This window comes from Streptomyces sp. 8K308, from assembly GCF_004348315.1.
Lineage (GTDB): Bacteria > Actinomycetota > Actinomycetes > Streptomycetales > Streptomycetaceae > Streptomyces.
In genome coordinates, this window is the sequence record NZ_SMKC01000003.1 from 1 (window position 1) to 56,350 (window position 56,350).

At 72.2% G+C, this 56,350-nt stretch carries 52 protein-coding genes and 4 pseudogenes (1 of these 56 cut by a window edge); 29 read left to right on the plus strand and 27 right to left on the minus strand.

Translation table 11 applies throughout. The features are described 5' to 3' along the window. The first annotated feature begins 33 nt into the window (after positions 1–33). The 3 genes from E1265_RS00820 to E1265_RS00825 all read left to right on the plus strand — a co-directional run bounded on the left by E1265_RS00820 (position 34) and on the right by E1265_RS00825 (position 1,321). Positions 34–534: a hypothetical protein gene (locus E1265_RS00820; protein ID WP_132928241.1), complete on the plus strand. Its 501-nt coding sequence runs from the start codon at positions 34–36 to the stop codon at positions 532–534. Beyond that, positions 527–697, plus strand: a complete 171-nt coding sequence (locus E1265_RS36715) for a DUF6011 domain-containing protein (protein ID WP_165953605.1) — start codon at positions 527–529, stop codon at positions 695–697. The genes E1265_RS00820 and E1265_RS36715 overlap by 8 nt, the downstream gene beginning before the upstream one ends. A 405-nt stretch (positions 698–1,102) precedes the next feature. Continuing rightward, positions 1,103–1,321, plus strand: coding sequence for a hypothetical protein (locus E1265_RS00825; RefSeq protein WP_132928242.1), 219 nt, complete (start codon positions 1,103–1,105; stop codon positions 1,319–1,321). Here E1265_RS00825 and E1265_RS38465 read toward each other — a convergent pair. The 3 genes and pseudogenes from E1265_RS38465 to E1265_RS40165 all read right to left on the minus strand — a co-directional run. Beyond that, a pseudogene (locus tag E1265_RS38465) lies at positions 1,266–1,445 on the minus strand (hypothetical protein); the annotation flags it as partial. The gene E1265_RS00825 and the pseudogene E1265_RS38465 overlap by 56 nt on opposite strands. An 80-nt stretch (positions 1,446–1,525) precedes the next feature. Further along, on the minus strand, positions 1,526–2,827 hold the full coding sequence (locus E1265_RS00835) for an SLC13 family permease (protein ID WP_132928243.1): 1,302 nt from the start codon (positions 2,825–2,827) through the stop codon (positions 1,526–1,528). A gap of 132 nt (positions 2,828–2,959) precedes the next feature. Then, the gene (locus E1265_RS40165) at positions 2,960–3,712 is read right to left on the minus strand and encodes a GntR family transcriptional regulator (protein WP_132928244.1); all 753 of its coding nucleotides are present in this window, start codon (positions 3,710–3,712) and stop codon (positions 2,960–2,962) included. Positions 3,713–3,783: 71 nt separating this feature from the next. Here E1265_RS40165 and E1265_RS00845 point away from each other — a divergent pair, with 71 nt between their 5' ends. Then, positions 3,784–4,575: an amidohydrolase family protein gene (locus E1265_RS00845; protein WP_165953606.1), complete on the plus strand. Its 792-nt coding sequence runs from the start codon at positions 3,784–3,786 to the stop codon at positions 4,573–4,575. A gap of 38 nt (positions 4,576–4,613) precedes the next feature. On the opposite strand, the gene E1265_RS38480 is transcribed toward E1265_RS00845, so the two are convergent. Next, positions 4,614–5,096, minus strand: coding sequence for a transposase (locus E1265_RS38480; protein WP_243740442.1), 483 nt, complete (start codon positions 5,094–5,096; stop codon positions 4,614–4,616). A 567-nt stretch (positions 5,097–5,663) separates the two neighbouring features. After that, complete coding sequence (locus tag E1265_RS00855) at positions 5,664–6,326, minus strand: alpha/beta hydrolase (protein ID WP_243740443.1); 663 nt, start codon at positions 6,324–6,326, stop codon at positions 5,664–5,666. A 6-nt stretch (positions 6,327–6,332) separates the two neighbouring features. On the opposite strand from E1265_RS00855, the gene E1265_RS00860 reads away from it, so the two are divergent. Then, positions 6,333–6,518, plus strand: coding sequence for a hypothetical protein (locus E1265_RS00860; protein WP_132928246.1), 186 nt, complete (start codon positions 6,333–6,335; stop codon positions 6,516–6,518). On the opposite strand, the gene E1265_RS00865 is transcribed toward E1265_RS00860, so the two are convergent. After that, entirely contained in the window at positions 6,515–7,312 is a 798-nt protein-coding gene (locus E1265_RS00865; RefSeq protein WP_243740444.1) for a hypothetical protein, read from the minus strand. The genes E1265_RS00860 and E1265_RS00865 overlap by 4 nt on opposite strands. Before the next feature lie 141 nt (positions 7,313–7,453). Then, positions 7,454–7,927: a GNAT family N-acetyltransferase gene (locus E1265_RS00870; protein ID WP_132928247.1), complete on the minus strand. Its 474-nt coding sequence runs from the start codon at positions 7,925–7,927 to the stop codon at positions 7,454–7,456. A gap of 267 nt (positions 7,928–8,194) precedes the next feature. Between E1265_RS00870 and E1265_RS40545 the strand changes: the two are divergent. Together E1265_RS40545 and E1265_RS40550 are read left to right on the plus strand one after the other, a co-directional pair. Then, a pseudogene (locus E1265_RS40545) lies at positions 8,195–8,248 on the plus strand (hypothetical protein); the annotation flags it as partial. Between the two features lie 220 nt (positions 8,249–8,468). Continuing rightward, positions 8,469–8,744, plus strand: a complete 276-nt coding sequence (locus tag E1265_RS40550) for a transposase family protein (RefSeq protein WP_347877138.1) — start codon at positions 8,469–8,471, stop codon at positions 8,742–8,744. Positions 8,745–9,016: 272 nt separating this feature from the next. Here E1265_RS40550 and E1265_RS00880 read toward each other — a convergent pair whose 3' ends face one another. Beyond that, a complete protein-coding gene (locus E1265_RS00880; RefSeq protein ID WP_132928248.1) occupies positions 9,017–9,709 on the minus strand; it encodes a haloacid dehalogenase-like hydrolase in 693 nt (230 codons plus the stop codon). A gap of 96 nt (positions 9,710–9,805) precedes the next feature. Here E1265_RS00880 and E1265_RS00885 point away from each other — a divergent pair, with 96 nt between their 5' ends. The 10 genes from E1265_RS00885 (at position 9,806) to E1265_RS00920 (ending at position 17,433) form a co-directional block, all read left to right on the plus strand. After that, entirely contained in the window at positions 9,806–11,002 is a 1,197-nt protein-coding gene (locus E1265_RS00885; protein WP_132928249.1) for a helix-turn-helix transcriptional regulator, read from the plus strand. A 507-nt stretch (positions 11,003–11,509) separates the two neighbouring features. Next, on the plus strand, positions 11,510–11,692 hold the full coding sequence (locus tag E1265_RS00890; protein ID WP_132928250.1) for a hypothetical protein: 183 nt from the start codon (positions 11,510–11,512) through the stop codon (positions 11,690–11,692). Beyond that, positions 11,689–11,946, plus strand: coding sequence for a hypothetical protein (locus E1265_RS00895; RefSeq protein WP_132928251.1), 258 nt, complete (start codon positions 11,689–11,691; stop codon positions 11,944–11,946). The genes E1265_RS00890 and E1265_RS00895 overlap by 4 nt, the downstream gene beginning before the upstream one ends. After that, positions 11,936–12,166: a hypothetical protein gene (locus tag E1265_RS00900; RefSeq protein WP_132928252.1), complete on the plus strand. Its 231-nt coding sequence runs from the start codon at positions 11,936–11,938 to the stop codon at positions 12,164–12,166. The genes E1265_RS00895 and E1265_RS00900 overlap by 11 nt, the downstream gene beginning before the upstream one ends. Next, on the plus strand, positions 12,163–12,756 hold the full coding sequence (locus tag E1265_RS36720; RefSeq protein WP_165953607.1) for a hypothetical protein: 594 nt from the start codon (positions 12,163–12,165) through the stop codon (positions 12,754–12,756). The genes E1265_RS00900 and E1265_RS36720 overlap by 4 nt, the downstream gene beginning before the upstream one ends. 37 nt (positions 12,757–12,793) lie before the next feature. Beyond that, positions 12,794–13,000, plus strand: coding sequence for a hypothetical protein (locus tag E1265_RS36725; RefSeq protein WP_165953608.1), 207 nt, complete (start codon positions 12,794–12,796; stop codon positions 12,998–13,000). Positions 13,001–13,038: 38 nt separating this feature from the next. Then, positions 13,039–13,176: a hypothetical protein gene (locus E1265_RS36730; RefSeq protein ID WP_165953609.1), complete on the plus strand. Its 138-nt coding sequence runs from the start codon at positions 13,039–13,041 to the stop codon at positions 13,174–13,176. A gap of 360 nt (positions 13,177–13,536) precedes the next feature. Then, positions 13,537–13,941 (plus strand): hypothetical protein, encoded by a 405-nt coding sequence (locus tag E1265_RS00910; protein WP_132928254.1) that lies wholly within the window; start codon positions 13,537–13,539, stop codon positions 13,939–13,941. A 441-nt stretch (positions 13,942–14,382) separates the two neighbouring features. Next, positions 14,383–14,607 (plus strand): hypothetical protein, encoded by a 225-nt coding sequence (locus E1265_RS00915; protein ID WP_243740446.1) that lies wholly within the window; start codon positions 14,383–14,385, stop codon positions 14,605–14,607. 63 nt (positions 14,608–14,670) lie between these two features. Continuing rightward, the gene (locus tag E1265_RS00920) at positions 14,671–17,433 is read left to right on the plus strand and encodes an alpha-L-rhamnosidase (protein WP_132928255.1); all 2,763 of its coding nucleotides are present in this window, start codon (positions 14,671–14,673) and stop codon (positions 17,431–17,433) included. A 92-nt stretch (positions 17,434–17,525) separates the two neighbouring features. On the opposite strand, the gene E1265_RS00925 is transcribed toward E1265_RS00920, so the two are convergent. From E1265_RS00925 to E1265_RS00950, 6 genes are all read right to left on the minus strand, one after another. After that, positions 17,526–18,221, minus strand: coding sequence for a permease prefix domain 1-containing protein (locus tag E1265_RS00925; protein ID WP_132928256.1), 696 nt, complete (start codon positions 18,219–18,221; stop codon positions 17,526–17,528). Further along, positions 18,218–18,547, minus strand: a complete 330-nt coding sequence (locus E1265_RS00930) for a helix-turn-helix transcriptional regulator (protein ID WP_132928257.1) — start codon at positions 18,545–18,547, stop codon at positions 18,218–18,220. The genes E1265_RS00925 and E1265_RS00930 overlap by 4 nt, the downstream gene beginning before the upstream one ends. Before the next feature lie 55 nt (positions 18,548–18,602). Then, positions 18,603–19,268 (minus strand): TetR/AcrR family transcriptional regulator, encoded by a 666-nt coding sequence (locus E1265_RS00935; RefSeq protein WP_165953610.1) that lies wholly within the window; start codon positions 19,266–19,268, stop codon positions 18,603–18,605. A 68-nt stretch (positions 19,269–19,336) separates the two neighbouring features. After that, positions 19,337–20,926, minus strand: coding sequence for an FGGY-family carbohydrate kinase (locus tag E1265_RS00940; RefSeq protein ID WP_207930902.1), 1,590 nt, complete (start codon positions 20,924–20,926; stop codon positions 19,337–19,339). Positions 20,927–20,931: 5 nt separating this feature from the next. Then, positions 20,932–22,365, minus strand: coding sequence for an aminotransferase class III-fold pyridoxal phosphate-dependent enzyme (locus E1265_RS00945; RefSeq protein WP_207930903.1), 1,434 nt, complete (start codon positions 22,363–22,365; stop codon positions 20,932–20,934). 26 nt (positions 22,366–22,391) lie between these two features. Then, positions 22,392–23,039, minus strand: a complete 648-nt coding sequence (locus E1265_RS00950) for a class II aldolase/adducin family protein (protein ID WP_132928260.1) — start codon at positions 23,037–23,039, stop codon at positions 22,392–22,394. A 166-nt stretch (positions 23,040–23,205) separates the two neighbouring features. On the opposite strand from E1265_RS00950, the gene E1265_RS00955 reads away from it, so the two are divergent. Then, positions 23,206–25,254: a neutral/alkaline ceramidase gene (locus E1265_RS00955; RefSeq protein ID WP_132928261.1), complete on the plus strand. Its 2,049-nt coding sequence runs from the start codon at positions 23,206–23,208 to the stop codon at positions 25,252–25,254. A 16-nt stretch (positions 25,255–25,270) separates the two neighbouring features. On the opposite strand, the gene E1265_RS00960 is transcribed toward E1265_RS00955, so the two are convergent. After that, complete coding sequence (locus tag E1265_RS00960; protein ID WP_132928262.1) at positions 25,271–26,008, minus strand: FadR/GntR family transcriptional regulator; 738 nt, start codon at positions 26,006–26,008, stop codon at positions 25,271–25,273. Between the two features lie 76 nt (positions 26,009–26,084). Here E1265_RS00960 and E1265_RS00965 point away from each other — a divergent pair, with 76 nt between their 5' ends. From E1265_RS00965 to E1265_RS00975, 3 genes are all read left to right on the plus strand, one after another. Next, positions 26,085–27,548, plus strand: coding sequence for an Nramp family divalent metal transporter (locus tag E1265_RS00965; protein WP_165953611.1), 1,464 nt, complete (start codon positions 26,085–26,087; stop codon positions 27,546–27,548). Positions 27,549–27,629: 81 nt separating this feature from the next. Further along, on the plus strand, positions 27,630–29,366 hold the full coding sequence (locus E1265_RS00970) for an IlvD/Edd family dehydratase (RefSeq protein ID WP_132928263.1): 1,737 nt from the start codon (positions 27,630–27,632) through the stop codon (positions 29,364–29,366). A 34-nt stretch (positions 29,367–29,400) separates the two neighbouring features. Continuing rightward, the gene (locus E1265_RS00975) at positions 29,401–30,570 is read left to right on the plus strand and encodes a fumarylacetoacetate hydrolase family protein (protein WP_243740447.1); all 1,170 of its coding nucleotides are present in this window, start codon (positions 29,401–29,403) and stop codon (positions 30,568–30,570) included. Positions 30,571–30,591: 21 nt separating this feature from the next. Here the strand turns inward: E1265_RS00975 and E1265_RS00980 are convergent, their stop codons facing one another. From E1265_RS00980 to E1265_RS00990, 3 genes are all read right to left on the minus strand, one after another. Beyond that, on the minus strand, positions 30,592–31,350 hold the full coding sequence (locus E1265_RS00980; RefSeq protein ID WP_132928265.1) for a hypothetical protein: 759 nt from the start codon (positions 31,348–31,350) through the stop codon (positions 30,592–30,594). Between the two features lie 96 nt (positions 31,351–31,446). Beyond that, positions 31,447–37,164, minus strand: a complete 5,718-nt coding sequence (locus tag E1265_RS00985; protein WP_132928266.1) for a type I polyketide synthase — start codon at positions 37,162–37,164, stop codon at positions 31,447–31,449. A gap of 271 nt (positions 37,165–37,435) precedes the next feature. Further along, on the minus strand, positions 37,436–38,212 hold the full coding sequence (locus E1265_RS00990) for an Ig-like domain-containing protein (protein ID WP_243740448.1): 777 nt from the start codon (positions 38,210–38,212) through the stop codon (positions 37,436–37,438). Between E1265_RS00990 and E1265_RS00995 the strand changes: the two are divergent. Together E1265_RS00995 and E1265_RS01000 are read left to right on the plus strand one after the other, a co-directional pair. Further along, positions 38,185–39,193, plus strand: a pseudogene (locus E1265_RS00995) (LacI family DNA-binding transcriptional regulator). The gene E1265_RS00990 and the pseudogene E1265_RS00995 overlap by 28 nt on opposite strands. Positions 39,194–39,949: 756 nt before the next feature. Then, a complete protein-coding gene (locus E1265_RS01000) occupies positions 39,950–40,279 on the plus strand; it encodes a hypothetical protein (protein WP_132928268.1) in 330 nt (109 codons plus the stop codon). A 19-nt stretch (positions 40,280–40,298) separates the two neighbouring features. On the opposite strand, the gene E1265_RS01005 is transcribed toward E1265_RS01000, so the two are convergent. The 4 genes from E1265_RS01005 to E1265_RS01020 all read right to left on the minus strand — a co-directional run bounded on the left by E1265_RS01005 (position 40,299) and on the right by E1265_RS01020 (position 44,660). After that, complete coding sequence (locus tag E1265_RS01005) at positions 40,299–41,465, minus strand: ROK family transcriptional regulator (RefSeq protein ID WP_132928269.1); 1,167 nt, start codon at positions 41,463–41,465, stop codon at positions 40,299–40,301. Beyond that, positions 41,462–42,337 carry a carbohydrate ABC transporter permease gene (locus E1265_RS01010; protein ID WP_243740449.1) on the minus strand — a complete coding sequence of 292 codons (876 nt, stop codon included), beginning with the start codon at positions 42,335–42,337 and terminating at the stop codon, positions 41,462–41,464. Before E1265_RS01010 ends, E1265_RS01005 begins: the two co-directional genes overlap by 4 nt. Further along, entirely contained in the window at positions 42,334–43,275 is a 942-nt protein-coding gene (locus E1265_RS01015) for a sugar ABC transporter permease (protein ID WP_132928270.1), read from the minus strand. Before E1265_RS01015 ends, E1265_RS01010 begins: the two co-directional genes overlap by 4 nt. 101 nt (positions 43,276–43,376) lie before the next feature. Beyond that, positions 43,377–44,660, minus strand: coding sequence for an extracellular solute-binding protein (locus tag E1265_RS01020; RefSeq protein ID WP_132928271.1), 1,284 nt, complete (start codon positions 44,658–44,660; stop codon positions 43,377–43,379). Between the two features lie 412 nt (positions 44,661–45,072). On the opposite strand from E1265_RS01020, the gene E1265_RS01025 reads away from it, so the two are divergent. Further along, entirely contained in the window at positions 45,073–46,671 is a 1,599-nt protein-coding gene (locus E1265_RS01025) for a cellulase family glycosylhydrolase (RefSeq protein ID WP_243740451.1), read from the plus strand. A gap of 33 nt (positions 46,672–46,704) precedes the next feature. On the opposite strand, the gene E1265_RS01030 is transcribed toward E1265_RS01025, so the two are convergent. From E1265_RS01030 to E1265_RS01050, 4 genes and pseudogenes are all read right to left on the minus strand, one after another. Further along, positions 46,705–47,067 carry a DUF488 family protein gene (locus E1265_RS01030; protein ID WP_132928272.1) on the minus strand — a complete coding sequence of 121 codons (363 nt, stop codon included), beginning with the start codon at positions 47,065–47,067 and terminating at the stop codon, positions 46,705–46,707. 74 nt (positions 47,068–47,141) lie between these two features. Beyond that, positions 47,142–47,949, minus strand: a pseudogene (locus E1265_RS01035) (MBL fold metallo-hydrolase). Between the two features lie 711 nt (positions 47,950–48,660). Further along, a complete protein-coding gene (locus tag E1265_RS40170) occupies positions 48,661–49,164 on the minus strand; it encodes an ABC transporter substrate-binding protein (RefSeq protein ID WP_279571381.1) in 504 nt (167 codons plus the stop codon). A 459-nt stretch (positions 49,165–49,623) separates the two neighbouring features. Further along, positions 49,624–50,445 (minus strand): calcium-binding protein, encoded by an 822-nt coding sequence (locus tag E1265_RS01050; RefSeq protein WP_132928273.1) that lies wholly within the window; start codon positions 50,443–50,445, stop codon positions 49,624–49,626. Between the two features lie 276 nt (positions 50,446–50,721). On the opposite strand from E1265_RS01050, the gene E1265_RS01055 reads away from it, so the two are divergent. The 3 genes from E1265_RS01055 (at position 50,722) to eda (ending at position 53,366) form a co-directional block, all read left to right on the plus strand. Next, entirely contained in the window at positions 50,722–51,024 is a 303-nt protein-coding gene (locus E1265_RS01055; protein ID WP_132928274.1) for a hypothetical protein, read from the plus strand. Next, complete coding sequence (locus tag E1265_RS01060) at positions 51,021–52,637, plus strand: amidase (RefSeq protein WP_207930904.1); 1,617 nt, start codon at positions 51,021–51,023, stop codon at positions 52,635–52,637. Before E1265_RS01055 ends, E1265_RS01060 begins: the two co-directional genes overlap by 4 nt. 102 nt (positions 52,638–52,739) lie before the next feature. Then, positions 52,740–53,366: a bifunctional 4-hydroxy-2-oxoglutarate aldolase/2-dehydro-3-deoxy-phosphogluconate aldolase gene (eda, locus tag E1265_RS01065; RefSeq protein ID WP_132928276.1), complete on the plus strand. Its 627-nt coding sequence runs from the start codon at positions 52,740–52,742 to the stop codon at positions 53,364–53,366. 64 nt (positions 53,367–53,430) lie between these two features. Here eda and E1265_RS01070 read toward each other — a convergent pair whose 3' ends face one another. Next, positions 53,431–54,543 carry a non-reducing end alpha-L-arabinofuranosidase family hydrolase gene (locus E1265_RS01070; protein ID WP_132928277.1) on the minus strand — a complete coding sequence of 371 codons (1,113 nt, stop codon included), beginning with the start codon at positions 54,541–54,543 and terminating at the stop codon, positions 53,431–53,433. Between the two features lie 808 nt (positions 54,544–55,351). Here E1265_RS01070 and E1265_RS01075 point away from each other — a divergent pair. Together E1265_RS01075 and E1265_RS01080 are read left to right on the plus strand one after the other, a co-directional pair. Next, entirely contained in the window at positions 55,352–56,035 is a 684-nt protein-coding gene (locus tag E1265_RS01075) for a FadR/GntR family transcriptional regulator (RefSeq protein ID WP_132928278.1), read from the plus strand. Between the two features lie 157 nt (positions 56,036–56,192). Beyond that, a protein-coding gene (locus E1265_RS01080) for an L-fuconate dehydratase (RefSeq protein ID WP_207930909.1) crosses the window boundary here: on the plus strand, positions 56,193–56,350 show its beginning. 1,105 nt of this gene lie beyond the right edge of the window; only the first 158 of its 1,263 coding nucleotides appear in the window; its start codon is at positions 56,193–56,195; the stop codon falls past the right edge of the window.

A 56,350-nucleotide genomic window follows, 5' to 3' on the forward strand; every position in this document is an offset into this window, starting at 1 on the left:
CCCCAACCCCACCACCCCGACAGGAACCCAACCATGACGAGCCAGCTGAACACCTACCGCCTCACCTGGAAGCCCGCCGACGCCAACCTGGAGACCCTCACGGTCCGGATGCTCCGCTCCGACGCCCAGGAACTCCACGACCTTCTGACACGAAACGGGCTGGGGGAGACGACGCGCTGGATCGCCACATGTATCGGCGACGGCCGATACGTGCCCCGCCTGTACCAGCTCGCCCGCATCACCAGCCTCACCTCGACGGACGGCCACCCCATCGAGGGCGCCCCCGACCGCGACCGCGACGTCGTCGAGCGCGTCACCGAGGAGTGGTTCGTCCAGACCCGCCAGCCAGACGGCACCTGGGAAAGATCCAGCAGCACCCAGCCCACGAGCGGCCGCGGCCGCGAACGCCTCGCCGCCTTACAAAGGCGCTTCCCGGGCTGGCAGCACCGCCTCCGCCACCGCACCATCACCGTCGTCGACCAGACCGTCCCGGACGACGACACACCGCCCGACACCGCGCAGGCCGATGCCTGACCTCCTGCCCGCCGGCGACGACCAGGAGCACCGCGACGACGAAGCCCCACCGCCGCGCTGCCGCGCCTGCCACCGCCCGATCTCCGACCCCGACTCCATCGCCACCGGCCTCGGCCGTGACTGCCGCGCCCGCCACACCCACCCCATACCGCGCTCTGGCTGACCGCGCTCTGGAGCCGCGGGAAGACCTGGCTGGAGGCTTCGCCGAAAGACCTCAACGATTTCGAGCACTGGCGGCGAGTTGCGGCGGAGAACCCGGGGCGGATTAGTGGCGCCAAGTGGAACCGTGAGCTGGCCGCTTTCGAGTGCCTGTACGCGTGGGCGAAGAAGGAAGGCCATCTGGCCCGGAACCCCATCGCCATGAAGAGCGTGATGGGCCGCAACGGTGAGGTCGTGTGGGTCCCGGAACAGCGAGCCGGTGTGGCGTCGCTGGATCGATATCGGCCTGCGAGGACACACAGGCGAGGGGCTGCCCGAGCCCAGCTGGGTGGGCCGGCTGGAGGACCGCAATGTCGCCTTCGTGCGGATGCTCGTCTCATCGGGCCTGCGCCTGCAGGAGGGGGCGTCAATGCTGACTTTCGAGGTTCCCCGGCGGCGGCTGGGCGGGGGCCGCTACTACCGGGGGACGGTCGCGGCGGCGGTGACGCGGTCGAAGAAGCAGCGCACGTTCTACGTCGCCGCGGACGCGGTGGGGGACGTGGAAACGTACGTCGCCTCCTCGCGGGCTTGGGTCATACGCAGGGCCCAGCGGGTCGGCCGCTACGACCTGCTGCCCGGGATGCGGTGAGCTTGCTGTGGAGATCGGCACTCGGGTCGTTCAGGCCGGTGATCTCGACGGTCTTGCCGCGCTGGGCGTACTTCGTCTCGATCGCGTCCAGGGCGGCCACCGAGGAGGCGTCCCAGATGTGGGCGTGCAGTTTGGCGGGGCGTCGGCACGCTGTCCGTTCCGTTGCCAGCGGCGGGACAGTGCGGCCGGTGAGTCGGGTTCGCTCTACAAGGACGGCAGTAGGAAGACCAGGGCTGCCGTGAGCGGGGCGACAGCGATCATTGACATGCCCCAGGTCATCAGTGACCGGAACGTCGCGTCACGCTTGCTTTCCTCGGCATTGGCGACGACGAGTGCGCCGCCGGTCGAGAACGGGCTGGCGTCCACCGCGGAAGCGGCCACGCACAGGGCGGCGGTGATCCCGAAGGCGCTCATGTCGCCCGCTACGACGAAGGGGATGGCGAGGGGGACCAGCACGCCGAACATGGCGTTGGTCGAGGCGAACGCGGAGACGACCGCGCCGACCAGCAGCATGAGGAACCCGGCCAGCAGGGGCTGGTCGATGCCAGCGACGGCCTTCCCCAGGCTGTCCACCACGCCGACGGTTTGCAGCATCGTCACATAGGTCACGATCCCGCCGATCAGCAGCACTACGTTCCAGGCAATGCCCGAGGCCGCGTCCTTGGCCTGCCCGGGGAAGAAGATGACGAGCAGTACTGCCGCCGTCAGGGCGAGGAAGCCGACGTCGAGGTCGAACCACACGGCACCGACCACAAGGGCCACCAGCAGGGTGAGGGTCACGAGGGTCGTGACATCGGCCCGCGTACGGCCACGGGTGGCAGTGAGCACGGATACGGAGCCTCCCGAACCGCCCGGCGCATCACCCTCCAGCTGGGTGTCCTCGGGCGCCAACTCCCGGCGTCCGCGCAGCTTCCAGCCGCCGAAGAGGGTGAACGCGGCGAGGTTGAGCACGAGGTTGAAGAGGAAGGTGGCGACGAAGATGCCTCCCGCCCCCACGTGGACGCCGCTCTTGTCGAGCGCACCGTCGACGATGGTGTAGTAGACGGCGATGGGTGAGAATCCGCCCGCGTTGGTGCCGTTGAGTATCGAGAGGCCGATCAGCATCGGGTTGATGCGGTACTGCTGGGCGAGGGCCATGCCGATCGGCACAAGGATGGCGTTGGTGGCAGCGCTGATCGCGCCGATCCCGGTGATGAGGGCGGCGAGTGTGAACAGCACCCACGGAATCAGGATCACCCGTCCCCGGACGAAGCCCACTGCGGCCTTCACCAGCCAGTCGACTGTTCCGTTCGCCCGAGCGAGGGCGAACAGGAACGTCACGCCGACGAGGGTGACGAACAGCGAGCCGGGGAACCCCGCGATGATCTCACCGCTTTCCATACCGAAGTACGTGGTCCCGAGTAGGAATGCGGCGACGAGGGCCACCGCTCCCATGTTCACGGGTCTCCACATGCCGATCGCGAAGATCGCGACGAGTACCAGTGTCGACAAGACATCAGCGGACATGAGTCGCTCATTTCCGGGTCGCCGAGCGGTCGGCGCACACCGCGGGTCGAATATGGGGACAGGGCAGGGCTGAGGAACCGGCTTGCCGGTACGGGCTGGTGTGGGGGGCCAGGGTCAGTGCGGTGGGTCGGATCAGGTCAGTTCGACGCGGTAGCGGAACGTGTTGGCTCGGCCGCGGGTCACGCGGCGTTCCAGCGGTGTGTCGTCGTGGGCGCGGGCGATTCGCTCGATGACGACGACCGGTTCGTCTTCCGCGCAGCCGAGCAGCTCCGCGGTCGCGGAACCGCAACGCTCGACGGTGAGCTCTTCGCGCGCGCCGCCCACGATCTGGCCGGCCAGTTCCTCGTACGCCGGGTACAGCAGGTTGCCCAGCTCATCGAGTCCGGCGCGGGCGATGGCCTCGAACCGGGGCAGCGGCAGCCAGATGTCTTCCACCAGCAGCGGGTCGCCCTCGCGCGAGCGCACGCGCTTGAGGTAGAGGACTTGTGATTCCGGAGCGATGCGCAGGACATGGGCCACGGCCGCTTCGACGTTGCGCACCTCGCGCAGCATGATGCGGCTGTCGGGCAGGGTGTCACCCGCTGTGCCGTGACGGAAGAACCGGTGCAGCGCACGGTCCAGTCGTACCCGCCGCACGTAGGTGCCGTCGCCTTGGCGCCGCTCCAGCAGGCCTTGGTCGACCAGTTCGCCCATGACGCGACGGACGGTGCCCACCGAGACGCCGTAGAAGCCGGCGAGGGCCGATTCCGGTGGGATCGGCTCCGCGGGCGTCCATTCCGCGGACCGGATGCGTCCGATGAACTCCTCGCGAAGCTTGGCATGCAAGGGCAATCGGGGGTCGGCGAGTTCGAGTGCCTGCCTGCCGGGAGACGACGACTGTGTCATGGGGAACAGCGTGAAGGACAAACCTATAAACGTCTAGAGGTCTGTAGGGATTGATCTGTACGGTGGATGCCGTGACCGAAGTCGACACCCATGTCCACGTCTTCCACCGCGGCCTCCCCCTGGCTCCGGAGCGGCGGTACTCCCCCAGCGAGGACGCAACCTGGCAGACCTACCTGCGCATACTCGACGAGCACCGCATCGGCCGTGCACTGCTCGTCCAGCCGAGCTTCCTCGGCACCGACAACACCTATGTGCTGGCCGCCAGTCGTGCCCGGCCTGACCGGTTCCGCGCCGTCGTCGTGGTCGACACACAGGACCTGCCGACGGCGACCGCATCGCTTCCGGCGATGCACGCCGCCGGGGCGCGAGGGATCCGGCTCAACATCATCGGTGGGCCGGTTCCTGCACTGGAGCGGCCCGAGTGGCAGGCCCTCGGAGAGACGATGGCGGCGATGAGGTGGCACCTGGAGGTCCAAGCCCGCGGCGAGCAGTGGTCAGCGCTGGCTCCGGATCTGAGCCGCTGGCCGGGCGCAGTTGTCATCGACCATGTCGGTCTGCCCCAGGGCCTGCGCGATCCGCAGTGGAAGCCAGTGCTCGACCTCGCCGCCCGGCCCCACGTCTGGGTCAAGGCCTCCGGCTACTACCGCAGCCCCGACAGAACCGCCGCGCACGCTGCCCTGACACTCCGCGACACCGTCGGCATCGACCGCCTGCTATGGGGAAGCGACTGGCCCTGGACACAGTTCGAGGACGGGCGCCGCTACGGCGGCCTGCTCGCGGAACTCCACGACCTACTTCCGGTACAGGACGACGTGGAGCAAGTACTCGTACGCAATCCCGCGCGCCTGCTCGACTGGCCTTGACCGACGAGTGAACCGACGAGCCGGCCCGGCTGCGGATCCTAGAACCGCGGCGTCACGTTCCGGCCGGTACCGCCTCGCCTTGCGGGCTGCGCGGGGCTGGGCACCGTCGTGGCTGTGGCGGTCATGTCCAGCTCCAGGCGGCTGTTCATGTCCAGCTCGAACCAGCCGTAGGGGTTCACGTGCGTCCAGAACAGCGGGGACAAGGCCCGCCGGTCGGCGTCGGTGAGCGTGTCGGCCCACTTCGGATCGGCGAGGACCTGCTGCATCAGCAGCGTGTTGACGTGCACGAGGGCCGACTGGAGCAGGTGCAGGGCAAGCATGGACACCTCCTGGGACTCCTTGTCCGACCCGGCCAGGTCGCCGTCCTTGCCGTAGAAGAGGTCCTTGTTCGCGGAGTTCCAGTTCTCCACGACCTGGAGCCCGACCGGGTCCACCTTGTCAACCAGCGGCAGGACCCGGCAGCGGGGTACTACGCGTGGGAAGTGGTGGAAGAGTTCCCGTTCGCGTAGACAGGCAGCCAAGCCCTCAACGAGTCCGATCCTTGTATGAGTTCGCCTCACGACACGGCCGTGTTCTCGTATAGCTGCCGCCACCCGTCATGTAGCAGAACGTGATGGCCCTGGGGTGCGGTTCAGTGCTTCCCGTCCCGTTGAGACCGGTGATCGCCACGCTGTGGAGATCCAAGTTGGTTGAGGCGCGGAGGCATGGGTGCGGCAGGCAGGAGCTGGGGCGCGCGGTGCGCACGGCGTTCGTGTGCGTTCTGTGGAATCAGATTTGTCAAGTAGTTCAGTCTTTGCCCCGGTTGACGGCGACGATCGGCACGTCGCGGTCGCCGGGACTCCGATCTCGCGAGGTGTCCTCCCGGCTGGCGTGGGACATCGACCAGCCGTTCAAGCAGATGGTCGAGCGCAGCCTGCGAAGCTCTGCAGACGTCGAGCAGTTCATGGCTTCGGGCGGCGCGGGCCCCTGCCGAGAGTCTGGCAGGGGCTCGTGGTGTAGAGAGCCGAGGAGGGCCGGGACCTGTCCCTAGATGGGCAGCATCCTGGCCGACACGGCTTACCGTCTGCTGGTGGCTTGACGGCCCGGCGTCACTTCAGGTGCCGGGCGAGGAATCGGCCCGCTTCGTCGCCTGCGGACTGCGGGACGCCGGTGTGCCCGCCCATGTTGGCGTGCAGGGTCTTCTCCTTGGAGCCGAAGGCGTCGAACAGGTCCAGCGCGGCCTGCCGGTCGTTCCCCTCGTCGTCCCACTGCAGCAGGACGTGCAGCGGAATGGTGACCTGGCGGGCCTCCTCGAACATGGCCCGGGGGACGAAACTCCCGGCGAACAGAACGGCGGCCGAGATGCGCGGCTCGACCACCGCCAGCCGGGTCCCGATGGAGATCACTCCCCCCGAGTACCCGACCGGGCCGCCGATCTCGGGCAGCGACAGGAGGGCGTCCAGGGCGGCCTGCCATTCCGGGACCGACTTGTCGACGAGCGGGAGGATGAGGGCGTCGATGATCTCGTCGCTGACCGGCTCGCCGGCCTCCATGGCCCGGCGCAGGTTGGCGCGGGCCTGCTCAGCGGCGGGCCAACGGGGCCGGTCGCCGCTTCCGGGGAGCTCGATGGTAGCCGTGGCGAAGCCGTCCGCCGCAGCGTGTCGGGCCCGGGCCACCAGCCGGGGGTAGGTCTTGCGCAGCCCGAGGGGAGGGGGGCTGAGCAGGATCAGCGGCGTCGGTGCGGACGCGGATGCGGGTGTCCACAGGATCACGGCGTCGTGGACTTCTCCGGGCGGCTGGACACCCTCATTGCTACCCTCGCCGAGAACCCGTGGAGCTACCAAGTCGACGGCCACGTGGACGCCGACAACGAGCACGGCATACCCCACCGCACGACCTACACGTGCACCCTGTCGACCGCCGACGGCGAGGCGTGGACACTGGACGACCTCGTGATGAGCTAGCCGCTGCCCGCTCGAGTACGACCGCCGGCGCGCCAGGGAGGGACAGGGCGCCGCGCAACAGGGGGCCGCGCAGCATGCCCTTCAGCTTCGCAGCAGCGCCACCATCGTCGCGTCATCCCGGTAGCCCCGTCATCCTCCTTCACCGTGGCGACGAGCGCGTCCGCCAGGTCCTGAGGGCGGTCACCGAGCTCGCGACACAACTGCTCCATGCCCTCGTGCCCAACGTGATCCGGGATGCCGTCTGACATCAGCAGCACGAGCGGGATCTCCGCCGGGATCTCCGTCTCCCCGCACGTCGCCGCGCTGGCCTGGGCCAAGCCCAGCCGCGCCCAGTTGTCGTGGTGATCGGCGATCTCCGCGGCCACGCCACCGTTCCGGCGCAGCCACTCGCCCATGGTGTGGACGGTGTTGTACTGCCGCAGCTCGCACCCGGAGAAGCCGTAGGCACGGCAGTCCCCGATCCAGTGCACGGCGGTCGACTCCCCGGCATCCACGCGCGCGTAGACGGCGGACACGTGGGGAGGTCGCGGGTAAGCGTGGGCCATCTGGCCGGCGGTCATCAGGCCGGCCAGGCCGCCTTGGGTGGTGCCGATGTGGGTGATCACCGCGGGGGCGTGCTTCACGTAGCGGATGGCCTCGGGGCGGTGGCCTGCCGCGTCGACGACAGCCGCGCGCACCGCGCTCCTGTTCAGCCGGTGGACGTCCCAACCATCCGCGCACGGGGACTCCGTGCCGGGCCGCTGCGCTGTCCCAAGGAGCACTGTCTGCCCGAGCTGCTTGATCGTGTCCGTCATGGCGCCACGATGACACGCCATCCGATGCGGTCGAGGCATGTTCGGGAAAGTGCCCAGTTTCAGGCCGAGTAGGGGCATGCGTTGAGCTAGACGGCTCGGGACTTACGACCTGGGGAGCGATTGCCGGTGACGGCTGGTTGGTCAGGGCCTAGAGACATTGAGCGGCAGATCTCGGTGGAAGACGGCCATAGCCCGGCCGGGGCCGTTGTAGTCGTCGACGATCTTCGTGTCGAAGCCGAGGCTGCGATGGAAGGCGATCGAGCCGGTGTTTTCGATTGACGTGATCGCCTTCAACTGTCGTGCACCCTGACGTTCCGCTGCTTCAGCGAACGCCATGTACAGACGACGCCCGAGACCGATGCCACGGGCGTCATCCCGCGTGGCGATCAGATGCACGTACCCGGTGCCGTCTGGGGTGACGAACCCGAAGATGTATCCGCGGATTCCGTCCTCGGCCCGGGCAGCCAAACAGGTGGAACCGAACTCCTGCACCATTGCCAGAAGGTGCAGCGGCCGAAGGTCGCGTTCGCCCCAGTAACGGGGGTGATCAGCCAGGACCTGGTGGAAGTCGGCCACCCCGGCCGACGCGATGTGTATCCCCATGATGACGATCATGGCAGGTGCCTTGGCCGTTACACGCGAAGGTCCGCACGGGTTGGGCAAGTTGTGACGCAAGCCTGGGCCCGTGCGGCCTGTTCCCACCCTGCCCTATCCGGGGTCTCCCGCGCACATTTCGGTGTTTTGCTCGAAGAACTCGCCCCCAAGTGGCAGGCCGCCCGTGAGTCGGCCTTGCGTGAGCGGCGGGGCGGGGACCGCAGGCGGGCTGCTGGTGCCGGGCCCAAGCAACGCCTGGTCTTCGTCGACCGGCTCCTGGTCACTCTGGTGCACCTGCGGCTGGGGCTGCCGCACGCCGCTCTGGCACAGCTGTACGGCGTGGACCGCTCCACCGTCTCCGCAGCGGTCCGCGAGGTCCGCCCGCTGCTGGCGGCCCGCGGCTTCGCCGTCCCTGACCGGCCCAGGCTGCGGCTGCACACACTGGAGGACGTATTCGCCTACGCGGAGGCAGAAGGCGTGGACCTGCGGATCGACGGGAGCGAGGTGCAGGTCCGCCGCCCGCGCTCGGGTCGCCCCGGCCGCAAGGCGTTCGTCTCCGGTAATGAAGAAGCAGAACACGGTCAAGACCACCACCTTCAGCGACGTGCAGGGCCGCACCCTGTTCAGCGGGGTGGTCCGGCCCGGCCGGATGCACGACCAGACGGCCGTACGCACCGAGGGCATCGCTGAACAGTTCCGCTGGCACCCGAAGGTCAAGGCGGAGGTCGACGAGGGCTACCGGGGCCTGGCCAACGAGTTCCCCGCTCAGGTCAGCGCCCCGCCGAAGGAACCCAAGGACGACGCGCCGCTGGGCGAGCACCACGCCTGGCGTGAGTAACGGCGCCGTCAGTCCTCCCGGCGGATCTGCGTTGAGCACACCAACGCCGAATACAAGCAGTGGCGGCCCCTCCAGCGGTTCACCGGCCGCCGCGAGACCTAGGCCGAGACCCACCAGGCCATCGCCGGATTGGTCTCCGACCGATCCGCCCAGCGGGCCACCCGCCGCAAACCGGGCACCGAACTGGTACTCGCCCGCCAGGCCACCTGCTGATCACCCACCAGCCGACCCGCCAGGCCAACACGTCCCCAACTCAATTGCTCCCAAAGTCGTTAACCCGTCGCGCCACCGGATGCCTTGACGACTTCCTCGGTGGCGGTGAGGTCAGGGAACGTAGCTGCGGCACCGGCCTTGCGCAGGTCGTTCTCCGTGCTCCTGCCTGTGGCGATACCGATGGCGCGGACACCGTTCTCGACTGCGCCGATCATGTCGGCTGGTGTGTCGCCGAACAGCGTGACCCGCGCAGGATCGATCGTCCCCCATTGGCTGGCTGCTCGCCTCAAGGCCGCGCGCACCAGCCCGGCCCGCTCGTTGGCGTCCTGGCCGTAGGCGCCGGCATCCCAGTCGATGGGGCCGTCGAGCCCGTAGACCTTCAGCTTGATCGGGGCCGTGGCGCGAAGGTTCCCCGTGACGACGGTCTGGCGCACGTCGGGCTCGGCCGCCAAGGCGGCGAGCGCCGAGGCCGCGCCGGGAAGAGCGTGCCCCTGCTCTCGGATCTCGGGCATGCGTGTGAGGTGGAGCTCGGCGAGCCGTTGCGCGAAGCGCTCGAAGTCGTCGTCCGTGATGGTGATGCCGTGGGCGATGGCTGTCTTACGGAAGATGACGGGGTCCGTGAGGCCGTCGATGCGGATTCGATGCTGCTGAGGGGTGCCTAGGGCGTGCTCGAACGCTTCGGCGAAGAGGCGGCCTCCGACGCCTCGCATGTCGATGAGGGTGTGGTCGATGTCCCACAGTACGAGCCGCATGACTTCCTCTGGATGGTCAGTTGGTGCAAAGATGCCCCCTCGTCACCGTTTGTGGTTTTACGCTGACGGTGTGGATTGCCGACGGAGGGGAACGGCATGGGTACGCCGAGGTCGCCTATCGGTCAGAGAGTACGTGCCGCGCGGGAGCGCCAGAGGCGCACTCAATCAGCCGTGGCCGGATTGTGCGGCATCACAGTCGACTACCTCTCGCAGATCGAGCGTGGACTGAAGGTGCCCTCGATCGAAGTGCTGCACGCCCTCAGTCGCGAGCTCGGAGCGCCGGTCTCCCAACTGCTGGGAGACAAGGAGGACACCTCTCCAACCGAGCTGACTATCGCCCCAGCGGTCGCCCAGGCTCTTTTTGGATACGGCCGGCCACCAGCTGCTGAGCCGGTTCGACCTCACGTACTGCGCGAACGCGTCGAAGATGCCTGGCACATCTGGCAGACCGCGTCGGACCGCTTCACGAAGGCTGCGGGGATACTGCCGGATCTCATCCGGGACGTGGAGCGGGCCAGGACGGCCTACCGCTCACCAGGCGACGCCGGAGCCCACACAGAAGTGTTGCGCTGCGCGGCCGATCTCTACGCGCTCCTGCGTTCCTACTGCCGGCGCACCGGACGCACCGACCTGTCCCTCATGGTGGCCGACCGCGCACTGCGCGCCGCCCAGGAAGCCGACGATCCGGTCAGAATCGCCACCGCGCATTGGAACCTCGGGCACATCCTCCTGGGAGACAAGCAGCCTGAGGCCGCCGAGCAGGTGGCCCGCGGAGGCATCGAGCAACTGGCCAAGGCGCCCCCTTCCCGAGAAGTACTGGCGATGAAAGGCGCCCTGGAACTGGTGGCCGTTGTAGGACTCGCACGCCGCCGCCGGTGGTGGGAAGCCCGCGACCGCCTCAATGCTGCCGCTCCGCTTGCGGATAAGGTCGGTGAGACCAACGTCGGCCGCACCGTGTTTGGTCCCACCAACGTACAGCTCCATGCGCTCAGCATTGAGATGGAGGCTGGCGAAACCGTCGAGGCACTGCGCGTCGCGGACGATGTCGACACCAGCGAGCTGCCCTCCATGGAACGGCAGTACACCTTTGCGCTCCACGTCGCCCGCTGCTACGACCAGCGACGAGAAGACGCCGCCGTACTGGTGCACCTGATCGACCTCCAGCACGCCGCCCCTGAGGACCTGGCGCGGACCCCAGAAGCGGTCAGCATGGTGCGTCGCCTCGTGGAACGGGTGAGGCCCACCTACCGCAAGCAGGCCCTTGCGCTCGCCACCCGCATGGGCATCAGGTAGAACCCGAGCCCTCGGTCTACCCGAGCTGAGAGTTCGGGTTCCCCGAGCTGAACAGCTCTACGGTCACCGCACCATCCCCGGTCGGCGGAGGTGCCATGACCCACAGAGCCCTGCCCAAGACGGCCGCCGCGGCCATCCGCACAGCATGGGACGCAATCCGCGTCCCAAGGTTCCTGGCCACCTTGGCGATACAGCGGTACCACGGGGAGCCGGGCCCGATTCTCGTCATCCCGGCTGAACGGGTCCTCTACTTCCTCGTCCCTGAGGGAACCGCTGCCGCTTGGCGGATGGACGGCACACGAGGCATCACCGCGACCTGCTTGGAGCTGCCGCTCAGGCACAGGCAACGCCCTCCGGGCCCTTACTGGTTGGTGCCTCCTGCGGGACGGTGCTCCCTGACCGACCCCGCGGAGCTTCGACGGGTTCTCGACGACGTTGGTGGAACTCAGTCGGCGACCGCGCACCGCGTCACGGGCACCGCGAACAGACGCCACCAGGAGGCGCCCGGTGGCTAGTCCCCCCGGAACGGCGGATCCGAACGACGGGATCACCGTCATCACCGGCCTGGAGAAAGGCCCGCTCGAGCGTCTTCCGGAAGCGGCGACCTGCACCTACTGCAACCGCACCGTCTACATCGCCGCCGACCACGCACCCATCTGCCCCAAGTACTCGGCGAAGGCCACCAGGTGACCGCGCCGCCCGCCGGCCAGCAGCCCACCACCTGGGAGCCGCCCGGCCTCAACGCCCTGACGAGGTGGCAGCGCGACGGCCTCGCCTGCGTCGACTGCGGGCGCCTGTTGCTCTTCGTCACCTGCGTCCATGCCGACAGCCTCCGCGATGCCGACGACTGGACCTACGAGGTCTTCCTCTGCGAGCTGTGCGCCCTGCGCATCGCCAGCACAACGCCACCCCCCACGGCAACGGAGCCGCCCCATGAACCCTGAACCGAGCGTTCTGAAGGCCATACCCGTCACCAACACCACCATCCGCATCGGCGACATCCTCACCATCGGTGGCCGCCAGCAACCCGTCATCGGACTGACGGCCGCGGCCGGCGGCGCCAAGGCCGTCCGCTTCCCCGACGGGCTGGTGCTGCTCATGCCCCCCAACCTCGAACTGACCATCGCCCGCCGCGTCCCCGTCTTCCACTCAGGAACCCGATGACCTCCAACGACCTCGTCAGCCACGCCGACCACGTGCGGAGCGTGCTCACCGCCCCCGAACCCCCGCACCACACCCCGGGCGTCCGCCTCGTGACCACCGCCCAGGTGTGGCTCGTGACCAACGCGTTCCGCTACTCCGACACCGAACAGGACCGCCCCGACGTCTGGACCACCCGGGACGAAGCCCTCGACCAGGCCCGCCGCGCCATCACCGACGCGCGGGCGCGGCCGAGCCCCCCGTGGCGCCTTGCAGGAGCAACGACCCGTCCCAGCCGAGTGACCCACGCCTCGCCCCGTCGGCCCCGCCCGGCGGGGCGACGGCCTACTCGCCGCCCCCGGCCGGCTGGTGGCTCCTCCACTGCGGGAGCCGCCCAACGAGAGGCGCCGGCGCCGGCGCCGCTGCCCGAGCTCGGCGACCGCCCCTCCCCCCAGGAACTGGACCTGCTCCGTTCTTCGCGGGTGAGCCTTTCAGGTCTCTGGCCAGCGGGGATGGGGATGCGTGGGTTCCATGCCGAGGAGGTCGAGGAGATGGAGCTGCACACCCCGGCTGATGGCTATGGTGGGCGGGCCGGTGGCGCTGCCGACCCGTAGCCGCGGGCCGGAGAGGTGGTAGAGGATCATCCGGCCGGTGGGCGCGAAGAACGGATCCAGGATCCGGTCGAGGGGCTCGTCGCCAGGGTCCTGTACGGCGAGGTGGACACGGATCCGGCTGCGTGCGCTGGCCAGTGACACCGTCGAGTGGTGGGCCCAGTACGCCGTGATCCGGCCGGCCCGGCTGGTCGAGGTGGAGGGCGCCCTCCAGGCCCGCGCGGCCGTGGCGGCGGGAGGGGCCTGAGATGGCGGAGCAGACCACCCCGGCCCAGTCGTGAGCCAGTGGCAGAGCGAGTGGCGAACGCCCGTGCTGGTCGGCCTGGGGTCACCGTCGTCGCGATCGCGTTCTCCGTGCTGCTGGCCGCCCTCGCCGTGGGCGACGCGGACGCTCCACCCCGCACCTACGACTGCGCGAAGTGACAAAGTTGTCGTCGCTGTTCCGCCGCGTTCTCGCCGCATTACGAAGACCGGCGCCGTCGCAACGGAATATGGTCGGCCAACGCTGCTCGGGGGGATCCGCAGCAGGGCACCGAGAAGGGGAGAAGAATGGCCGACCGCAGTAGACGGGCCAGGAGCGGCCCGCGTCGCCTGGCGCGGTGGAGATCTCGGGTCGCGGTCGGGGCGGCGCTGGCCGCCCTGGCGACGACGCTGACCGTGGGCACCTCGTCCCCGGCCCAGGCGGACGGGGGGTCTTGTCCCAGTGGATTGGAATGGTATCGGTCCTACGACCCACCCCACCACGACCTCGTGTACGTGGCCGCAGAGACCATCATCAATTCGGTGAGGCCCGACTTCCTGGTGAGTGAGGAGCGCGTGGTCGTTAACGGCACGGACAGGGAGATCACGGGAAGCTTCACATCGTCGGTGTCGAGGACGTTCAGTCTGACCTCCACGTTCGGCGCCGGTGTCTCGCTGTTCGGCTTCCTGAGCGCCAACGTCAGCACGAGCATCACACAGAGCACGACGACCACGACCGGTGTTACGGCCACCGCGCCCGTTCCCCCGTACGGCCGGGTGATCGGCCAGTACGGCGTCGAGGCGTACGTCGTGGATCTCACCGTCAACGAGTACCGCTCCATCGGCGGCCTTCCCGAAGAGTTCGGCTTCTGCTATCTGGACGCCTCGTACGCGGGCACGAGCGTCGCGCCGACGGTCTACGCCGGCTGGCGGGTCATACCCGGCTGACGCACCCGCTGCACGCGCCCTTCCTGGCCTCCGCCGCCCCCGGGCGGCGGAGGCCACCCGTTTGCCTGCGCCCGCGTTGCCGGGCTCGAACTCAACCTCCCGACACCCACATCGGACAAACCCGCTGGCCACAGACCTGAAACAGTGACCCGCGAAGTACGGGCCTAGCGGCCGTCCTGAACAACGCCGTCAGCGCCGAGATCAAGCAGGTTTACAGCTACTCGGACCGCGACCCGACTCCGACGCACCCCGGCATCGGCGTCGAGTTCCACTCCGGAGCCAAGGCGTTCTGCATGTTCGACGGGCCGCCGGCGTAGGGCGATCGCGTTGCTGGGCTGAACGGGCCCGGAGGGGGCGGTGTTTTCAGCGGGGTTGGTGGGGGAGAGGAGTCATGTTGCCCCCACCGTTCGGGCGACTCTGCTCACGGAGCGGCGTGTAGGTGTGAAACGAAGGTTCAACGACTTCGTCAACCCGCTCTACTTCTTGCCCGGCGAGCAGAACGCCACCGTCCAGCTGACCCTGTTCAACTTCCAGAGCCAGTTCGAGACCCAGTACAACCTGCTGTTCATGGACATCCTGCTCATCACCATCCCGCCGCTGGTGATGTTCCTCTTCTTCAACCGGCAGATCGTGGCCGGCATGACCTCCGGGGCGGTCAAGGGCTGAGCCCGCGCGCCGCAGGGACGCAGACGACGACCGAAAGAACCGAACCGGAAGTGGGAGAACCGCATGCCCCTCGTCACTGTCAGCCCCGCCCGATTCGAGCACCGGGACACCGCGCTCGGCATCGGCACCGCGACGCCTCGCCTCTCGTGGCAGGTGACCACGGACGACCCCGGGTGGGCGCAGACGGCCTGCGAGATCGAACTCGACGGCGCGGAGGTACGACGCCTGGAGACGGTCGAACAGGTGCTCGTGCCCTGGCCGTTCGAGCCGCTGACCGCCCGCGCCAGGGCCACCGTCCGGGTGCGCGTCGCCGCCGGTGAGCGGTGGTCGGAGTGGAGTGAGCCGGCCACCGCCGAGGTCGGCCCGCTGGCCCCCGAGGACTGGACGGCACGCTTCGTCAGCCCCGCCACCACCGGCCGGATCGGCGACCCGGCGCCCGTCCTCACCCGCACCCTCACCGTGCGCCCCGACGTCGTCTCCGCCCGCCTCCGGCTCACCGCGCACGGCGTCTACACCGCCCACCTCAACGGTGTCCGGGTCGGCGACGAGATCCTGGCCCCCGGCTGGACCGCCTACGCGGACCGACTGCGCTACCAGACCCACGACGTCACCGAGCTGCTGAGGGAGGGCGAGAACACCATCGAGGTGCTGCTCGGCAACGGCTGGTACCGCGGCCGCCTCGGCTGGGGCGGGCGCCGCGCCCTCTACGGGGACCGGCTCGCCCTCCTCGCCCAGTTGGAGATCGTCCACGCCGACGGCTCGGTCGATACCGTGGGCACCGACGAGGACTGGACGGCGCGCCCCAGCGGGGTGCTCGCCGACGACCTCTACGACGGCCAGCGCACCGACCTGCGGCCCCGCGAGCCGGGGCCCGCGGACGCGGTGGAGGTGGTCGAGGCCGACCTCGGCCGGCTCGTCGCCCCCGACGGGCCGCCGGTGCGGATCACCGACACCCTGCCGGCCACCCGGGTGTGGCGCTCGCCCTCCGGGAAGACCCTGGTCGACTTCGGACAGAACGTCGTCGGCTGGGTGCGGCTGACCGCGCGCGGCACCGGGGACGGCACCGAGGTCACCATCCGGCACGCCGAGGTCCTCGAGCACGGCGAACTCGGCACCCGACCGCTGCGCAGCGCCCAGGCCACCGACACCTATCTGCTGCCCGCGGCCGACGAGCTGGTGCTGGAACCCGAACTCACCTTCCACGGCTTCCGCTACGCCGAGGTCACCGGCCTCGACGCCGACGCCGACGACTTCGACGCCGAGGCGGTGGTGGTCGGCACCGACCTGCGCCGCACCGGCTGGTTCGAGTGCTCGGATCCGGACGTCAACAGATTGCACGAGAACGTGGTCTGGGGCATGCGCGGCAACTTCCTCGACGTGCCGACCGACTGCCCGCAGCGCGACGAACGGCTTGGCTGGACCGGCGACATCCAGGTCTTCTCGCCGACCGCCAGCTTCCTGTTCGACAGCGCCGGCTTCCTGACCTCCTGGCTCGCCGACCTCGCCGCCGACCAACTCCCGGACGGCTCGGTGCCGTTCGTCATCCCCGACGTGCTGCGCGACGCGGAGCCCACCGCCGCCGCCTGGGGCGACGCCGCCTGCGTGGTGCCCTGGGTGCTCTACCAGCGGTACGGCGACGCCGACCTGCTGCGCCGGCAGTTCCCCTCCATGCGGGCCTGGGTCGACCGGATCGCCTCGCTGACCACGGACGGCGTGTGGGCCGGCGGCTTCCAGTTCGGCGACTGGCTCGACCCGGCCGCGCCGCCCGACAACCCCTTCGCGGCCCGTGCCGACCACGACGTCGTCGCCACCGCCCACCTCGCCAGGTCCGCCGAGCTCGTCGCCGAGGCCGCCGCCGTCATCGGCGCGGACGGCGCGCCCTACGCGGCCCTCGCGGAGCGCACCAGGGAGGCGTTCGCCCGGCACTACGTCACCGGCGCCGGCCGGGTGCTCTCGGACGCCCCGACCGTCTACGCCCTGGCCATCGAGTGGGCGCTGCTGCCCACTCCGGAGCAGCGCGCGGCCGCCGGCCTACGCCTCGCCGACCTGGTGCGCGCCGGCGGCTTCCGGGTGGCCACCGGCTTCGTCGGCACCCCGCTCATCACCGACGCGCTGACCTCGGCGGGCCGCCCCGATCTGGCCTACCGGCTGCTCCTGGAGCGCGGCTGCCCCTCCTGGCTCTACCCGGTCACCATGGGCGCCACCACGGTCTGGGAGCGCTGGGACTCGATGCTGCCCGACGGCACCATCAACCCGGGGCAGATGACCTCGTTCAACCACTACGCGCTCGGCGCGGTCGCCGACTGGATGCACCGCACCCTCGCCGGGCTCGCCCCCGCGGCGCCCGGTTACCGGCGGATCACCGTCCGGCCGCTGCCGTACCCCGCGTTCAGCCACGCCTCGGCCCGCCACCTGACGCCGTACGGCGAGGCACGCGTCTCCTGGCGGCGGGAGGCGGGCGAGCTCACCGTCGAGGCCGTCGTCCCGGTCGGCGCCACCGCGACCGTCCACCTGCCGGGCGTCGCCGAGCCGGTCGAGGTCGGCCACGGCCACCACGGCTGGACCGTCCCCGAGCCGGCCGCCGACGCCCCGCGGATCAGGACGGTCCGCGACCTCGTCGACGACCCCCGGCTGTGGGGCGAGGCGGTGGCGGTGCTGACCAAGCACGGCCTGGCCAGGGACGCCGAGGACCTGGCCGTGAGCGCCGCCCCCTACCTGGACGCGCCGGTGCTCGAACTCCCGCACCGGCTGGCCCGCAAGAAGTCCCCGGACGAGGTGGCCGCGGCGGCGCGCGCCCTGGAGGAACTGCTGCCGGCCACGGACTGACGGCCGGGGCCCGGCCGGGGGCGCCCAGACCGCCGCGGATCTTCAGGTCCGAGGTGTACTCGGCGGCCACGGCCGGGCTCGGTGCCGGGTGTTCAGAGTCCGCCGACGCTCGCCGGGAGGCGGGCGCAGCGGCGGCAGAGGCGGGCCGAGGCCGCCATCCTGGTGTGCGAGCCGACGGCCAGCGCCGCCGTGAGCACGAGCAGCGGCCAGGTGGCGGTCAGCGGCGCGCCGACGGCCAGCGTCAGCCCGGCGGCGCCGGCGGCCAGCGCCGAGACGGTGCCGGTCCAGGCCGCCAGCGCGGGCAGGCGGTCCGGCACGGGCAGCCGGTGGGCGAGCGGCCCGGTGGCCGCGAGCACGGCGGCCGCCGGCAGGGCGGCCACCACCGCCACCGCGATCAGGCCGCCCGCGAGCAGCTGCGCGGCCCTGGCGAGTCCACCCGCCGCGCCGCCGGCCTGCCAGCTCAGGAACCAGCCGGCTAGCAGCACGGGCGCGGCCAGTGCCACGGTGCGCGCCGTGTGCCTGACCTGGGCGAACGTCAGCTCGCGCTGGCAGTCGGGCGCCAACTCCGCGGGCGTGCCGAACTCGCGCAGCGCGAGGTCCAGGGCGCGCCCCCGTGGCGTCCCGTTCCGTGCGTAAGCGGCGACGGTGTCGGCGAGGCCGTCGCGGATCTCGGTGAGCAGCCTGGCCTTGGCCGGCGCCGGGCCGTGCAGCTCGGCCGCCAACTCCGCGACGTACGCGTCCAGCGGATCGGTGGCCCCGGCGGCGTCGGCGGCGTCGGCGGCCGTCATGTGGCGGGGGAGGGGTTGAGTACGGAGCCGATCGCGGCGGTGAACTCGGCCCAGGCCCGCCGCTCCCCGGCCAGCGCGCCGCGCCCGGCCTCGGTGAGCTGGTAGCAGCGCCGGCGCCGCTCGCCCACCGAGTCCCAGCTGCTGCTCAGCAGCCCGAGCCGCTCGAGGCGGTTGAGCGCCGGATAGATCGTGCCCGTGCGCAGCTCGAGCGTGCCGCCGCTGCGGCGCTGCACCGCGGTGATGATCGCGTAGCCGTGCAGGGGGCCCGCCTCCAGCACGGCCAGCAGCATCCCGTCCAGATGTCCGCGTACCGAGTCCGCCTTCATGCCAGGAAGTCTAGCCCGCCGACCTGTAGGCCGGGAACCTATTGGCTGTCGATGCCTATTGGACGTCGATGGACGCGGCTGGGGAGCGGTGCCTCGGGTCGGCGACGATGTCGGCGAGATAGAGGCGCTGGATGCGCCGGGCCTCGGTCAGGATCACCGGGTCGCCGTCCGGCGCGTTCCGGAAGGCGAGCTGCAGCAGCGCCTCGGAGGCGCACACGCCGGCGCGGCAGGCGACGGCCAGCTCCTCGCTGTCGACCAGCCGCTCCTGGGCGACCAGGATGCGCCGCAGCTGGTGGGCCACCATCGCGTTGTTGTCCTCGTCCAGCTGGAGCAGCTCCCGGCTGAGGTAGCGGCCGGCGCGGATCGCCAGGTAGCCGGGGTGCTGCCGGTACAGCTCGACATAGCGGTCGAAGACCAGGTTGACCAGGTCGAACCAGCGGGCGCCGCGGGCGTCGTGCAGGATGGCCCGCATCGCCGCCGAGTGCCGCTCCATGTGGTGGCGCGCCACGGCGGCCAGCACGGCGTCCTTGTCGTCGAAGAACTGGTAGAGGGTGCCCACCGGCACCTCGGCGTCGGCGGCGATCCGGCGCGTGGTCACGGCCTCGACGCCCTCCGTGGCGAGCAGCCGGTCGGCGGCGGCCAGGATGGCCTCGACGCGGGCGCGACTCCTCGCCTGTTGCGGCGCCTTCCGCAACCCGAGGCTGGCAGTCCGCTGGGTCATCGCATCGCTCGTCATGGGGTTAGCCGTTTCGGTGCGCTCCATTCTAGCGAGGCGGCCAGTGGCCCGGTTCAGCCGTTGACCTCGGCATAGATCCTCCGGTTGCGACGGTAGAGGGAGCGGAAGGTGGCGTACGTCCGGTCGTAGACGCGGCGGTTGGCGGGGTCGGGGGTGAACTCGGCCGCGATGGCGACCCGTTCCGCGATCTCGGGCCAGTCGAGCTCGCCCAGTGCGACGGAGGCGATCAGCGCGGCGCCGCGCGCGTTGGCCAGGGCCGGGTCGGCGACCTGCCGGATGGTGCGGCCGAGGACGTCGGCCATGGCCTGGCACCAGAACGGTGAACTGGCGCCGCCGCCGATGAAGTTGAGGTGCGGGAAGGCGCGCCCTGTGAACCGCTCCACGGACTCGTTGAGCCAGCGGGCGTTGAGCGCGATGCCCTCGAAGGTGCTGCGCGCCAGGTCGGCCCGGGTGGTGGTGAGCGAGACGTTGAACCAGCCGCCGCGCACCGTGGGGTCGTCGACGGGGGTGCGCTCGCCGTTGAGCCAGGGGGTGAACACCACGCCGTTGCTGCCGGGCGGCGCCGTTGCGGCCAGCCGGTTGAGCCGGCGCAGGATCTCCTCGCGGGCGCCGGGATCCGGCTCGCCGCCGGGAGGGGCGCCGTCCGGCTCGAGAACGTTGCCGACGAGCCAGTCGATGCCCTTGCCGGCCACGTCCTGGATGGTGGCCACCCAGTAGGAGCCCGGCACCACGGAGGGCAGGGCGGCCACGTTGTGCCAGGCGTCGGTCTTCTTGCGCGGCACGTGGCAGGAGAGCCAGGCCGAGGTGCCGACGCACAGGTGCCCCTCGTACGGCAGCACCGCGCCGGCCCCGATGGCGGCGGCCGTGGTGTCCCCGGTGCCGGCGGCCACCTGGACGTGTTCGCCGAGCCCGAGATCGGCCGCCGCCGTGGGCAGGATCGGGCCCACGAGGGTGGCCGGCGGCACGAGGTCCGGCAGCTTCTCCCTGGGTAGTCCGCTGAGCCGCAGCAGCCGCTCGTCGTAACGGACCGCGCCGGGTGTCCGGTTGTCGGTGCACCAGCGCAGCGCCATGGTGTCGTGGCCGGCCACCGGCCGCCCGGTCAGCCGCATCGTGAGGTACTCGGGCACGTCGAGCAGATAGGCGGTCCGCTCGTAGACCTCGCGCCTGGCCGCCCTGAGGAACTGACTCTGCCCCACCGGGTCCTTGCCGGTGAGGGTGGGCGCCCCGCCCGACCTGGCGATCCAGCGGGCGAGGCGCAGCGCGTGGTAGCCGGTGCCGGGGATCCGCAACGCCCCGCCGGCCAGCCGGCGCGAGTGCTCGGCGCCCCGCCCGTCCATCCACAGCAGGGCGCGGTGCAGGTGCCGCCCCTCGGCGTCGACCGGCACCGTGCCGCCCCACTGGGCCGAGAGGCAGATCGCCGCGATGTCCCCGATCGGCGCCAGCCGGCGACTCAGCAGCCGGTGGAGCGTGTCGCGGACGGCCGCCCACCAGTCGTCCGGGTCCTGCTCGGCGCCACCGCCGGGCAGCAGGTGCAGCGGGACGCGGGCCGTCTCGTGCCCGAGGATCCGGCCGCCGGTGGTGGCCAGCACCGTTCTGGCGCCGCTGGTGCCGAGGTCGACGCCGATCACGTAGCGGGGCGCCACGGCGGTCAGGCCCTGGCGAAGACGCGGTCGAAGCGGGCCAGGGCGTCGTCGACGACATCGTTGGTGTGGGCCATGCTGGTGTAGAGGCGACTGCCGGCGATGGTGATCAGGCCCTCGGCGGTGTACGCCATCGACATCTGGCCGAGCATCTCGGTGCGCGGGCCGAGCTCGGTGAAGAAGCCCGGGTCGGCCAGGGAGAGATGCAGCACGCCCGAGGTGTGCAGGTGCACGATCGAGCCGATGTTGTAGGTGACGTAGGGCAGGTCGTACCGCTCGATGAGCGCGGCGAGGCCGGTGCGCAGCCGGTCCCCGGCGCGGCCGGCGAGCGCCGGCGCCCCGGTGCGGTCCATCTCGGCCAGCGCGTGGTAACCGGCCACGCAGGACAGCGGGTTGGCGGAGAGCGTGCCGCCGACGAAGACCCGCTTGCCGACCGCGGTGAGGCCGCCCTCGAGGACGCCCATGACCTCGTCGCCGCCGCCGATGCCGCCGGCCGCCGGGTAGCCGCCCGCGACGCACTTGCCGAACACGGTCAGGTCGGGCCGGACGCCGAAGTAGCCCTGCGCGCCGCCCATGCCGAGCCGGAAGGCCGTGACCACCTCGTCGAAGACGAGCAACGCGCCGAACTCGTCGCACAGTTCGCGGATCCGCGCGTTGTCGTCGGACCGCACCAGGTGGGTGCCGCTCTCCGGGCCGACCGGCTCGACGATCACGGCGGCCGTGCCACCGGCCTCCTCGTTGGCCACCAGCCGCTCGCGCAGCGCCTCCAGGTCGCCGGGCGGCACCTCCTGGGTGAGCCGCAGCGCCCCCTCCGGGATGCCGGTCGCCTCCAGGCTGCCGGTGCCGGGGATGCGCAGCCCGTAGACCACCTGGTCGGACCACCCGTGGTAGGCGCCGCCGACCTTGATCACATGGGCCTTGCCGGTGTAGGCCCTGGCCACCCGGACGGCGGCCATCACGCCCTCGGTGCCGCTGCCGAGCATCCGGAACTTGCCGACGGCCGGCATGAAGTCGTGGATGAGCTTGGCGAGTCGGACCTCGGCCGAGTGCAGCATCCCGGTGACCGGGCCGCACTCGGCCAGCAGCTCGGCCACCCTCTCGCGCACCGGGCCGTAGTTGCTCCCCAGCACGGTCGGGCCGCCGGCCTGGAGGAAGTCGAGGTACCGGTTGCCGTCCACGTCCCACAGGTAGGGGCCTTCGGCCCGGACGACGTCGAGCGGCCAGGGCTCGTTGAGCGCCAGGTTGTGCTGGACGCCGCCCGGTATGTACGCGGCGGCCTCGGCCGCCGTCGCCCGGGAGCCCGCCGTGTGCTTCTCGAACCAGGCGCGGTAGTCGGCCAGCGCGGCGTCGTCCGGACGCCTGACGGGGGTGCTGACGAGGAGGTCGAGGCGCGCCTCGACGGCGTCGACGTCGGGCCAGTGCGAGATCGGACGTTGGTTCATGGGCATGGTCCCTTCACAGCCGCCCTTCACAACTTCCTGGTCGTTCCGTAGTCGCCGGCGAGCGCCTGCGTGATCACGGCCTCCTGGGCCTTCTTGTCCAGCAGGTGCGGGGTGCCGAGCGCCAGGCAACGGGCGTACAACTCCGCCACCCACTCGGTGAGTTCGAGGTTGGCAACGGCCTTCTCCACGGTGGAGCCGAGCGCGATCGAGCCGTGGTTGCGCAGCAGCGCGGCCTGCCGGCCGTCCAGCGCGGCGACCACGTGCGCCGCCAACTCGTCGGTGCCGTAGGTGGCGTAGGGCGCGACGCGGACGGTGCCGCCGAGCGACAGCATCGCGTAATGCACCACCGGGATCTCGTCCAGGGTGCAGGCGACGGCCGTGGAGGCGAGCGCGTGGGTGTGCGTGACGGCCCCGGTGCCGGTGGACCGGTAGACGGCCAGGTGCATGGGCACCTCGGAGGTGGGCGCGAGTTCGCCGTCGACGACCTGCCCGTCGAGGTCGATGACGGTCATCATGTCGGCGGTCAGCTCGCTGATCACCCCGCCGGTCGGCGTGACGGCCACCAGCTCGTCCACCCGCACCGACAGGTTCCCGCTCGTCCCGATGACCAGGCCGCTCGCGGCCAACCTGCGGCCGGCGGCCGCCAGTTCCTCACGCTCGCGTTGCAGCAGCATGTCCTCTTCTCCCTGACGTCCGCCGCGCCGATGACGGCGACTGAACCGTGCTCAGACGCATGCTAGGCCAAAAAGTGAACGTGATACATATTCACAACTTGCCGGGCCGGCGCCACTCTGGGACCGAGGGAGACGGGGGCAGGACGCGACCAGACGGGAGCGAACGATGCCACGCCACACCAGCAGAAGGAACGTCCTGCGCGCCGGGACCGCCGTGGCCGGGGCCGGCCTGCTCGGCACCCTCCCCACCCGGCGGGCGCACGCCGCCGACGACCAGGCGCCCTACCTCGTCGGCCGGGGCATCGCCGACGCCACCGGCGAGATCGCCGAGGTCGGCATGATGGGCTACGGCCGCCCCGACCAGCAGGCCGCCGGGCTGCTCTCGCGCACCAGGGCCCGCGCCTTCGTCATCGTGGACCGCGCCGGCGGCGAGCGCGTCGCCCTGGTCGTCGTCGAGGTCGCGATGATCTTCGCCAGCGTGCACCAGGAGGTGCTGCGGCGCCTGCGGCATCGCCACGGGGAGCTGTACACCGCCCGCAACGTGTTGCTCGCCGCCACCCACAGCCACGCGGGCCCCGGCGGCCACTCCCACCACGCGCTCTACAACCTGACCACCCTCGGCTTCCACCGGGCCACGTTCACGGCCCTCGTGGACGGCGTCGTCGAGGCCGTCGCCCGCGCCCACGACGACCTCGCCCCGTCCCGGCTCGTGCTCGGCCACGGCACGTTGCGGGGCGCCAGCGTCAACCGCTCCCGGTCGGCCTTCGCCCGCAACCCCGCCGACATCACCGACCACTTCCCCGAGGCCATCGACCCCCAGAGCACGCTGCTGCGCGTCGAGCGCGGCGGCCGCCCGGTCGGCGCCGTCAACTGGTTCGCCACCCACGGCACCAGCCTCTCCGGCGACAACCGGCTGATCTCCACCGACAACAAGGGGTACGCCGCCTACCACTGGGAGCGCGTGGTGGCCGGCGGCGACTACCTCGCGCCGGCGGGCCCCGACTTCGTCGCGGCCTTCGCCCAGACCAACGCCGGCGACATGTCGCCCAACCTCGACCTGCGGCCGCCCACCACCCCCGCCGACTTAGCGGCCGCCAGGGCCAACGGCCTCGCGCAGTACCGGGCCGCCGCCGAGCAGGCGGCCGCCCCCGGCACCGCCGTTGCGGGCCCGGTCGACTCTCGGCTGATCCATCTCGACCTCTCCGACGTGGCCGTCGACGCCGAGTTCACCGGCGACGGCCGCCCACACCGCACCGCGAAGCCGGCGGTCGGCGCCGCCATGGCCGCCGGCAGCACCGAGGACGGCCCCGCCTTCCCCGGCTTCGTCGAAGGCGAGAACGCCTTCTGGGACTTCGTCTCCGACACGCTCGTCTACACGGTCTCGCCCGAGCTGCGCGCCGCGCACGCCCCCAAGGACGTCTTCGTGCCCATCGGCGCCATGAACGCGCTCTTCCCCTGGGTGCCGGAGCGCTTCCCGATCCAGCTGGTACGCGTCGGCCAACTCCACCTGCTCGGCGTGCCGGGCGAGGTCACCATCGGCGCCGGCCTGCGGCTGCGGCGCACCGTCGCGGCGGCGGTCGGCGCCGACCCGCGCGACGTGCTGGTGGCCGGCTACGCCAACGGCTACTTCCACTACGTCACCACCCCCGAGGAGTACGACGCCCAGCAGTACGAGGGCGGCAGCACCCTCTTCGGACGCTGGCAACTCCCCGCGCTGCAACAGACGTTCGCCACGCTCGCGGTGGCCATGCGTGACGGGCGCCCGGTGTCACCCGGGCCCGGCACCCCCGACCACTCCGGCAGCGCGCTGTCCTTCCAGCCGGGCGTCGTTTTGGACGCCCCGCCGCCGGGCCACGAGTTCGGCGACGTGCTCACCCAACCGAACGCCGTCTACCGGGCGGGACAGCGGATCACCGTCGTCTTCGCCGGCGCCCATCCGTCCAACGATCTTCGCCGAGGCGGCAGTTACCTGTGCGTCGAGCGACGGCTGCCCGACGGCCGGTGGGCCACGGTCGCCGACGACGCCGACTGGTCCACCACCCTGCACTGGGCCCGCGACGGGCTCGCCGCCTCCCGGATCACCATCACCTGGGACATCCCGCCGGAGGCCGATCCCGGTGCCCACCGCGTCCGGTACGCCGGCGACGCCCGCTCTCTCACCGGCGCCGTCCGCCCCATCGCCGGCACCAGCGGCGAGTTCACCGTCACCGCCTGAGCGGCGGCCGCGCTGCTCAGGCCGACGGCAGCCCGGGCGAGACCGCGATCTCCCGCTCGGCCGCCTCGATGATGCCGAGCACCGCCGCCGAGGCCGCCTCCGGATCGCCCCGCTCCACGGCCGCCACGATCGCGCGGTGGGCGGGCAGCGATGCCTCGACCGCCCCCGGGGTCCGAGTGCTCACCGCGAAGCTGTGCTGGAGCGCGATGTCGATGGCCCGGCCCAGCGAGCCGAGGAGCCGGTTGCCGCTCGCGTCGAGCAGGCTGCGGTGGAAGGCGATGTCGGCCTCCACGTACCCGGCCCGCCCGGGCCGCGCAGCCGCCTCCTCCATGGCCGCGAGCGCGTCGCTCAGGGCCCGCAGCTCGGCGGGGCGCGCCCGGCCGGCGGCCAGCCGCGCCGCCTCCGGCTCGACGATCCGCCGCAGCTCGCCGGTGTCCCGCAGCATGGCCGCCGAGTCGCCCTCCTGCTGCCAGCGCAGCACGTCACGGTCGAGGTGGTTCCAGTGCTCGGGCGGCAGCACCCGCGTCCCCGTCCGGGGCCGCACCTGCAACATGCCCTTGGCCGCCAGGGCCTTCACCGCCTCTCGCAACGCGCCCCGGCTGACCCCGATCTCGGTGGCGAGCACGTCCTCGACCGGCAGCGGCCGCCCCGGCTCCCACCCACCGCCCACGATGCGCCGCCCGAGCTCGTCGACCACCCGCTGGTGCATGGTCCGGTACCGCATCACGATCTTTGCCCACCCTCTGGACGCCATTCGTCGAATCATTTAATGATTGCCCTCAGGTTAACGCGACCTTCCGCTCCATTGGTCGATGAGAGGCGTTCCCCCCATGACGCATGCCGACGACGAAGTCAGCACCCCGAACCGTCCCACCGCTCCCTTCCCCATGAGCACCCGCAACCTGCCACGGCCCGAGGTGCGGCCGCTCCCGGAACCGCCCCGCAAGATGTGGCGGATCATCGGCCCCGGCATCGTGGCGGCCGGCGTGGGCCTGTCCTCGGGCGAGTTCATCCTCTGGCCGTACATCGCCTCCCAGGCCGGGCTCGTCTTCCTCTGGGGAGCCGTGGTCGGCGTCGTCACCCAGTGGTTCCTCAACATGGAGATCGAGCGCTACACGCTCGCCACCGGCGAGACCGCGATCACCGGCTTCAACCGCTACTGGCGCCACTGGGGCGCGGTCCTCGTCGGCCTGACGTACGCGGCCAACCTCTGGCCTGGCTGGACGACCAGCTCGGCCACCATGCTCTCCTACGTCTTCGGCGGCGATCCCACCGTGATAGCCGTCTGCCTCCTGCTGCTGATCGGCGCCATACTCACCCTGGCGCCCGTCGTCTACACCGCCCTCGAACGGATGCTGTTCGTCAAGGTCGCCCTCATCGGCGGCTTCTTCCTGCTGGCGGTCTTCCTCGCGATCAAGGCGTCGAGCTGGCGCGAGCTCCCGGACGCGGTCACCCACATCGGCCAGTTCCCCAGCGAACTCGGGGTCGCCGTCCTGATGGGAGCGCTCGCCTACGCCGGAGCCGGCGGCGGCCAGAACCTCTGCCAGAGCAACTGGATCCGCGACAAGGGCTTCGGCATGGGCCACTACGTGCCCCGCCTCGTCAGCCCCGTCACCGGCAAGAAGCAGGAGGCCGCCGCCCCCACGGACACCACCGGCTACGTCTTCGTCCCCGAGGGCGAGAACCTGGCGCGGTGGAACCGCTGGTGGCGGTTCGCCAACATCGAGCAGGCGATCACCTTCGGCCTCACCACCGTCGTCACCATCGTGCTCGCCTCGCTGCTCGCCCACTCCACCCTCTTCGGCACCGAGGGCCTCGCCAACAACGTCGGCTTCGTGGAGGCCGAGGGCGAGGTGCTCAAGGCCCAGGTCGGCAGCTGGTTCGGCGTGCTGTTCTGGCTGATCGGCGCCTTCTCGCTGTTCAGCGCCGCCACCGGGATCGTCGACTACACCAGCAGGCTGGCCGCCGACGTCCTCAAGTCGACCTACCTGCGCGACTCCCGGATCCCCGAGGGCCGGCTCTACTTCTGGCTGGTGTGGGGCCTGGTCGTCATCGGGATCACCATCCTGGCGCTCGGCCTCGACCAGCCCCTCGTGTTGCTGATCGTCTCCGCCTGCGTCGCCGGGATGATGATGTTCGTCTACTCCGGGCTGCTCCTCTACCTCAACCGCAAGGCCCTGCCCACCCCGCTGAAGGTGCGCGGCTACCGGGCCGCCGCCCTGGTCTGGGGAGTCGGCCTGTTCGGCGTGCTGTCCGTGCTGACCGTGCGCCAGCAGATCGACCTGCACTTCTGACCCGCACCGACCCGGGAACCACCGGCGACCGACAGAAGCACACGACACGAGAGACCACGAGAGACCACGGGAGACTCCCAGATGACGGACGGCGAACAGCCGGCCCGCCGCAGCCAGGCCTGGTTCGGCGCGAGCGGCCGCGGCGGCATGGTGTACCGGTCCTGGATGCGCAACCAGGGCTTCGGCCCCGAGGTGTTCGACGGGCGCCCGGTCATCGGCATCGCGACCAGCGCCTCCGAACTCGCCCCCTGCAACGCCCACCTCACCCGCGTCGCCGAGGCGGTCAAGCGCGGCGTCTGGCAGGCCGGCGGCTTCCCGCTCCAGTTCCCCACCATGGCCACCGGCGAGACGCTCATGCGCCCCACCGCCATGCTCTACCGCAACCTCATGGCCATGGAGGTCGAGGAGCTGATCCGCGCCAACCCGCTGGACGGCGTGGTGCTGCTCTCCGGCTGCGACAAGACCACGCCCGCCATGCTCATGGGCGCCGCCAGCGTCGACCTGCCCGCCGTCATGGTCACCGGCGGCCCCATGCTCAACGGCAAGTACCGCGGCGAGGACGTCGGCTCCGGCACCCACGTGTGGAAGTTCGAGGAGGAGCTCAAGACCGGCCGGATGACCCAGGAGGAGTGCTTCTTCGCCGAGGGCTGCATGGCCCGCTCCAACGGCCACTGCATGACCATGGGCACCGCCTCCACCATGGCCTGCCTGGCGGAGGCCCTTGGCATGCAGCTCCCGGGCTCCGCCACCTGGCCGGCCGTCGACTCCCGGCGCATGGAGACCGCCCAGGCCGCCGGGCGCCGCGTCGTCGCCATGGTCGAGGAGGAGTTGCGCCCCTCCCGCGTCCTCACCCGGGGCGCCTTCGAGAACGCCGTCCGCGTCAACGCGGCCATCGGCGGCTCCACCAACGCCATCATCCACCTCACCGCCCTCGCCGGCCGGGTCGGCGTGGACCTCACCCCCGATGACTTCGACACCCTGGCCCGCGACGTGCCGACCCTGGTCAACCTGATGCCCAGCGGAAAGTACCTGATGGAGGACTTCTGCTACGCCGGCGGGCTGCCCGCCGTCCTCGCCGAACTCCACCGCGGCGGGCTGCTCAACGGTGAGCAGCTCACCGTCACCGGGCGCGGCATCGCCGAGAACGTCGCCGACGCGGAGAACTTCGACCCCGACGTCATCACCCGCCTCGACGCGCCGTTCCAGCCCGCCGGCACCGGCACCGCCGTGCTGCGCGGCAACCTCTGCCCCGACGGCGCCGTCATCAAGCAGTCCGCCGCCTCCCCCCACCTGCTCACCCACCGCGGCCCGGCGCGCGTCTTCGACTCGCCCGAGGAGTACCACGCGGTGGCCGACGACCCGGACCTCGACGTCGACGAGAACACCGTGCTCGTCATCAGGAACGCCGGCCCCAAGGGCTACCCCGGCATGCCCGAGGTCTCCAACGTCCCGCTGCCCACCAAGCTGCTCAAGGCCGGCGTCACCGACATGGTGCGGGTCTGCGACGGCCGGATGAGCGGCACCGGCTACGGCACCGTGGTCCTGCACGTCACCCCGGAGGCCGCCGTGGGCGGGCCGCTCGCGCTGGTCCGCGACGGCGACCCGATCGTCCTCGACGTGCCCGGCCGCACCCTGCGCCTCGACGTCGACGACGCCGAACTCCGGCGGCGCCGCGCCGAGTGGACGCCCCCCGCCCCCCGGCACCACGGCGGCTACACCTGGCTCTACACCGAGCACGTCGAACAGGCCGACCGGGGCGCCGACTTCGACTTCCTCCGCGGCTGCCGTGGGCACGAGGTGCCCCGCGACTCCCACTGACCGTCCGTCCCCGACCATGACAGGAGGCACCACCGTGGCCCAGGGCCTGACCCCCGAGACCGTCCTGCCGCGGGACGCCGAGCAGGCCGCCCTCGTCGCCCGTGTCCACGAGCCAGAATGGGGCGGCCCCTGCGTGGCCGCGGTGCGCGACGGGCTCGTCGTCGACCTGACCGGCCACGCGTCCACCGTCTCGGAGCTGATGGAACGCGAGGACGCCGAGGACGTCGTGCGCCGGGCGCCCGGCGGGCGCGCCTGGCGCCTCGGCGACCTGCTCGACGCCACCGCCGCCGGCCGCCACGACCAGCCGCACCTGCTGGCCCCCATCGACCTCCAGGTGATCAAGGCCGCCGGCGTCACCTTCGCCAGCAGCCTGCTGGAGCGGGTCATCGAGGAGCGCACCGGCGGCGACCCGGCGCAGGCCGCCCGGGTGCGCGAGCGCGTGGTGCGGGCGGTGGGTGGCGCTGTCGACCGCATCCGCCCCGGCTCGGCCGAGGCCGAGAAGGCCAAGGAACTGCTGCTCGCCGAGGGGCTCTGGTCGCAGTACCTGGAGGTGGGCATCGGCCCCGACCCGGAGGTCTTCACCAAGGCCCCGGTCCTCTCCGCCGTTGGCACCGGCGCGGACGTCGGGGTTCTCGCCTCCTCCGGCTGGAACAACCCGGAGCCAGAGGCCGTCCTCGTCGTCGACTCGCGCGGCCGGGTGCGCGGTGCCACCCTCGGCAACGACGTCAACCTGCGCGACGTCGAGGGCCGCAGCGCGCTGCTGCTGCCCCGCGCCAAGGACAACAACGCCTCGTGCGCCATCGGCCCGTTCGTCCGGCTGCTCGACCGCGACTTCGACCTCGACGCGGTGCGCGACCTTGACATCGAGCTCCTGATAGAGGGCCCCGAGGGGTACGTGCTGCGGGGCCGCAGCTCGATGCGCGAGATCAGCCGCGACGTGCTGGAGCTCGTCGCCGCCACACACGGCGCGCACCACCAACACCCGGACGGGTTCGTGCTATTCACCGGCACGCTGTTCGCCCCCACCGAGGACCGGCACGCGCCGGGCGCCGGTTTCACCCACGCCCAGGGCGACATCGTGCGCATCTCGAGCCCGCGGCTCGGCGCCCTGGTGAACACCGTCGCCACCAGCGAGGGCGCCACCCCCTGGACCTTCGGGCTGCGCGCCCTGATGCGCAACCTGGCGGAGCGCGGCCTGCTGTGAACCGGCCCGGGATGGCCGAGTTCAGCCCATTACGGGATCACCGCCCGGTGTGTCCTCCCGCGGAGAGCGGTCGATGACGACCGCCACCTCGCCGCCGTCAGCCATGCGCGGGCCGGCGGCGGCCGCCGCGACCACGTCGGCGAACGCCTCGTACAGCTCGTGGGCCAACGCCCGGTCGCCGGCCGGCGCGTCGGCGTCGCGGATCTCCCCGAGCGCGGTGAACGCGGCGATCAACGTCCGCCCGGACAGCGTGACCCGCACGCTGCCCCGCTCGGCGTCCCGCACCTCGCCCGGCACCCTGAAGTGCCGCTCGTGCCCGGCCTTCTCGATGAGGAAGGCCCACAGGTCCCGGTGACAGGTGAGGGTCACCGAGGCGATGCCGGCGGAGGCGAGCAACAGCGAGGAGTGCCGGTCGGGCTCGCCGTCGGCCGCCTCGGCCGGCCCTCCTCGCCCGCCGCCCGCCGGCCCGCGAACCGCGGACTCCAGGGCCCGCCGCGTCGTCTCGGCCTCGGCGCGGACGGCGGCGGCCTCGGCCCGCCATCCCTCGATCAGGGTGTGGAGCGTGCCGATGTCCCGCCTGATCTCCTCGCCCGCGGCCGAGGTCTGCGCGGTGAGCCGCAGCGAGCGGATCTCGGCCTCCACGGCGTCGATCCGCTCGCCCAGCTCCTGCCGCGCCTGGTTGAGGCTCGCGGCCATCCGGTCGAAGCCGAGGTGGACCGAGGTCGCGAGCGCCGCGAGGGTGGTCCGGATGTCGTCAGTCGATCTCTGGACGCGTCGCACGCCGAACACCATGCGACGTCCCCTCGCGATCGCCGTGTGTGGCGGGATCATGTCTTCCTGTGACGCCCTGGGGTGACGCGGCGAGTTTCGGCCACGTCATCCCCGGTTCGCCTCCAGCCACTGGTGCAGCGCCCGCGCCGTCGACTCCGCGTGCTCGTTCATCATCGTCTGGTGGTTGCCCACAGCATCGATCGTGTCGTGCTCCACCTCCCACGCGGTGGTCCAACGCCCGTCGCCCGCCGCCTCCTCGCTCGGCGCCTGCGGCATCCGCTCGCCGGCCCGCACCAGCACCACCGGCGCGCCCACCGCCGCCGGCTGCCAGCCGTCGAAGAGGTCGAGATATGCGCCCTGGGCGGTGACCTGTGCCTCCGTCATCAGCGCGTACGCCTGGTCGTTGACGGCTATGCCGCGCAGCTGGCCCTCGATCTGCTCCTCGGGAATCCGGTCCTTGGGGAACCAGGTGTCGAGCAGCACCACGGCGGCGGGCGAGGCGCCGCGCGCCTCGAGGCGGGCCGCCACGGCGTGGGCCAGCCAGCCCCCCGACGAGTAGCCGGCCAGCGCCACCCCGGTGTCGGGGAACGCGCGTTGGATCGCGTCGGCGTGCATGTCGATGACCAACTCGCTGGTGTCCGGGAGCAGTTCGTCGTCACCGAAGCCTGGGTGCGGCAGCGCGTGGACGTCCCGCAGGCCGTGCAGGTGCAGGGCGAGCCGGGCGAAGTTGTGCGGTCCCGAGGGGGCGACCATGGAGGGCAGGCAGACCAGCGCGGGCCCCGCGGGACCGGTCGCCAGCCGCACCGGCTCGATCGGCCCGAACTCCTCGGACGCGCGGAAGACCGGCCGCAGCTTGGCGGCGGCCCGCAGCAGGTCGACGCCCTCGGCGAACTTGCCCATCTCGCAGGCCTGCCGGTACAGGTCGCGCACTCCGAATGAGGGCCGGTCGGCTTCCCGCTCCCGGCGGGCCGCGCTCGCCGCGCGCAGCGTCAGCTCGCCGAGGTGGCGCGCGAGGTCGCTCGCCGTCGGGTGCTCGAACACCACCGGGGTGGCCAGCATCAGGCCGGTGGCGGTCACCAGGCGCTTGCGCAGCTCGACCGAGGCCAGCGAGTCGAAGCCGAGTTCGAGGAAGCGGCGTTCCGGGTCGACCTCCTCGGGCGTCGCGTGCCCGAGGATCACGGCCGCCTCGCCGCGCACCAGGTCGAGCAGCCGACGGGAGCGCTCGGTCTCGGGCAGGGCCGCGAGCTCGGCCGGGCCGGGCCGCGACGCGGGCGCGGCGTCCTCGGCCTCCTCGGCGGCCCCTCCGGCCAGCCGGTACGCCGCGTCGAGGTCGGCGAAGAGCCGACCCGGGCGCGCGGCCGTGAACAGGGGCAGGAACCGCTCCCAGTCCACGTCGGCGACGGTGACGCCGGTCTCGCCGCGGGTCACGGACTCCCACAGCAGGGCGCCCGCCACCGCCGGGTCGAGCGGCGGCAGGCCGCGGCCCCGCAGGAAGTCGCGCAGCCCCGGCTCGGCGCCCATGCCGGCCTCGGCCCACGGCCCGAAGGAGACCGAGGTGGCGGCCAGCCCCGCGCCCCTGCGCCGGCTGGCGAGCGCGTCGAGGAAGGCGTTGCCCGCGCCGTACGCCGCCTGGCCCGCGCTGCCCCACACGCCGGAGATCGAGGAGTACAGCACGAACAGCTCGGGCGCCACGCCGCGTTCGGCGAGCAGCTCGTCCAGGTGGACGGCGCCGGCGACCTTGCCGGCGAGGATGGCGGCGAACTCGTCGAGCGTCAGCTCGGTCAGCGGGGCGAGCCGGCCGACGACGCCGGCCGCGTGCACGACCCCGGTGAGCGGCTGGTCGGCGGGGAGCGAGTCGAGCAGCCCGGCCAACCGCTCGCGGTCCGACACGTCGCAGGCCACGACGGTCACCTGGGTGCCGGACGCGCCGAGCTCCGCGAGCAGCTCCTGGGCGCCCGGCGCGTCCATGCCGCGCCTGCTGGTCAACACCAGCCGGCTCGCGCCGTTGGCGGCCAGCCAGCGGGCCGCCTCGGCGCCCAGCGCCCCCGTGCCGCCGGTGACCAGGACCGTGCCGCGCGGCCGCCAGGGCTCCGCGGCGGCGGGCGCGGGACCGGCCGCGACCAGGCGGGGCACCAGCGGCCCCGCCGGCCTGGCCGCGAGCTGGTCCTCGCCGCCGGGCGCGGTGAGCGCCGCGCCGAGCCAACCGAGCGACACGTCGTCCACCTCGGCCGGCACGTCGACCAGCCCACCCCAGCCGTCGGGGCGCTCAAGGGCCAGGGTGCGGCCGAGCCCCCACACCAGCGCCTGCTGCGGGTCGGGCGCCGGCTCCGGGTCCGAGGCTCGCGCCCCGCCCCTGGTGACGCACCACAGGGGCGCGGCGACCGCCAGGTCGGCCAGTGCCTGGGCCAGGGCGCAGGTGAGCGCGGCGCCCCGGGTGAGCACCGGGTGCTCCGGGTGCGGCGCGGTGTCGAGGGCGAGCAGCGAGAGCACGCCGCCGATGGTGCTGCCCTCGGCCAGCACCCGCTTCTCCAGCGCCTCGGCCACCCGGGTCCGGTCGGCGTCCTCGGCGGACAGCGGCAGCCTGACGACCTCGCCGCCGAGGCGCTCGACCACCCAGGACAGGCGGTTGACCAGCTCGTCGTCGACCCCGGCGGGCGGGGTGAGCAGCGGCCAGACGCCGGTGAGGGCGTCGGGCGCCGGAGTCGGCGGCGGGGTCAGCGGGCGCCACTCGACGCGGTAGCGCAGGTCGACCGGTTCGGCCGGCCGGCGCCGCCGACGGGCCGCGGGCGCGGCGGCGGGACGGTCGAGCCAGTACCGGCGGCGCTGGAAGGCGTAGGTGGGCAGCTCGGCGTGGCAGGCGCCGGAGCCCTCGTAGGGGGCCCGCAGATCGAGCGGCACGCCGTGCACGTGCAGCTCGGCCAGCGCGGTGAGCAGGGTGGTGGGCTCCGGGCGGCCGGCCCTGGCGGCCGCCACCACGACCGGGGGCGCACCGTCCGGCTCCTCGGGCAGGCAGCCCGGGGCCAGGGCGGACAGCACGGCGTCCGGGCCGAGTTCGAGATAGGCGCCGGCGCCCTCCGCGTGCAGCCGGCGCACCGCGTCGAGGAACCTGACCGGCTCCCGCACCTGCCGCACCCAGTACTCGGGCGTGCACAGCTCCCGCTCGCCGACCGGCTCCCCGGTGAGCGTCGAGACCACGGCCAGCGTCGGGGGACGGTAGGTGACGCGCCGGGCGACCTCGTGGAACGCGTCGAGCATGTCGTCCATGTGCGGCGAGTGGAAGGCGTGGCTGACCTCGAGACGCCGGGTCTTGCGGCCGGCCGCCGCCCAGGTCTCGGCGATCTTGGTCACCTCCTCGGCGTCGCCGGCGATCACGGTGGCCAGCGGACCGTTGACGGTCGCGACGGTGACCCGGCCCTCGGCGCCGGCCAGCGACTCCAGCATCTCGTCGGCGCCGGCCCGCACCGCGACCATGGCGCCGCCGGCCCGGCAGGACTGCATCAGCCGGCCCCGGGCGGCGACCAGCAGGCAGGCGTCGTCGAGCGAGAGGACGCCCGCGACATGGGCGGCGGCGAGCTCGCCGATCGAGTGGCCGGCCAGCAGGTCAGGGGCCAGACCCCAGGACTCGACGAGCCGGAACAGCGCCGTGGAGTGAGCGAAGAGCGCCGGCTGCGTGTAGGCGGTGTGGTGGAGCAGCGCGGCCTCGGGCGAGCCCTCGGCGGCGAACATCACGTCCCGCAGCGGCCGTTCCAGATGGGGGTCGATCCGGGCGCACGCCTCGTCCAGCGCCCTCGCGAACACCGGGTAGGCGGCATGGAGTTCCCGGCCCATGCCGGGGCGCTGGCTGCCCTGCCCGGTGAACAGCAGAGCCAGCTTGCCGCGCGGCCCGCCGTGCCGCAGTGCGGGCCGGACCGAGCCGCTGACCAGGCCCGCCGCCGAGCGGTCGGCGGCCAACGCGGCGAGCTGGCCGACGAGACGGTCGCGGTCGGGCGCGACGGCGACCGCGCGGTGCTCGAAGCGGGCCCGGCCGGCGAGAGTGAAGCCCACGTCGAGCGGCGTCAGTTCGGGGCGCTCGGCCAGGTGCCCGCCGATGCGCTCCGCCTGCTGCCGCAGCGCGTCCGCGGTGCGGCCCGAGAGCACCACGGGGACGGGGGCCGTCGGGGCCGGCGGCTCGGCGTCCGGCGCCTCCTCGAGCACCACGTGGGCGTTGGTGCCGCTGACCCCGAACGCGGAGACGGCGGCCCTGCGGGGGCGGCCCGCGCGGCTCCACGGCACCGGTTCGGTGAGCAGCCGCACGTCGCCCGCCGACCAGTCGACGTGCGGGGACGGCTCGCGCACGTGCAGCGTCCTGGGCAGCACGCCGTGCCGCATGGCCTCCACCATCTTGATGATCCCGGCGACGCCGGCCGCCGCCTGCGGGTGGCCGATGTTGGACTTGAGCGAGCCGAGGTGGAGCGGCCGGCCCGCCGGCCGGTGCTGGCCGTAGGTGGCGATCAGTGCCTGGGCCTCGATCGGGTCGCCGAGCGCGGTGCCCGTGCCGTGCGCCTCGACCGCGTCCACGTCGGCCGGCAGCAGCCCGGCGTTGGCCAGCGCCTGGCGGATCAGTCGCTGCTGGGAAGGGCCGTTGGGGGCGGTGAGACCGTTGCTCGCGCCGTCCTGGTTGATGGCGGTGCCGCGCACCACGGCCAGCACCCGGTGGCCGTTGCGGTGGGCGTCCGAGAGCCGTTCGAGCAGCAGCACCCCGGCGCCCTCGGCCCAGCCGGTGCCGTCGGCGTCCGCGGAGAACGCCTTGCACCGGCCGTCGGGCGCGAGACCGCGCTTCCTGCTGAACTCGAGCAGCATGCCGGGGGTCGACATCAGTGTCACGCCGCCGGCCAGCGCCAGGTCGGCCTCGCCTGAGCGCAGCGCCTGCCCGGCCAGGTGCACGGCGACCAGCGAGGACGAGCACTGGGTGTCGACGGTGAGGGCCGGCCCCTCGAAGCCGAACGTGTAGGCGACGCGGCCGGCCATGACGCCCAGGGCGTTGCCGGTGAGCATCTGCCCCTGGGCCTCCTCGGGCGCCTCGTGCCAGGCCGGGCCGTAGTCCTGGAGCGAGACGCCGGCGAACACGCCGGTGCGGGAGCCGCGCAGCGTGTGCGGATCGATGCCGGCGCGCTCCACGGCCTCCCAGGAGAGTTCGAGCAGCAGCCGCTGCTGCGGGTCGAGCGCCTTGGCCTCCCGCGGGCTGATCCCGAAGAACGCCGGGTCGAACTGGTCGATGCCCGGAAGGAAACCGCCGTGCCTGGTGTAGGCGGTGCCGTGCCGCCCGGGGTCCGGGTCGTAGAGCGCGTCGAGGTCCCAGCCCCGGTCCTCCGGCAGCCCGCCGATGGCGTCCCGACCCTCGTCGACCAGCCGCCACAGCGCCTCGGGGGAGTCCGCGCCGCCCGGCAGCCGGCAGGCGGCGCCGACGATGGCGATCGGTTCCCCGGCTGCCGCGACCGGCGCGCCCGCGCCGTCCTCCGGCGCCTCCGCCTTGGCCGTGGCGGGCGTGCCGAGCAGCCGGGACCGCAGGTACTCGGCGACCGCGCGTGGGCTCGGGTGGTCGAAGAACAGCGTGGCCGGCAGGTCGAGTCCGGTCGCCTCGGCAAGCCCCTCCCACAGCCGTCCCGCCACCTCCCGGTAGACGCCGAGCCGGCGCCAGGGCGCGGCCGGGTCGAGGGCCGCGGAGTCGGGCCGGCCGGTCGCCGCCGCCACCTGTCCGGCGATCAGCGCGAGCAGCGCCTCGTGCCATGCCGGGTCGGGCAGCGCCGTCAGCCGATTGCTCCAATTTCCCTCGGTTTCCGGCATGGGCGAATTCTCCAGGGGCTTGTGAAGTGCTGGTGAGATGTCCGCGCATTGTTGGTGGAGGGGCAGTGAACCCCCTCTGACCTGCGGACTTGGCAGCCTAAGCGGAATCGATCGGCATTGTCGAACTGGCCCGGTGAATTCGCCGTAAATTCGGTTGTGATGGAGGATGGGGGTGTTCCATGTGCGACCCCGGCAGAATTCCAAGAATCTCTAGGAATATTGCCGCACGCTCACGACTGGTCCACACCCCCATCGCTCCACCGCCGTACGGTCAGGCGTCGTCGAGCACCGTCACGGTCGCGGTGGCCCGGATGCCGGTGCCGGCCACCGTGCCGGCGACCTGGAAGGTGCCGGGCCGCGCGTAGTCACCGGGCGGGATGTCCGCCCAGTCGACGACCACCGAGCTGTCCCTCGAACCGTCGTTGTAGGTGGCGGTGACGGTCCCCGGCATGGCGGGCGGGACGCCGGCCGTGGTGCGCAGGCGCTCCTCGGCGACGCTGGTGATCTCCACGGCGTCCGTCACCCGCACCCACACGGTGGCCGTCACGGCCAGCGGCGGACTCTGAGTGAGGCCGGTCACCCGCACGCTGGTGCCGCCCCGCGCCACCTGCTCCTCGGTGATCGACTGCCAGCTGACCGCCGCCTCACTCGCCGCGCCCTCGGGGAACACCAGCGTGACCCGGTCCGGCAGTTCGGGCACCACGCCCACGGTGGTCGGCACGTGCACCGGGCGCACCTCCTCGGGCGCCTGGGCGTACACCTTCCACTCCTGGACGCCCACCGCCAGGTTGGGGTGGCCGGTCAGCCTGGCCCGCAGCCGGCCGGTGGTCACCGGGTCGAAGTCGGTCGCGTTGTACGCGTTCTCCGCCGTCCCGTATCCGCTGGGGTCCGTCACCGCACGCCAGCCCGAGCCGTCCCACCACTCGATGACCCATGAGCTCGGCACGCCGACGCCGTCCGCAGCTCCCGTCTGCGCGTCCCGGAAGAAGTACATGTCGGAGCCGTCGACGCGCACCGGCTCTGGCCAGCGACCGCCCGTCCCGGCCACCAGCGGCCAAGCTCAGCGACGTCGCCCGACTGGCCGGGGTGTCCCTCGCCACCGCGTCCAAGGCGCTCAACGGGCGCAGCCAGGTGCGCGCCGAGACCAGGCGGCGGGTCATCGAGGCCGCCGAGCGGCTCTCCTTCCAACCCAATCCGATGGCGCGCGGTCTGCCTGCCGGCCGCACCGGCACCGTGGGCCTGCTCACCGGCGACCTGGAGGGCCGCTTCAGCATCCCCATCCTGATGGGCGCCGAGGACGCCTTCGGGGTGGGCCGGGTCGCCGTCTTCCTGTGCGACGCCAGGGGCGACGCGCTCCGCGAGCAGCACCACCTGCAGGCGCTGCTGGGCCGCCGCGTCGACGGCCTGATCGTGGTCGGCAGCCGCACCGACCCCAGGTCCTCGCTCGGCCGGGACCTGCCGGTGCCCGTCGTCTACGCCTACGCCCCCTCGACGGACCCGGCCGACCTGTCGGTCGTGCCGGACAGCGTCGGCGCCGGGCGGCTCGCTGTCGACCACCTGCTGGCCTGCGGCCGGTCCAGGATCGCCCACGTCTCGGGCGACCCAGGCTACGCCGCGGCGCGCGAGCGGGCCGAGGGCGCCGTGGCCGCCCTGGCGGACGCGGGGCTGCCGCTCGTCGGCGAGGTCCTCTTCGGCAGCTGGTCGGAGGGGTGAGGCAGGGCGGCGGCCGGCATGCTCCTCGACCGGCACCCCACCCTGGACGCCATCCTGTGCGGCAGCGACCAGATCGCCAGGGGCGTGGTGGAGACGGCGCGCGAGCGCGGCCGGCGGGTGCCGGAGGACGTGGCGGTGCTGGGCTTCGACAACTGGGACCCGCCCGCCGCTGACCAGCGTCGACCTCAACCTCGAACAGGTTGGCAGGACGGCCGCCCAGGCGCTGTTCAGCGCCATCGAGGGCCACCCGCGCTCCGGCGTGGAGACCGTGCCGAGCCGCCTGGTGATCAGGGAGTCCACCGCGTCCCTGTCCTGACGGCCCGGCACCAACGGGCGGGCCGCTCACCCCACCACCGGCCGTAACCTCGCCGAACACCTCACTCCGCGGGTTCGGGAGAACTAGCATGTGTCGCTCTGACGCCGAACGCGGTATCTCACGGGGGCTGGGCGGCTGTGGACACGGATGAGACCGCGCGTCGCGGAGCGGCGCTGCTGGCACGGTACGGAAACACCGGAGATCTGACGCCGTTGAGGCAGGCCCTCATGCTGCTGCGCCAGGCGGTGGAGGCGACCCCGAAGCAGGCTCCACAGCGCGGCGATCGCGTCTCCGACCTCTCCGTGGCCCTGTTCTCCATGTACCAACACACTCGTGACCCGGCGCAACTGAGAGAAGCATCGAGCCTGGCCCGCGAAGCCGTGGAGGCCACGTCGCAGAGCCGGCCGGGGTATCCGAACCGACTGGCCAACCTCAGCCTGATGCTCGTGGATCTCTTCGAACAGGCCCCCAGGACACGGGCCTGCTGGAGGACGCGGTGCGGGCCGCCAGGAAGCTGGTCGCGATCACCTCGCCGCACCACCCCGACCGCATCGCGCGCCTGGTCCACCTCGACAAGACCCTGCAGCTGTGTTACGAGCCGGTGAGTGGTGCGGGCCCTGCGCTCCCGATCGGCTCGGTCCACGTCGCGCACGGCGAGCTGCGGCAGCAGTTCGGCCATGCTGTCCAGGCCCACGGCCACCGAGATGTTCGGCGCGACGCGCAGCGGCCGCGACACTCGACCGTGCGGTGCGCGTCATGGTCGACATCAGTGGCGCGGGGAGCCTGCTCAGTGAAGAGGTCTTGGTCCGGCACGCGGCGGCCGAGCTGTGCTGCGACGACGGTCGTCAGGTGCCGGACCTCCCCGGGCCGCCCGAGGAGTCACTGGCCGAGGCGGTCGCCCCCGAACTGCGCCGGGCCCGGGGCGTGCTGCGCGATCACCTCGCCGGTGCCATCAGCCGCGCCGAGGCGCGTGCGGGACTGTGGGCCCTCCTGCGCTCCGGACCCCTGCACCCCGCCGAGTCGGCGCCCGACTGGGGGTACGAGGCACTGGCCGACGAGGCCCCGCGGCGGGGGGAACTGACCTGACCGGGCCCGCCGGGCGGGGTCAGGCGGCGTCGGCGACGTGCGCGCGGATGGCCACCGCCGCGGCGGCGCGCGCCCAGTCGTGGAAGTCCTGGGCCCGCACCGCCACGTCGATCCCGGCGGTGTCGCGGCGGCGCGCGGCGAGCCCCGCTTCCAGGTCGGCGCGCCGGACCCGGGCCACGTCCACCGCCTCGCCGGTGAGGATCACCGTCTTCACGGTCGTGGCGTTGACCACGTTGGCGATCATGACGCCGAGCGCCCACGCCGCCTGCCGCACCGCCTCCCGGCAGACCGGGTCCCCGGCCGCCGCCAGCCGCAGCACCTCCGGGTAGGTGGGGAAGCGGCGCATGCCCTGGGCCGCGGTCATCAGGATCGATCGCGTCGTCACGTACGAGGAGGCGCAACCCCGGTGGCCGTCCGGGCACATGGGCCCGCCCGGGTCGAGGATCTGGTGTCCGAACTCCCCGAGATCGGCCTCCGTCATCCGCACCGCCCGGCCGTGCGCGAACAGCGCGTACCCCACGCCGTCCCCGACCGTGACCACCGCGAAGTCGCGCACCCCGCGCGCCTCCCCGAACCAGTGGTAGGAGTCGGCGAGCGCGGCCACGTCGTTCTTCACGAAGCACGGCACGCCGAGCCGGTCCGCCAGCAGCCGGCGGATCGGCACCCGCTGCCAGCCCAGGATGCCGGAGTTGACCAGCTCGCTCTCCTCGACCAGCGCCGGGACCGCCGCGTCCCCGCCGAAGGTGACGCCCGCCGCGACCGCCGCGCCGCCGGCCGCCGTGAGCCGGGCCGCGAGCCGACCGGCCTCCGCCACCACCTCGTCCGGGCTGGGCGCCGTCAGCGGCGCGCTCTCCCGCGCCACGATCTCGGCGCGCAGCGTGGTGAGCACGGCGTAGACCCGGTCGCTGGTCAGCTTGAGGCCGAGGAAGAGCAGCCGGTCTGCGACGACCTCCAACGGCCGGGTGGGCCGGCCGTTGACCGGGTCGTGCCGGACGTCGCGCTCCACGACGAGCCCCGCCGCCAGCAACGGCTTGGTCAGCCGGGTGAGGCTCCCGGAGGAGAGACCGAGCCGCCTGGCCAGGTCGGTGCGCGACTGCGGCCCGTGGATCACCAGCTCACGCAGCACCGGCAGCGCGGTCCTCGGCGCGGAGCGCCAGGCCTCGATGGCCGACCGCTGCGAGCTCACCCCTTCAAACCTCCGCTGATCATGTCAAGCCGCCAGAAGCGCTGCAGGAAGAGCAGCAGCGCGATCAGCGGCACGATGGAGACGGCGGTGCCCACGATCGCGACGCTGTAGAGGGCAGGCTCGCCCGACCCCTTCGAAAGCAGCGTGTACAGGCCGACGTTGATGGGGAACCGGCTCTCGTCGGACAGCATGACGTACGGCAGCAGGAAGTTGTTCCAGTTCCCCACGAACTGGAGCATGAAGATCGTCACCATGCCGGGCAGCATCATCGGCAGCGCGATGGTCCCGAAGATGCGGTACTCGCTCGCCCCGTCCATCCGCGCCGACTCGATCGTCGACAGCGGCACCGCGGCGTCCGCGTAGACCCGGGCCAGGTAGATCGCGAACGGCGAGATCAGCCCGGGCAGCAGGACCGACCAGTAGCTCCCCACCATGTCGACCTTGGTCATGATGATGTACTGCGGGATCGCCAGCAGCATGCCGGGCAGCAGCACCCCGGCCAGGATCAGGTAGAAGAGCGCGGTGCGGCCGGGGAACTCGTAGCGGGAGAAGGCGTATCCGGCCACGGTCGAGATCAGCGTGCACAGCAGCGAGCCGACGCCCGCGTACAGCAGGCTGTTGAGCGCCCAACGCCCGAACGCCCCGTTCTCGTAGGCGAACAGCTCGCGCAGGTTGTCCACCAGGCCGGTGCCGGGGCTGAAGGTGAAGGTGGAGAACAGCTCGGCCGGGGACTTGGACGCCGCGACCACGATCCACGCCATCGGAACGAGGCAGTAGAACGCGCCGATCAGCAGCACCACGGTGGGCACCACCCGGGCCCGCTGGTGGGGGAGGAGCAGCGGGCGCCGCGGCTCGGCGGCCGGGGCGCTCACCGCAGCCCCCCGAACGTGCGGCGCTGGGTGACCCGCAGCAGCGCGAGCGACAGCACCAGGGTGCCGACGGCCAGGACGACCGAGCCGGCCGCCGCCATCGGCAGGTCGTCGCGGATGAACCCGTCCCGGTAGACGTGCATCAGCGGCACCCAGGTCTCGGAGATCTCGATGGTCATCGGCTTCAGCATCGTCGGCTCGCCGTACACCTGGAGCGTGCCGATGAGCGAGAAGAGGCCGGTCAGCACCAGTGCCGGCGCCACCAGCGGCACCTTGATCCGCCAGGCGAGCCGCCACTCGGAGCAGCCGTCGACGCGTGCCGCGTCCGCGAGCTCGGACGGTATGCCGCGCAGCGCCGTGTAGATGATGATCATGTTGAAGCCGATGCCGCCCCAGATGGCGACGTTCGCCAGCGAGGGGAAGATCCCGCCGGCGTCGAGGAACGGGATCGTGCCGAATCCCAACCGCTCCGCGACGTAGGAGAAGGGGCTGGTCGACGGCAGGTACATGAAGCCCCACAACAGGGAGGCGACGACGCCCGGCACCGCGTAGGGGACGAAGATCGCGGCCCGGGAGAAGCGGCGGGCCCGCGCGCCGCCGTGGTCGAGCAGCAGCGCGAAGAGCAGCGCCCCGCTCAGGGTGAGCGGCACGGCGATCACCCCGTACAGGGCCATCCGCCCGAACCCGGCCCAGAACGTGCCGTCGGTGACGATGTCGGTGTAGTTGGCGAGCCCGACGAACACCTCGCGCCGGGTGCCGAAGACCCCCTCGTCGACGATCCGCAGGCCCTGCACGCTCAGGTACAGCGCGTACCCCACGGGGATCGCGAGGAAGGCGAGGAAGAGGCCGAGCGCCGGGGTGAGGAAGACGTACGGGGCGAGGAAACCGCCGAGTCCGCGTCTGGCGGTGGTGCCGCGCGGCGGCGGGGTGGTTCGTGGCATGGCTGCCTTCCGGGCTGGTGACGGGAGTGGGAGACGGGAGGGAGGAGGGGACCGGCGGCGGCCCCTCGGCGCGACGTGGCGCGGGGCGGCGGGCCCGGGCCTCAGCCGGTGACGTGGAAGCCGACGCGCTCCATCTCGGCGACGACCTCCCGCTGGGTGCGCCGCAGCGCGTCGGTCAGCGAGGTCCCGTCCCGGAGCGCCGCGGAGAAGGCGTCACCGTAGGCGTCGCTCGCGGTGGTCACGTTCGGCCCCCACTGGATGTGGGGCACGGTGTTCCTGGCCGCCGCGGTCGCCACGTCCCAGTAGTCCTCCTGGCCGGCCGTCAGCGCCGGCGGCTGGCTGAGCTCGGCCGCCGCCTGGCCGCTCAGGGAGGCCGGGTACTGGCCACCGGCGATCTGCAGGTCCGTCGACTCGGGCGCCGTCTCCATCCAGCTGACGAACTCGACGGCCGCCGCCACGTCCTCGGCGTCGTTGGTGACGGCCAGCGCCGAACCGCCCTGGAACGCCACCGCGTCGGACTCGCCGGCCCAGTGCGGCAGGGGGGCGATGGCCCAGTCGCCGGCCTGCGCCTCCGCGATGCCGTAGATCACCGACGGCGACCACAGGCCGGCCGGCCAGGTCAACACCTCGCCCCGGTTGACCCGGTTGTTCCACTCGGGCGTCAACAGGGGTTCCGCGCTCACCAGGTCACGGTCGATCAGGTCCTGCCAGTACTCGGCCACCCGCAGCGAGGCCGCGTCGTCGATGCCGACCGTCCAGTCGCGGTTCTCCACCTCCCACCAGGTGGCGCCGCCCTGTTGCGCGAGCCCGGCGAAGTTGCCGAACTCGGTCGGCGAGAACGTCGCGACATAGGTGTCGGGATCGCGCTCCCTGGCCTCCGCCGCGACCTCGGCGAACTCCTCCCAGGTCGTGGGCACCGCGAGGCCCAGCTCCTCGAACCTGGCCCGGTTGTAGAGCAGCACCATCGGCCCCACGTCGTCGGGGACGCCGTAGACGTGGCCCTCGAAGCTGGTCAACTGCCAGGTCTCCTCGGTGAACTCGTCGATGATTCCGTCGACGTGGTCGGCGATGTCCGCCAGCACGTCGGAGACCACGAGCGCCGGTATCGTCTGGTACTCGACGCACGTGACGTCCGGCGCGTTGCCGGCGCGGCTCGCGGTCAGCAGCTTGGTCGCCGAGTCGTTGCCACCGCCCGCGTCGGTGCGGCGCACCTGGATGTCGGGGTGCGCGGCGTTGAACGCCTCGACCCGTGCCGACGGCACGTCGCCCCAGCACCAGAAGTCCAGGGTGACGACGCCGTCGCCCCCGCCGCCGATGCCACACGAGCTGAGCAGCGCCGTCACGCCGGCGAGAGCGGCGAGTCGGCGCGGAACGCGTCCGCGCATGAGTGGTTCTTCCGTTCCGGTCGATCAGCGTCGGCCGGTGTCCTCCGGCCGCGCCAACCCGCTGGTCAGGCTGGGGGGTTGGCTTCGGCGCAGAACTTAGCCCCGGCGTTCGAGCGGTGTCCATAGGCGTGACGTCCTCGGTTTTGCAAGTACCGCGCGGCCGCGGGGACGTTCACCGTCAGAGGGGTTTCGCAACGAAAGTCAGGCCGCTCCGCCGCCGGCTCTTGACGGCTTCGGAAAACGGCGCAGTCTGCTGTTTGGGAGCGCTCCCAAGGCGCCGCGTCGCACCGTGCTCGACCGACCACTCTAGGGAGCCGTAGTGAGATCGAGAACCGGAACGAACAACCGAAAGAGGACCAGGGCGAGGACCACCGGGACGCGCGCGCGGGCGCTCGTCGCCCTCCTGGCCGCCCTGGCGACGCTCTTCGGCCTGGGCCAGTCCGCCCAGGCCGCGCCGGCCGAGCCGCCGAGCGCGCAGGCCACCGGGCTGCACATCAGCGACGGTCGCCTGGTGGAGCGCAACGGGAACGACTTCGTCATGCGCGGGGTCAACCACGCCCACACCTGGTACACCAACCAGACCCAGTCGTTCGCCGACATCAAGGAGTACGGCTCCAACACCGTGCGCGTCGTCCTCTCCAACGGCGACCGCTGGACCCGTAACGACGCCGCCGACGTCGCCAACGTCATCAACCTCTGCAAGCAGAACCGGATGATCTGCGTCCTCGAGGTGCACGACACCACCGGCTACGGCGAGGAGGCCGCCGCCGGCACCCTCGACAGCGCGGCCGACTACTGGATCAGCCTGCGGGACGTGCTGGTCGGCCAGGAGGACTACGTCATCATCAACATCGGCAACGAGCCCTGGGGCAACACCGATCCCGCCGGCTGGACCGCGCCCACCATCGCCGCCGTGCAGAAGCTGCGCGGCGCCGGGTTCGAGCACACCATCATGGTGGACGCGCCCAACTGGGGGCAGGACTGGCAGGGCGTCATGCGGGCCAACGCCCGGACCGTGTACGACGCCGACCCCACGGGCAACCTGCTGTTCTCGATCCACATGTACAGCGTCTACAGCACCGCCCAGTCGATCACCGACTACCTGAACGCCTACGTCAACGTCGGACTGCCCATCGTCATCGGCGAGTTCGGCGGTCCCGCCGACCAGTGGGGCGACCCGGACGAGGACACGATCCTGGCCACCGCCCAACAGCTGGGGCTCGGCTACCTCGCCTGGTCGTGGAGCGGCAACACCGACCCGATCCTCGACCTCTCGATCGGCTTCGACCCCGACAACCTGAGCACCTGGGGCCAGCGCATCTTCAACGGCGTCAACGGCATCACCCAGACCTCGCGCGAGGCCACCATCTTCGGCGGCGGCGGCCCGGCCGACACCCAGGCCCCGACCGCTCCCGGCACGCCGACCGCCTCCGGCGTGACCGCCACCTCCGCCACCCTGGGCTGGGCGGCCTCGACCGACAACGTGGGCGTCACGGCCTACGACGTCGTCCGCGTCAACGGCGGCACCGAGAGCGCCGTCGCCACCTCCACCACCAACCGCGTCACCGTCAGCGGTCTCACGGCCAACACCGCCTACACCTTCGCCGTGTACGCGCGCGACGCCGCGGGGAACCGCTCGGCGCGCTCGGCCACGGTGAGCGTCACCACCACGGGCGGCGGCACGCCCGGCGCGACCTGCGGCGTCGGCTACCGGGTCGTGGGTGACTGGGGTAGCGGCTTCCAGGGCGAGATCACCATCCGCAACACCGGCACCACGGCCATCAACGGCTGGACGCTCACCTTCGCCTTCGCCAACGGCCAGACCATCAGCAACATGTGGGGCGGCACGGCGACGCAGAGCGGCGGCAACGTGAGCGTGGCGCCCGCCGCCTACACCTCCACCATCCCGGCGGCCGGCTCGGTCACCCTCGGCTTCATCGCCAACCGGGGCGGCACCAACGCCGCGCCGACCGCCTTCGCCCTCAGCGGCAACGCCTGCGCCATGGCCTGACGCCCCGCCACCTGACCGCGCCTTCGGGGGCGGTCAGGTGCCGTCGGCCAGCCACTCCGCGAGGACGGCGGCCTGGCTGTGGTCCAGATCGCGGGTGGCGGTCAGCAGGGTGATCCGGTCGTGGTCGGCCAGGTCGCGCAGCCGGCCGGCGGCCTCCCGGTGCTCGGGGTCGCGCAGCTCGGCCAGGTAGCGGCGCCGGAACTCGGCGAACCGGTGGGGCTCGTGCCCGTACCAGCGGCGCAGCTCCGTGGAGGGCGCGACGTCCCGCAGCCACTCGTCGAGGTGCGCCGCCTCCTTGCTCAGCCCGCGCGGCCAGACCCGATCGACGAGCACGCGCTTCCCGTCCTTCGCGGACGTGTCCTCGTAGACCCTGCGACAGGTGATCCGCTCCGCCATGCCCACACCTTCCCTCGGCCGGTCGGCGAGCCGCCGGGGCGGCCCGCGCCAGCTCACTCACTTACTCACTGTAGTCAGGGGTCGGTGGTTCCGCTCGTCTCGCGGGCCCGGGCGACCGCGGCCCGCGCGCTGCTCCGCAGCGCCGGGCCGTGGCCGGGCAGCAGCCACTCCGCGTCGAGCGCCTCCAGGGCCGCCAGGGACCGCAGGGCCCGGTCGCGGTCCGCGTGGAACATGCCGGGCAGCAGTTGGGGACCGCGCCTCCGTGAGGTGGGGTGCGCGGTGACCACCGCGTCGCCGCTGACCAGGATGCCGCTGTCCGGCAGCAGGAAGCAGCAGTGCCCACGGGGTGTCCCGGGGTGTGCACCGGCAGTGGTCCCCCGGGCAGGTCGAGGCGGCCGGGCGCGGGGAAGGGCCGCGGCTCGGCGACCGGCACGTTGACGGTCGCCCCGGCCCGGACGGCCCGCACGGCCCAGGACAGCACCGCCGGCCGCCACGCCCGGGCGGCGACCTGCCCGAGGCTCACCTGGTCGGGGCGCACCTGGTCGGGGAGGGCCCGTCTGGCGTGCGCCACCTCATCGGGGTGCGTCAGCACCGGCGTGCCGTAGCGGGAGCGCAGGCGCTCCGCCGCGCCGATGTGGTCCGTGTGGGCATGCGTCACCAGCACGGCGGCCACCCCCTCGGGCGCCACCCCGACCGCGGCGAGCGAGGCCACACCCGGTCGTGGTCGTGCGGATAGCCGGCGTCGATCAGCGTCGCGGCCTCCCCGTCCCGCACGACGACCCAGTTGACGTCGCTGCCGGCGACGACGTACGTGTGCGCGTCAACCCGCTGGACCTCCAGGCCGCGTGGTGCGTCATGGCCGTTCCGTCGTAGGCGCCGCATTCCCGGAGTCTCCCACGAGGCGTCCCGGGGCGGAGCGGGAAAACCGAATGGACGAAAACCCCGTTTCCCTTCGGCCGGATACGGTTGTCCGTCACGTGATACGCCGCTTGAAGAGGGAAAAGGCCCCTGGTTACTGTCGGGCCACATCGCGCCGGGAGAAGGGGACGTCGTGGCATCGCACCCATACGACGCGCCCGTCCGGCTGGTCGGCATGGCCCGTGTGCTGCGCCGGCACATCGATCTGCTGCGGGTCTCAAGCATTCTCTGTCACGCCTGATCAGGCGGCCCGCGCCGTCGCACGGGCACGGTGTACCCATCGGCGTCGCCCTGCCGCGTGACGCCGTTCTTCCGCGTCTTCCCCTTTCTTTCCCTCTTTCCTTCCTCGTTCAGGTCCGTTTCTCCGGCACTGTCTCCGGAAGAACGGACGCCCTGTCACAAGGAGCGCCCTTGCATGACCACGACCACCAAGACGACCAGGAAGTCGACGGACGATCTGCTCGGCACGGCCGACGACCCCCAACCGGGGCTGCGCGCCTATCTGGAGGTCAAGCGGGCGGCGCTGCTGGCCAGGCGCGAGGCCGCCAAGGCGAACCCGCTCACCCAGCCCAACCGGATCCGCGCCCGCACCACCGCCGAGTCCCGCAGTGGGGTGCGCCGCATCCGGATCAGGCACCACCAGATCATCAGCGACTCGGGCGTGGACTTCGCAGGTTACGACCTCGGGCCCGCCTCTCCCGAGATCCGGCTCGGCGTGCTCTCCAGCTGCGCTTGGACGCTGAGTTCGGTGATCGCGTCAAAGTTGGCCCTGACCGCCTCGGCGTCGAAGGGCTCGCCGTCGCTGAAGGTCACGTCGTCACGGAGGTGGAAGGTGAAGCGGGTGACGTCGTCGCTGACCTCCCAGGAGGTGGCGAGCCACGGCAGGATCTCGCCGGTCTCCGGGTCCTGTTCGGTGAGCGCGTCCGTCAGCTGCCGGCCTATGAAACGGGAGTTGAGCTGGGGCCGCTGCCTGGAGTCGACGGGTGCCCGCTGAACGCGTACCTGAGCGTGCCGCCCCTGGTGGGCTCGCCGGCGGCGCCACCCCCGTCGTCCGTCTCGCCGCCGCCACCTCCGCAGGCGCCGAGGAGGACGGAGAGGGAGAGCACGAGCGCGGTCGCGGAGGTCGCGGCTCTCGGACGAGGCAGGCGTGCAGACAGCACGGCAGGGGGTTCCTTTCAAGGGCCGACGACCGGCGGCGGGCGCGCGTGGGCGCCCGGCCCTGGGCCGGGAAGAGCGACCGTCGACGAGCGGACGGCGAGAACGAGGGAAGGCGCGAAGACGCGGGAAGAACGCGCGAGGACGCGAGTACCACGAGAAACGCAGCCCGGCCGCGGGCTTACCGCCCGGCCGGAATCAGGCGCTGGCTGACGTCAGACGAGACAGGAGGCCGTGGTGACACGGCCCAGGTCGACATGGCGACGCGACGTCAGACGGACTGCGCGGGGACGAGGATGAGCCAGTCGGGGACATCCGTCAAGGGCGTGGATCACCGCGGTGCGGCGGCACCGCCCGCCGCACCGCGGTGATCCACCACGCGGGCCGCGGAGCGGGGCGGGGGCGACCGCCCGACCGCCCGACCGGCCGTGGCCCGTCGGTTGACGCTCGTGGCGGTCGCCCCCGCCCCGGAAGAGCGGCTGGCTACTGGGTGATCTCGTCGGTGCCCGCGCCGCCCCAGAGGAGGTCGGTGCCGGCGCCGCCGTCGAGGGTGTCGTCGCCGCTGCCGCCGTGGAGGACGTCGCGCCCCGCCTCGCCCATGAGCATGTCGTCGTCCCGGCCGCCGAACACCACGTCGTCGCCCTCGCCGGCGACGACGTGGTCGTCGCCCGAGTCGGCGGACACGACGTCGTCGCCCCCGTACGCCTCGACGTGGTCGTCGCCGGAGCCGCCCCACAGGTACTGGTCCCGGTCGTCGCCCATCAGGTGATCCATGCCGGCGTCGCCCCGCATCACGACGCCGCCCATGAGCATGTCGTCGCCGTCCCCGCCGAGCACCGTGTGGGCGGAGTGCGCGTGGAGTTCGTCGTCGTCCGCGCCGCCCTGCACGACGGAGACGCCGGGCGCGACGGTGAAGAACGCGTCGTCGCCGTCGCCGAGCAGCACGCGGATGTCGTCGGCCGGGGCCGAGTCGGCCGGCAGCTCGCAGACCACGCGGGTCGGGTCGCCCGGGTCGGGCTGTGTACAGGGCGCGCCGGCGCTGATGGTCACCTCGTCGTTGAAGGCGATCCGCCTCACGTCGGGGCCGCCCGGCATGGCGGTGATCTGGAGGTCGTTGGCCTGCCCGGCGGCGGCCCGGTAGGTCAACGACCGGCCGTCCCGGTCGACGGCGAGGGTGGCGGTGGCCTCGGCGGCCTCCGATGGCCGGCCGGTCTGCGCCGCGACCGCGGGGCCGATGGCCGAGCCGGTGGCCAGCAGGGTTAACGCCGCGACGGTGACCGCGGGGGAGATGCGTGACGGAGTCATGGGTGCGTCCTCACCTCATGGAAGAATCGAGCCGACAGAGTGTCATGGACGAAACAACCTTCCCCTCGTCCGTGCCTTCCGTCCACACCCGTGCCGCCCGAACCCGGCGCACGCGCGCCGTTGTCCCACCACCCTCCGCGACGACCGCCCCCCGAGCACCCGGTGAATCACCGGTAACGGCGGTAACAATGGTGATATGCGGCCTCAATGGGACGGTCATCAACGGGTGATGAGGTCACGCCCAGTCACTCCTCGCACGGCACTACGGAGAACGCGTTGAGCCAACCCCAGCCGCCCACCACGGAACAGGTGGACGCCTACATACGGACGAGACTGGCGCTCGCCGGCTTCGACCTCGACTCGCTGCCCGAGCAGCCGGACCCCGAGACCGGTGTCCCCACCCGCGAGCAGGCGCTGCGCTCGCTGCGGTCCTTCGTCACCTCGGCGCCTGCCGCCATCGCCGGCTGGACGCCGCCGGTCGACGGCCGGCCGGCCGCCGCCTACGCGCAGCAGGCCGCGCCGCCGTTGCTCTATCCCTCGATCACCGAGGCATGGACCGGCGGGGTGGACGAGCGATGAGCCGCGCCCTCAACCGCCGTACCTTCCTGGCGAGTTCCGCGGTCGCCGCCGGCGCGGTAGCCGGCGGCTCGGCCTTCGCCGAGCCCGCCTCGGCCGCCGGCGCCACGCGGGCCGCGAGCGCGCCGGACGCCGCCGACGCGACGCGCGTCGCCGACCTCCGGCTGCCCGACATCGAGGTGCGGGACGAGGCACGCCGCGACCCGACCGAGGCGACGCTGGCGGAGGCGGCCGTGCTGATGCGCCGCCGCAGGCTGACCTCCACCACCCTGGTCGAGGCATATCTGGACCGCGTCACTGCCCACGACTCCGTCTACCAGGCGTACGCCGAGGTCACCGCCGACGCGGCGCTGGCCGCCGCCCGCGCGGCCGACCGGGGCACAGGACCGCGCGGCGTGCTCTCGGGCATCCCGCTGTGCGTGAAGGACAACTACTTCACCAAGGACGTGCCCACCCGCTGCAACTCGTACATCTTCGCGGACTTCGTCCCCGACCACGACGCCACGGCCGTCGCCCGGCTCGCGGCCTCGGGCGGCATCCTGCTCGGCAAGGGCCAGATGGGGCCGCTCGCCACCACCCGGGCCACCAGGCCCAACGGGGAGATCACCACGGTCAACGCCTGGACCCCGGGAGACCCGTCCGTCGACCCGGGCGGCTCGTCCACCGGGCCGGCCACCGCCGTCGCCGGCCGGCTCGCGTCGTCCTCCATCGGCACCCAGACCGGCGGATCCATCGTGCTGCCCGCCAACCGGCAGAACCTCACGGGCCTCAAGCCCACCATGGGCCGCGCCTCGGTGTACGGCGTGATCCCCCTGTCGTACACCCGCGACCACGTCGGTCCGCTCGCCAGGGACGCGATGGACGCCGCCCTGATGCTCGCGGTGATGGCGGGCCCCGACCTCAAGGACCCGCGCACCCTCGGGCTGCCGGCCGTGCCCGACCTGGTGCGGGCCGCCACACCGGCCCTCTCCCGCGGCCGGGTCCGGCTGCGCCGGGAGACCAGGATTGGCGTGCCGGCCGACTTCCTTGGCTCCGCGACCGCCGTGCGCCGCGCGCTGCTCGACCAACTCGCGGACATCCCGGGCGTCACCCTGGTCGACGTCGCCTACCCCGACGACTGGTCGCTGCTCACCGGCGCCTTCAACAGCGCCCGGCTGGCGGAGCGCACCGAGCCGTTCCGGCACTGGCTGCGCGAGGACCCGCGCAAGTTCGGCGTCTCGCTGCTGAGCTGGCTGCAGGGCCTGATGCTCTCGGGCGACGAGTGGATCACCGCGCAGCGTGCCAAGCACCACCTGCTGCGCGAGGTACTGGACGGCGTGTTCGGCGAGTGCGATGTGGTGTTCCAGACCGAGGTCGTGCCGTTCGACATCCTCGGCCTGCCGGAGATCGGCTTCCCCGCCGGGTTCGTGAACGGCGTCCCCTCCGGGGTGATCCTCGGCGGCCAGCCCTACGAGGAGGACCGGCTGCTCGAGGTGGTCGCCGCCTACCAGGCCGTCACCGACTGGCACACCCGCCGCCCGGCCGACCCGACCGCCACGGCTGCGCGGCGGCTGCTCGGCGACTCCGCGGGGACGCCGCGGCTGACGGCCGAGGAAGCCGCCGACCGGTCGGCCTGAGCGCGGCCCGCCGTCCGGTCCCCGGACCACCACGAGGGGCCCGACGGCGTCGTGACACCATGAGGGCGCCTCACGGTGCCCGACCAGCGCGAAAGGGAGCCCATGCCCGGCACGACACTCCTCACCAGGTGCCCCGTCGTCCCCGTCGTCGTCATCGACGACGCCGCCCAGGCGTTGCCCCTGGGCCGCGCCCTGCTGGCCGGCGGCATCGACGTCGTGGAGATAACCCTGCGTACCAGCGCCGGACTCGACGCGATCCGGGCCCTGGCCTCCCTGGAGGGGCTCCAGGTGGGCGCCGGCTCGGTCCTTGTGCCACGGCAGGTCGACCAGGTCGTGGACGCGGGCGCCGAGTTCGTCGTCAGCCCCGGCCTCTCGCGCGGCGTGCTCGACCGGTGCCGGGCGCTCGGCGTGCCCGCGCTGCCGGGCGTGGCGACCGGGTCGGAACTGATGGTCGCGGCCGAGCTCGGCCTCACCGAGGTCAAGTTCTTCCCGGCCGGCCTGCTGGGCGGGCCCGCCGGGATCAAGGCGCTGGCCGCCCCCTTCACCGGCATCTCCTTCATGCCGTCCGGCGGCGTCAACCAGGACAACCTGGCCGAGTATCTCGCGCTCCCGGCCGTGCCGGCGGTCAGCGGCTCCTGGATGGTGGAGCCCGCGCTCCTCGCGGCGGGCCGCTGGGACGAGGTCACCGAGCGGTCGGCCGCCGCGGTCGAGCGCGCGGCGAAGGCCTGACGACCGCCCGGGCCGCGCCGCGAGGCGCCGCCCGGGCGGCCGTGCCGTGGCGGCCCGTGGGCCGTCAGCAGGATGTGGTGTTGGTGGCCAGGCCGAGACGCCAGGGCAGCTGCGAGTAGTCGCCGCCGGCCGAGGGGTTCATGCCCTGGTAGAGGAGCTGGAGGTTGCAGGGGTCGATGGTCATGGTCTGGTCGGCGCCGGTGCGCAGCAGCTCACCGTGGCTGATGTCCCGCGTCCAGGTCCCGCTGGGGAAGGACACGTTGTTGCTGCGCGAGAACGGGTTGGCCTCGGTGGCCGCGAGCGGCCGCCACTGCCCGTTCAGGCTCGTCGAGGTGAAGGAGCGGTAGTAGCGCCTGCCGTCGGAGCCGATGGCCTCCACGATCATCAGGTAGGTGTTGGTGCCCTGCACCCGGTAGACGGCCTCGCCCTCGAAGAGCGCGTACCGGTTGGAGTCCTGGATCGCGATCTGGGTGTTGCGGAAGCCGTTGGGGAACTCGCCCACCGTGGTCTCGGCCCGGTAGATGTGGCCGTTGTCGTCGGCCGAGAACAGGTAGCACATGCTGGTGTCGCAGATGACCCAGTAGTCGAGCCAGTGGCCGTTGCCGATGTTCTGCCGGACGATGTCCGGCATGCTGCTCTGGAAGTTGCGCGGCGCCGACCAGCTCTGGGGGTTGCTCGGGTCGGTGCTGACCGAGTACGACGGCAGCCCCGTCTGGTAGACCAGATACCACTCGTTGCGCGGCGCGAAGTAGAACACGTGGGGCGCGGCGGCGTACCGGTTGCCGATGTTCGGGTTGTTGTTGAGGAAGTGATGCGGGGCGGACGCGGCCTGGGACCAGTCGGTGAAGCTGGTGTAGGCCAGGCTCCACTGGCCGGCGGTGTTGGCGGTCGTCATGTAGACGTGCCACCTGCCGTTGTGCCGGACCACCGTCGGGTCCTTGACCGAGACGATGTTGTGGGTGGCGTCCGGCCTGGGGGAGATCAGCTGGGCGCTCGAGTTCCACCGGTAGGTGCTTGGCAGGGCGGCGGCGGTCACGTCGCCCTGTTCCTCGGCGGCCGGCGCCGGCGGGGATGACGACCGGGCCGGGGCGGCCGACAGGGCCAGCGCCAGGCCGAGCAGGAGGACCACGGCCAGGCGCGCGGTGCGCAGCCGCGATCGAAGTCGTGAAGCAGACATGAAAACCCCAGGGGTGTAGGCCGGGGCTCACCACACGGCGACGCCCGGTCCCTCGGGCGTCCGGCTGTCTGGCACGCGTGGGGGGAGCCGCCGGAGCGGAAGGAGCGGTGCGAGACGCGGTGACACGGTGGCCCGGGGCGTGGACGTCGAGCGGTCCAGCCGTGGCCGGGTGTTCGACATATCGGATCGCGCTCGATACATCAGACAAGCAGGATGATAGGCGTGGCGGAGACGGCGTCAATACCTCCGACAGAATTCGGCGTTCAGCCGCGAAAAAGAGTGGGATGCTCCCGCGGATGACGAGTTCGGTGGCGAGCCGCCGCTCGGCCTGCTCGCCGGTCGGTCCCGGGAGCACCGAGACGACGCCGGTCGACCGGCGCGCGGGTCGCCGGGGCCACGTCGGCCCGCCCCGTCGACCCTTTCGGCGTGCCCGTTCGCCCAACCGCCATGCCTTCGCCGGGGTTCGGGCGCGGCTCCGCGGTGCCGGCGACATAGCGATCGGTGCATCGATCCGAAAATGTTCGACGGGAGGCCGGTCGCCCCTGTCCCTACCGCCCCACCCGCCGAGTCGCCGGGGCGTCCTGGCGACCGCCACGAGCCTGGTCGCGACTGCCGCCTCGCCGTCTTCCGTCACGCCACCTGGCCACTCGCCGGCGCCGTCACCGGCGCCCGGTTCGAACTCGCCACGCCCTGATCGGAAAGGAACCGGGCGCCGTCGACGCGGAGAGCTCCGATGTATTGTGCGTGCACCGGAGCCGGCGAGGTCGTGTGGGGACGCCGCTCCGCCGCCGAGACAGGGGGGCGCGCGATGTCGGTGACGGATGACGCCATCGAGGCGATCAAGCAGATGATCGTGGACGGCGAGTTGCGCCCCGGCGACCGCCTGCCCCGGGAGCTGGACCTCGCCGAGCGGCTCGGGCTCTCACGCAACTCCCTGCGCGAGGCCGTGCGGGCGCTCTCGCTCATCCACGTGCTGGACGTCCGTCGCGGCGACGGCACCTATGTGACGAGCCTCGAACCGGCGCTGCTGATGGACGCCATGAGCTTCGTGGTGGACTTCCACCGCGACGACACCGTGTTGCAGATCCTGGAGGCCCGCCGCCTCGTGGAGCCGGTCACCGCCGAGTTGGCGGCCACCCGCATGCCGATGGCGGACATCGAGGCCCTGGGCGAGCTGCTCGACTCGCTCGGTGACGCGCCGACGGTGGACGAACTGGTCGAGAGCGACCTGGAGTTCCACCGGCGGATAGCCGCCGGCTCGGGCAACGCGGTGCTCGCCTCGCTGGTGGAGACGCTGTCGGGCCGCACGCAGCGCGCGCGGACCTGGCGCGGGCTGACGCAGAAGGGTGCGGTGGAGCGGACGCTCGGCGAACACCGGGCCATCCTCCAGGCCCTCACCAGGCGCCAGCCGGGCATCGCCGGTGCCCTGGCCACCGTGCACATCGCGGGCGTCGAGCAGTGGCTTCGGGAGACCCTCGTCGAGGGCGACTGAGGCACGCCATTGGTCGGGTCTCGGGTGCTCAACTCGCCGGCGCGCGCGGGCGGATGACGGCACGACGCGGGCTCTTGACGCTCATACATCGGATGTCTAGGGTTCGCCCTGACGTGGATCCCCCGGAGGGAGTGTGCCCGTGGCCCGCTTCATCGGCATGCGTACCCATGACGTGCGATTCCCCACCTCCCAGACGCTGGATGGTTCGGACGCGATGAATCCGGACCCGGACTACTCGGCCGCCTATCTGCGCCTCCTCACCGATGCCGGCGACGGTCTCGAGGGGCATGGGTTCGTGTTCACGATCGGTCGTGG

Excerpts from the sequence above, each read along its gene's own strand:
- E1265_RS00820 (WP_132928241.1), top strand. The coding sequence starts at position 34 with ATGACGAGCCAGCTGAACACCTACCGCCTCACCTGGAAGCCCGCCGAC.
- E1265_RS36715 (WP_165953605.1), top strand. The coding sequence starts at position 527 with ATGCCTGACCTCCTGCCCGCCGGCGACGACCAGGAGCACCGCGACGAC.
- E1265_RS00825 (WP_132928242.1), top strand. The coding sequence starts at position 1,103 with ATGCTGACTTTCGAGGTTCCCCGGCGGCGGCTGGGCGGGGGCCGCTAC.
- E1265_RS00835 (WP_132928243.1), bottom strand. The coding sequence starts at position 2,827 with ATGTCCGCTGATGTCTTGTCGACACTGGTACTCGTCGCGATCTTCGCG.
- E1265_RS40165 (WP_132928244.1), bottom strand. The coding sequence starts at position 3,712 with ATGACACAGTCGTCGTCTCCCGGCAGGCAGGCACTCGAACTCGCCGAC.
- E1265_RS00865 (WP_243740444.1), bottom strand. The coding sequence starts at position 7,312 with ATGACGGACACGATCAAGCAGCTCGGGCAGACAGTGCTCCTTGGGACA.
- E1265_RS00870 (WP_132928247.1), bottom strand. The coding sequence starts at position 7,927 with ATGATCGTCATCATGGGGATACACATCGCGTCGGCCGGGGTGGCCGAC.
- E1265_RS40550 (WP_347877138.1), top strand. The coding sequence starts at position 8,469 with ATGAAGAAGCAGAACACGGTCAAGACCACCACCTTCAGCGACGTGCAG.
- E1265_RS00880 (WP_132928248.1), bottom strand. The coding sequence starts at position 9,709 with ATGCGGCTCGTACTGTGGGACATCGACCACACCCTCATCGACATGCGA.
- E1265_RS00885 (WP_132928249.1), top strand. The coding sequence starts at position 9,806 with ATGGGTACGCCGAGGTCGCCTATCGGTCAGAGAGTACGTGCCGCGCGG.
- E1265_RS00900 (WP_132928252.1), top strand. The coding sequence starts at position 11,936 with ATGAACCCTGAACCGAGCGTTCTGAAGGCCATACCCGTCACCAACACC.
- E1265_RS36720 (WP_165953607.1), top strand. The coding sequence starts at position 12,163 with ATGACCTCCAACGACCTCGTCAGCCACGCCGACCACGTGCGGAGCGTG.
- E1265_RS00920 (WP_132928255.1), top strand. The coding sequence starts at position 14,671 with ATGCCCCTCGTCACTGTCAGCCCCGCCCGATTCGAGCACCGGGACACC.
- E1265_RS00925 (WP_132928256.1), bottom strand. The coding sequence starts at position 18,221 with ATGACGGCCGCCGACGCCGCCGACGCCGCCGGGGCCACCGATCCGCTG.
- E1265_RS00930 (WP_132928257.1), bottom strand. The coding sequence starts at position 18,547 with ATGAAGGCGGACTCGGTACGCGGACATCTGGACGGGATGCTGCTGGCC.
- E1265_RS00935 (WP_165953610.1), bottom strand. The coding sequence starts at position 19,268 with ATGACCCAGCGGACTGCCAGCCTCGGGTTGCGGAAGGCGCCGCAACAG.
- E1265_RS00945 (WP_207930903.1), bottom strand. The coding sequence starts at position 22,365 with ATGAACCAACGTCCGATCTCGCACTGGCCCGACGTCGACGCCGTCGAG.
- E1265_RS00950 (WP_132928260.1), bottom strand. The coding sequence starts at position 23,039 with ATGCTGCTGCAACGCGAGCGTGAGGAACTGGCGGCCGCCGGCCGCAGG.
- E1265_RS00955 (WP_132928261.1), top strand. The coding sequence starts at position 23,206 with ATGCCACGCCACACCAGCAGAAGGAACGTCCTGCGCGCCGGGACCGCC.
- E1265_RS00960 (WP_132928262.1), bottom strand. The coding sequence starts at position 26,008 with ATGGCGTCCAGAGGGTGGGCAAAGATCGTGATGCGGTACCGGACCATG.
- E1265_RS00965 (WP_165953611.1), top strand. The coding sequence starts at position 26,085 with ATGACGCATGCCGACGACGAAGTCAGCACCCCGAACCGTCCCACCGCT.
- E1265_RS00970 (WP_132928263.1), top strand. The coding sequence starts at position 27,630 with ATGACGGACGGCGAACAGCCGGCCCGCCGCAGCCAGGCCTGGTTCGGC.
- E1265_RS00985 (WP_132928266.1), bottom strand. The coding sequence starts at position 37,164 with ATGCCGGAAACCGAGGGAAATTGGAGCAATCGGCTGACGGCGCTGCCC.
- E1265_RS01000 (WP_132928268.1), top strand. The coding sequence starts at position 39,950 with ATGGTCGACATCAGTGGCGCGGGGAGCCTGCTCAGTGAAGAGGTCTTG.
- E1265_RS01015 (WP_132928270.1), bottom strand. The coding sequence starts at position 43,275 with ATGCCACGAACCACCCCGCCGCCGCGCGGCACCACCGCCAGACGCGGA.
- E1265_RS01020 (WP_132928271.1), bottom strand. The coding sequence starts at position 44,660 with ATGCGCGGACGCGTTCCGCGCCGACTCGCCGCTCTCGCCGGCGTGACG.
- E1265_RS01030 (WP_132928272.1), bottom strand. The coding sequence starts at position 47,067 with ATGGCGGAGCGGATCACCTGTCGCAGGGTCTACGAGGACACGTCCGCG.
- E1265_RS01050 (WP_132928273.1), bottom strand. The coding sequence starts at position 50,445 with ATGACTCCGTCACGCATCTCCCCCGCGGTCACCGTCGCGGCGTTAACC.
- E1265_RS01060 (WP_207930904.1), top strand. The coding sequence starts at position 51,021 with ATGAGCCGCGCCCTCAACCGCCGTACCTTCCTGGCGAGTTCCGCGGTC.
- eda (WP_132928276.1), top strand. The coding sequence starts at position 52,740 with ATGCCCGGCACGACACTCCTCACCAGGTGCCCCGTCGTCCCCGTCGTC.
- E1265_RS01070 (WP_132928277.1), bottom strand. The coding sequence starts at position 54,543 with ATGTCTGCTTCACGACTTCGATCGCGGCTGCGCACCGCGCGCCTGGCC.
- E1265_RS01075 (WP_132928278.1), top strand. The coding sequence starts at position 55,352 with ATGTCGGTGACGGATGACGCCATCGAGGCGATCAAGCAGATGATCGTG.